Below are 57,671 nucleotides of genomic sequence, written 5' to 3'. Positions count from 1 at the left end.
TTCTATTTGCGTCAAAAGAAATATACACTCGCAACAGTTATGGCAACGCTAATGGTGTTGTTAATTTTCAATTTAAAAGGCGCAGGTTTCAGTATTATTTTACCGCGTATCTTTGATACGTTGATCGGCTGTGCAATCGCATGGCTAGCGGTTAACTTCATATGGCCCGATTGGAATTTCCGAAATATCCCTGAAAATATCCGCAAAAGCAGTCAAGCAACGCTCAATTATTTACATGCAGTTGTCCAGCAATATCATCAAGGTCGCTCCAACGATATTGAGTATCGAAAAGCTCGTCGTGCAGCGCATAATGCTCAGATTGAATTATCCAATATGATTTCTAGTTTGAGTACTGAACCTGAACCAAACCAAGAGCTCATTCACCACGCATTTCGCTATTTGGTCTATAGTCATAGCCAGTTGAGTTATGTATCCGCGTTGGGTCATCAACGTGTGCAAATTCAAGATCAAGATATTTTGAAGCTATTAGACCAGAGTGAAATATTACTCAATCAAACACTAATCGAAAGGCAAGCGCTTCCAGAAAAACACATCGAAGAGATGTTTAACGAAATTGATCATTTAAATTCAATGGCTCAAGTCTCAGAACAACAGCAACTATTGTTAAAACAAATGACGCTATTGCTTGAGACTCTGCCCGAATTGGTGATGTTAAAAAATAAACTACTTGAACTAGAAATTAAGTAGCGCGTTTAGCTCAACGCTATTTAATTAATGCCTTGTTGCAGCCTTGTTTGCATATATTGTTTAAGTACCATTCGAGGTATGCCAAACCAAAAAGCTATCAGAGCAAAACTTGTCAATACGAATGCCCAAATATGGAAGTAAGTGTAAAGCAGACGAACAAGTTCAATAATTGAGAAGAAGCTCACCATCATCAATATTGAAACCGCAGCTGCGACCGTTCCTTTCGATACTTCAGAAGACATCAATGCAAAACGATAAATCACTGAAAAACTAATTCCCTCACCAAAACTGATTAATGTCATACCGATCAGCAAACAAGGTACTAAATAGGTTTGCCAAATCACGCCAAGCATCAAAAATAAAGTACCTACTAGCATAATCGGTAAACCCATTAAAATGGTTTGACCAAGTGCGTAACGATCCATAATTTTGATCAGTACAATATTACCTGCAATCAAACCAAAAAACACAGGAAACTGCGCTAAACCATATTGCACACTGCTCAGCTTTAATTCATCCACAAGAATAATCGGCGACAAAGCAATCCACAGCATCAGTGGCATTCCTACGATCGGTAATGCAACGCTTAAACCTAAAAATTGGCGATTACTAAAGACTTGTTTGAAATCATCCCAGATATAACCAAAGGGCTGCTTCGCTTGTTTACGACTTTCTTGCGAGGCTGGCATAAATTTATTTAAGCCAAACCAACTGAGAAAAGAAATAAAAGCAATCGCCACAAAGCCCCAGTGCCATGACACATAATCAATCAGGAACGCGCCTAATACAGGTCCAAGCAAAGGCGCAAGCAAGGAGATATTTGCCATCAATGCCATGACTTTAATAGCATCACGCTCTTCAAAAGTTTCTTGAATTGCCGCATATCCAACTGCTGATATCACACTTAAACCAATACCCTGCAAGAAGCGCAAGGTCAGGAATTGTTGAATATTATGGGTCAATAAAATCAACAAACAGCAAATCGTAAAAAAAGCGACACCGGCCAATAGGACTTTCTTACGTCCAAGCCGATCTGAAAGTGGTCCTAGTAACCAAGCGACACTAGCACCACCCAATAAATAAAATGACATTGAAGATGGTGCCCAAGTTGCGCTAACTGCAAATTGCTCTGTGATCGCCAACATCGCTGGCTGAATCAAGTCATTACCGATATAAACTGAAAACTCAAATAGCACTAAAGCCAATGGAAACATGAGCGTTATACGGTTTAACGTCATGCTTTGATTATTCGTCATCATGTTGTATTCACAAAAATAACCAATTCGTGTGCCGTCTACTTTCCTGAAAAAAAGAAAATAGATTCCGCACCACATCATTTTATGGTTTTGATTTAAATTAAATTTTGATTTCCATGCAGTGAGAGCGCATGTAAAAGTGTGAAAACACCGTATTCACAAGGTGTATTTAGAAAACAATTTATTTACGTGAGATTGGTAAAAAGTTTTACCTATTGGCAAAATTGCCAAGCGCAACTTTAGCACTTTTTAAAAATGACCGCAATTTAAGCAAAGCAAATCAATTGTATGGATATGTGAATAACCAAAAAGTTATCCACATTTTTGTCTATGTTTTATCCAGCACCAAATTACAGCTCAGGTTTAAGAGCACAATTCAAACTGAAAAGTATTGGTGTTTTCCCCTCTTGCGCATTGATAACTTTGTTTTTTATTCACCACTTTCCAAATCTCTTGATCGCGTTTTAACTGATATTCAGTGCGAACGGCAGCGACAGAATCATCTAACTGCGCTTGTTCAACGGTAATCTCAGCATCGGTAGGATTTTCAGCGCTATTAAATTGCTGATCAATTTTGAGATTAGTTTCATCATGAAACAAATTGGGCTGATCAAGTAGTACCGCATGCATTGCTGTACTTTTTTGCACAGCAGCTTGTTGTTGTGACTGAGCAACGGGCTGATTACATGCTGTTAAAAAAATTCCGCATCCTAAAATCATCCAAAGTTTATGCATTTTGTACCTATCCTATTTACCACATGCAACTATGCTACTATGCAAAATTGAATTTCAAAGCAATAAAATGTATGGGACTTATGTGAGATTTGTTGTATTTATCAATCATTTGACCAGCATCATAAGTAACCAAAAGCACAAAATTTAAAACATTTATACCACTACATATTGAGCATGAACTCATGTCAGATTTAGCAAAAAAACTAACGTTTATTTTAATATTAAGTACTGCGATTGTCGGCTGTTCAAAAAAAGAAGAAGGCATGACAAGCGATGCATCTGTAGCAGCGGAAAGTGCGACACCCAATAGTGAATCAATTCAAGCGAATGCAGCAAAAAACCCTGAACAGCTTGTGAGCACACAACAAAGTGCACTCGAACAAAATCGTCAATTGATTAAAAGTGCTGAATTACGCTTTGAAGTAAAGGATGTATTAAAAACCACATCTACACTTGAACAGCAGTTATTGCAGTACAACGGCTATATTGAAAATAAGCAAATTGATTATCAAGTGAGTGACCGTTCTCAACATGATCGCATTGATGGGACAGTGGATATTTATGAAAAAATCACACCAACAGTACAACTGACGGTACGTATTCCAAATGCTCAGGTCACAAGTTTCTTAAACAATATGCTGCCTTTGATGTTGAATTTTAATACGCAGAGTTACGAAGCAAAACGCTATGAGTTAAAGCTATTAGAAGAAAAACTCAATACCGCAAATCAAAGTAATAGCGCATCAAATACAGTCAATAATCAACTGCAACAACTGACTGATATGGAAGTTAAAGATCGTCTAGCATATAGCACCATTCGTTTAGAGTTTTTCCAACAGCCTAAAGTTCGTAAAAGCCAAGACTTAAATATTCATCGCATTGCAACATTAGACAGTGATCCATTACTCACTCGAATCGCTCAAGCCTTCAAAGTTGGATTATCGTATTTTAAAGAAACCGTCATATGGTTGATTCAATTTTGGGCATTTTTCATTGTGATTATTGCAGTTTGGTTTATTCGTAAAGCCTATAAATCTAGAAAACAAAACAGCTAATTATTGATTTTTGATCAATAGTATTTTGATTATTTGCGCATTTTTACTCATGAATAGATTCTCTAAAATGCACTCAAGTTTTAGAAATCTATTTTTGAGTTTAATTTTATGAGCAATATTTTAATTATTAATGGCGCGAAACAATTCGCTCACTCAAATGGTGAATTGAATGACACCCTGACCGACTTTTCAGAATCGCATTTAAAAGCCTTAGGTCATACAGTACAAGTAACACGTACCGACAGTGACTATGATATTCAAGCTGAAATTGAAAAAAATCTATGGGCAGATGTGGTGATCTATCAAATGCCAGGCTGGTGGATGGGTGCGCCATGGACGATGAAAAAATATATTGATGATGTATTTACGATTGGTCATGGTTCCCTCTACGCAAGCGATGGACGTAGCCGTTCTGATGCTTCTAAAAAGTATGGTTCAGGTGGCTTGATTCAAGGTAAAAAATACATGTTGTCGTTGACATGGAACGCACCAATGGAAGCGTTCACTGATCCTGACCAATTCTTTCACGGCGTAGGTGTAGATGGCGTGTATTTAGCTTTCCATAAAGCCAATCAATTCTTGGGTATGGAATCATTACCTACATTTATCGTGAATGATGTAATCAAAATGCCTGATGTCCCAAGCTACATCGAAGCTTATAAAGCACATTTAGATCAGCTTTTTGCGACTGCCCATTAAGAGAGAAATCCTATGTTGACAATTATTGCAGAAATTCAGACACATGCAGGTGCAGAACACCGCCAAGCAGTGTTAGATGCTTTCCAAAAAATCATTCCAACTGTATTGGCAGAAGATGGTTGTCACGGTTATGCCCCATTGATTGATCATCTGCCAGCGATTGCTATGCAGACGCAAGATGAAAATAGCATTGTGATGTTAGAACAATGGGAAAGTACCGCTCACCTTGAAGCACATATGCAAACGGCACATATGCTGAAGCATTTTGAAGCGACAAAAGCGCATGTGGCAGATGTCAAAGTGCGTATTTTGGAAAGCGAAATTTAACCGATAAAACTGTTAACCTGAGTTCGAAAATAATATGATACTCGGAAACGTCATCCGCAACTGTTTGAGACAGGACTTCATTAATAAAATGATGTTTCTGCGATTTATTAAACTAGTTGATGGTAGTCAACGAGTTTTGCGGATGACAATGCCTTTGCCTACTTTGGGCGAAACCAAAGTAGGGCGAGCCGCAGGCTGATCCTGAAATTAGATGAGCACTCGGCAAGACCCCGCTAAGATAATCATTTTTCAATGAATTGGAAAATATATAAGTCCAACCAAGATGGTGAGTAAAAAAATTTTACTGATAATAATGCTGCTTCAAATGTCGGCTATATTCCGTTAAATAATATTCTAAGCTCTCTCGACGATCAGCTTTTTGCATTTCTTTGGCGGCTAATTGCTCAATCTTGGTCTCCAGTAAATTAAGAATCGCTGCTTGCTCCACTTCTGGAAGTTGGGCTTTTTCTTTCTGCTGTTTTTTAATTTCCAAATAATCCTCTGCCCAATGACGTAATGGATCATTTGAATCAACTTGTGCAAATAAATCAGTGATCAATAATTCAGGCATGACTTCTTGGGTTGCTAACTCTGCCGACATCAAACCACGAATTGAATAAAATACTTTCTTATAAGTAAAATTATCCGCAGTTTGCATCACTTTCATACCACCTTTCGCCAGCGATAAATAGTGATGATATAGCGCACTATAGTCAATTCGCTCAAGTAATCCATCACGAAAAGTTTGCCATTCTGGAAAAGCATTAAAATATACAATATGTGCTCTGACCCATTCCAATACCGTTGGGTTACTTTTTGCCAATAAGCCAAACATTTTGTCGAGATCATAAGAAACGAAATCAAAATCACCATCCATGATTTCGATTAAATCACGGTACTTTTTATAATCAAAATATTGGTCTTTACTCGGCAAATGAAAACCACGTACATCATAGTCGCTGTCAGGGCTAGCCATACCCCATAAACGACTACCACTTTCAATATAAAACAATGGAAGGTCTTGGCGTTGTTGAAATAGTTTTTCAATTTCGTGATGGATGTTCATTTTATTAGAGTCAGTATGTTTAGATACTCTGTTATCATAATGAAGTCCTACTCTGATCTAAAGCCTTTTTTTAGATCAGCATTTAAATTAATTAGGGCATGTTCTCATTTCATTTAACGAAGCAAATCAGCCAGCATTTTGTTCAACAAAACAGCATTTTGGTCGTTAAATATTCTATCTCAAGCATGTAAATAGCCGTTTTTGAGCTATTTTATCAAATGAGGACAGCCCCTAGAATGAATATTGAAATGAGCAATAATTATAGAAATTTAAATAGTCTTGAGTTTAAAGTAAGTTTAATTTTTAAGGTTTTACTTTTTCCATTTTTTGTATGTACTAAATTTCTTCTACTTTTATTTCTTATAAAAATAATATCTACTTATGAAAGTCACAACTACCAATTGATTTGGGGATTAGGCTGTTTCTCCTTTCTTGTACTTCTTATACTAACTTATAGCGATATTTGTATTAAAAAAGTCAAATTCGATAACTATCATATTATAAAGACCAATATCTTCGGACAAAGAAAAATTTCTTATCGAGATATTAAAGGATATCGTATTTTTCTAAATGGTATTTCTATCGAAAGTAAGATATCTAATGAGAAAAGGATTTTTATTAACACTCGACATTGGGGCTTCGGTGGGATTAATACTGTGATGATGACCTATTTCGAAAATTTAGCTCATAAAAAATAAAAGAGGCATATATTTAAATATACCTCTTAAACTCGATTACAAATCAAATAATTTGCCTGGGTTCATAATCCCATTCGGGTCAAATGCCAATTTCAATGCTTTCATATATTTAATTTCTTCAGGCGAACGTGAATATTCTAAATATGGTTTCTTAGTCATCCCCACACCATGCTCGGCAGAGATCGAACCATCATATTTTTTCACAGTCTCAAACACGTATTTATTCACCACCTGACACTTCGCAAAGAATTCGTCTTTAGTTAAGTTTTCAGGTTTTAAAATATTTAAGTGCAAGTTACCGTCACCAATATGACCGAACCAGCAGATTTCAAAGTCTGGATAGTTTTGTGAAACGATCGCATCAATTTCTGAGATAAACGCTGGTACATGCGTAATCAACACTGAAATATCATTTTTATATGGAATATACGGTGCAATAGATTCCGAAATATCTTCACGTAAACGCCATAAGCTTTGAGCTTGTTCTAAACTTTGGCTCATTACGCCATCAATCACCCAGCCCTGCTCCATGCAATGCTCAAAAATCTGCATTGCTTTATCCATAATCGGCTCATACGGCGCTTCAAATTCGAGTAACACATAAAATGGACAAGTTGTTTCAAATGGACGTTGTACATGCCCACGATCCAAGACTTTTTGCATTGCCACTTCACCAAAGAACTCGAATGCAGTTAAGTCGATTTCTTTTTGGAAAGCATGTAATACAGGCATCACCGCTTCAAAGTCAGGCGTACCCAATACCATGACTTGTAGGTTTTGTGGTTGACGCTCAAGTTTAATCTCAGCCTCTGTAACCAAACCTAATGTGCCTTCACCACCGATAAACAAATGTTGCAACGCATAACCCGTCGCATTTTTAATCATGCCTTTGTTTAAACGTAAAATATCGCCTTTACCCGTCACAACCGTTAAGCCAAGCACCCAGTTACGTGTCATGCCGTATTTGATAACTTTAATACCGCCTGCATTGGTTCCAATATTTCCGCCAATCTGACTAGAACCTGTCGATGCAAAATCAACTGGGTAATACATGCCTTGTTGTTCGGCATAATTTTGCAATTGTTCAGTCACCACACCTGCTTGAACGCGAACCATACGATCGGCTGGCAAAAACTCCAAGATCTGATTCATCTTGTCGAAACTAATTACGATTTCGCCATTATTCGCCACAGCACCAGCCGATAAACCTGTACGACCACCCGATGGCGTAATCGCAACATTGAATTGATTGGCAAGTTTTACAATCGACTGCACTTGTTCAGTGCTTGAAGGGAAAACGATGACTGATGGGTTCGGATCAAAATGTTTAGTATGATCTCGTCCCCAATTTTCTAAACTGTCAGCATCGGTTTTAATACGGCTTTCACCCACAATTGCGGTTAATTGGGTTAATAACTCAGGTGTCAAATCGACTGAAGCATTCATCGTTTACAGGCCTAGCAAGAAGTAGATATTGAGCTTTTGGATAACAACATAATATTTTTCAATCCCTTATTAATATCGGCATCGAAATATCCAAAATATAGAAACGCTGGCGAACACACCAAACTTGATCATGCTCAAGCTTGATTATCGTATTTGTTTATTTTACATGTAAGCACACAAGGGATAAAGCATCGGATGCAAGATACTTCATTTTCCGAAGCCCTATAAGCAATAAAATTCAGCAAGAACTGAAAAATATCAACAATTCTGCTGAGCTAATTTTAAACGAAATATCTATAACTCAAAGCTGTATGCTATGATACCGCAACTAAATTTTGGCCTTTGTAGCGGAGCCGTAATGAACCAACATCTATCACTACCGAAAGATAAAATCCGTTTCCTTTTGTTAGAAGGTGTGCATCAAAATGCCATCGATACCTTAAATGCGGCGGGTTATACCAACATCGATTATCATAAAACTGCGCTTGAAGGCGAAGCTTTGAAAGAAGCAGTCAAAGATGCGCACTTTATTGGTATTCGTTCGCGTACTCAATTGACTGAAGAAATCTTTGAAGCAGCGAATAAATTGATTGCAGTTGGTTGTTTCTGTATCGGTACTAACCAAGTCGATTTAAAAGCGGCGATGTCTCGTGGTATCCCAGTTTTTAACGCGCCTTATTCAAATACACGTTCTGTAGCAGAATTGGTTCTTGCTGAAGCAATTTTATTACTTCGTCGTGTACCTGAAAAATCAAAAGATACGCATGCAGGTGGTTGGAACAAATCTGCTGTCGGTTCTTTTGAAACGCGTGGTAAGACTTTAGGTATTATTGGCTACGGTTCAATTGGTTCACAACTTTCAGTTCTAGCTGAAAGCTTGGGTATGAAGGTTTGCTATTACGATGCTGTGACTAAATTGCCTTTAGGTAATGCACGTCAAGTGGGTTCATTAGACGAACTTTTAGCAACAGCGGATGTGGTTTCTCTACACGTTCCAGATGTCCCATCTACGCGTAATTTCTTCAAAAAAGAACAATTCGCGAAAATGAAAGAAGGTTCAATCTTCATTAATGCTGCACGTGGTACATGTGTGATTATTGAAGATTTAGCAGATGCGATTAAATCTGGTCACATTGCTGGCGCAGCGGTTGACGTATTCCCGAAAGAGCCAAAAGCCAATGGTGAAGAATTCGTTTCTCCACTTCGTGGCTTAGACAACGTGATTTTAACACCGCACGTAGGTGGTTCTACAATGGAAGCGCAAGCAAACATCGGTTTAGAAGTTGCTGAAAAATTCGTTGCGTATTCAGATAAAGGTATGACGCTTTCTGCGGTGAACTTCCCAGAAATCGCGTTACCACTTTCTGATGGTCAGCATCGTTTACTGCACATTCACAAAAACGTACCGGGTGTATTGTCTAAGATCAATACATTATTCGCTGAACAAGGGATTAACATCTCTGGTCAATCATTGATGACTAAAGGTGATATCGGTTACTTAGTGATGGATGTAGATGCATCTGCATCTCAAGAAGCTTTGGATACCTTGAACCATGTTGAAGGTACAATCCGAGTTCGCGTATTGTTCTAATTATAAATTCAGAACAATCTAAGAAAAGCCACAGTAAATGCTGTGGCTTTTTTATGGGTGATTGAATTATTATGTGAATATTATACTGAATGTTAAAAAAATAAGATGTCTGCCTCAATGTTGAAAACACCACTTCATGCCGTATTGCTGTTGATGATTGCCATGTTGTGTGTGCAAGGCAGTGGCTCTTTAGCCAAAATTCTATTTCAAAGTTTTCCAGTCCTGACCGTTTCTGCCATGCGCTTGTTCTTTGGTGCGATTATTTTGGCAGTTATCTTTAAAATTTGGACCATCAATTTTAAAGTTGTGCGCTGGAAAGCCATTTTTACTTATGGAATTGCGCTTGCAGGCATGAATGCGCTGTTCTATTTATCGCTTGAACGATTACCCTTAGGACTTGCCGTTGCTTTTGAGTTTATCGGACCATTGAGCGTAGCACTTTATTATGCACGTCAAAAATATGATTTCATTTGGGTTGGCTGTGCAATTTTAGGCTTAATTCTGCTGTTTCCATTACAACAAGCTCAACACGGACTCGATTTATTGGGGGTCTTTTTTGCGATAAGTGCCGGTGCATGTTGGGCAATCTATATTATTGCAGGACAGAAGCCATCAGGCATATCGGGTAATCATACTGTATGTTTGGGTATGAGTATCGGCATGCTATGTCTCATTCCTTTTGCTGTATATTCAGGTGCAATTGATCGCGTATTTGAATTACCTAATCTCTATTATTTTATTGGACTGGCGATCTTAGCCAGTGCTTTGCCGTTTACCCTAGAAATGATCGCGTTAAGAAGTCTAACGCCCTTGAGCTTTGGTACTTTAATGAGCCTTGAACCTGCTGTAGCAGCCCTATCAGGATTTATCTTTTTGGGTGAAACCTTATTGTGGAATCAATGGCTTGCACTTGGCACGATTATCATTGCATCGATTGGTTGTACCGTTACCACGCAACGTGCCCGACAGCAAAACGAGCGTACATAAAATGAAAAATCACCAATCTACGCTCTCCACTTCAACTTATAATTTTGAAACCTATTCTTTAGGTTTTTTTACTTTGATTTTGTAGAATCGCCATGAAAAATATTCAGTTGATCGCAGTGCTATACATGGTTCTATCCATGGTGTCATATCAAATCAGCGCTTCGTTTGCCAAACAACTTATTGCAACTCTCGACCCACTCACTGTCACCATTTTAAGACTCTGTTTTGCGACAATTTTAGTTGCAATCATGTTCCGTTCTTGGACGATATTGTCTAAGCTCAAATCTCTTAAATGGCGAGACTTATTGCTATATAGTGCGTCTTTGGGCTGTATGAATATTTTATTTTATACGTCTTTAGGTAAGTTACCTCAAGGTATTGCAGTGGGTCTTGAATTTATTGGTCCTTTGGGATTAGCGCTGCTATCAATCAAACAGCGCAGTGATTATATTTGGGTGGTTTTTGCCATTCTTGGAATCGCACTCATGGTTCCTTGGCACGATGCGAACTCGGAAAATTTCTCTTATTTTGGAGCAGCTTGCGCTTTAAGTGCAGGACTGTTTTGGGCTTTGTATATTTATTTTGGGCATCGTGTTGTGCAACAAAATATCGGAATGCATGCACTCACAATTGCGATTGGTTTGTCAGCACTGACATTATTACCATTCGGACTCTGGAATAACACACCTGCTTTGCTAGATACCCAATATTGGGGCAAAGCCTTAGTGATTGCCGTTTTAGCCACTGCTATTCCCTATGCACTCGATCTCATGGCTTTAAAACGTTTAAGCAAACTCAGTTATGGAACACTGACCAGTCTTGCACCAGCTTTGGCAGCTTTGGCTGGATTACTGATCTTGCATGAACAAATCAGCATGATTCAGTGGTTTGCACTTTTCTGTATCATGATCGCATCGATTGGAGTGACCTTACGTGGTGAAAAAACACAAACACCGTAAGTACACTCCGCTCTGCTCATTATTGTTATAACGAAAAATTAGGTATCTGCATTTTTATATTTCTGATATTCGGCTAAATACTTTTTACCTAATTTTTCCTTTTCACTCTCCTCTAAAATTTTTCCAGCTTGTTGGAAAAACTTATGTTCCTCTTCCTTTAGGTGATGATGAACCTTTTCACTTAATTGTTTAGCAGTTGCAATCCAACTTGGACTACTCATATCCGTTTCTTCAAGTTGCTCGACCAATTCATCCATTTCATGGTGTTCAGCCAAGGCATGTCGAGTGATATCCAAACCTACATCATTAAACATTAAAGGAATATATAAATAGCGGTCTTCAGCCACGGAATGTGCATAAAGTTCATTTTTTAATAAATCAAATAATTCTTTTCTGTCTTCACTTGCCCCACTCGTTTCAATCAAGCTATTCGCTAAACTACGTTGTAACTCATGACTTTCTCGGAGTGCTTCAAATATATTCATTATTCACCTCTATGATTGGCTAATCGCCACAATACAGAATTAAAAAACATCCTCGTATTGTGGAATGTGGCTAGATACCCATCATAGAAAGTGTATTTTTTTCAAACAGCATCAATTAGGTTTGTTTTTGTATTGAAAATTTATCTTTAAATTCAAGCAGCCACAATAATTTGATATCCCAGACGGCAAATCAGAATACTCACTAAAATTAAAAATAAAATTCGAATAAAACCACTACCATATTTCAAAGCGAGACGTACGCCTAATAATGAACCTGCAATATTTGCAACTGCCATCATCAAACCAAGTGAGAAAAGCACATGGCCTGTGGGAATAAAGAAACTCAGCGCCGCAAGATTGGTCATGAAATTGCCAATTTTTGATAATGCAGATGCATGCAAGAAATCAACTTGCAGAAAACGAATAAAAAAGAAAATAAAGAAACTGCCTGTACCCGGTCCAAAGATACCATCATAAAACCCGATCGCAAGACTACCAATTGCAGCAAAGATCAAAAGTTTTGGCGTAATTCGTTGATCCACATGAACTTGCCCAAATTGCTTTTTCATGAAGGTATAAATCGCAATCACGATCAGCATAACCAATACGAAAGGTCTTAAAATATGTGTCGGAATCATAGAGACACATGCAGCACCTGCGAATGAGCTGATAAAAGCAAAAATGGCAATTACAACGAGTAATGGCCATTTTAATTTTACTCGTCGCACAAATGAAAACGCTGCTGAAGCGGTTCCACAGATTGAAGCAACTTTGTTAGTTCCAAACAACGTTGCCGGTGATGTATTCGGTAATGCCCCCATTAATGCGGGAATTTGGATAAGACCACCACCGCCAACTGCCGCATCAATGGTTCCTGCACAAAAAGCAAAGAACATTAGACTCAGAATCAGTTCCCATTCCATCGACAATGACCCTATAAATTGAGTAAGCGTTTTGGCACAAGACGTTTTTTATCTGTAATTTCAGCTAAACCTAAACAACGTTCACCGTCAAAAACCAAAACTTCAGCCGCAGCCTCATGATCAATATTACTTTCCTGACCATTGCCAAAATACTTTTTACGCCCCTCAGGTAATTGAACTCTTGGAAAATGTTCCACAGGTGCATAGACCGACAGCAATAAAGCATCGCGTTGTTCTAGCGAAAGGCTTTCAAGATATTCAATGGTATAACTTGGATTAATCTCAAAGTGCCCTGTTTGGGTACGATGCAACTTTGTTAAATGTCCACCACAGCCCAAAGCTTCACCAATATCTTCCCCTAATACACGGATATAAGTTCCCTTTGAACAAGTCACATCTAAAGTAAGACTATCTTCGGTAAAACTAAGCAATGTTAAGTTATAAATCGTTACTGGGCGTGCTTCACGTTCAATTTCGATTCCCTTTCGAGCTAACTCATAGAGAGGACGACCATCACGTTTTAAAGCAGAATACATTGGGGGAATTTGCTGAATATCACACCGAAATCTTTCTAATACGTGTTCAATGCTTTCTGTTGTTAAATGAGGTACTGGTCTTTGTTGTAAAATCTCACCTTCTACATCACCTGTGGCTGTGGTTTGCCCAAGCTTTACCGTCGTTTGATAGCGTTTGGTTGAATCAAGTAAATAATGTGAAAACTTAGTCGCCTCACCCAAGCAAATCGGTAATAAACCTGTTGCCAAAGGGTCCAATGCACCCGTATGTCCAGCTTTTTGTGCGTTGAAAAGTCGACGTACTTTCTGAAGCGCGGAATTAGAACTTAAACCCAAAGGTTTATTCAATAAGAAAACCCCGCTTAAGTGACGATAAGAACTTTTTTTCATAAATAAAAAGCCAGACAATAAAGGCGTATTTTATCAAAAAACCAGCTCTAAAATTTTAATAAAAGCAGTATTTTTACAGCAAAGATGAAGATTAAAGTTCGATCTAAATCGTTCACAGGTTCGCAATTAATTACTTTTAAAATATAATTTTTTATTTTGATACGACCATAAAAAAATGCGCCAAATAGCGCATTTTTTTGCTTTAAAACAAAGTTAAAATTAACCTTGTTTACGAGCTGGTAATTTTTCACGAATACGTGCAGCTTTACCAGACAACTCGCGTAGGTAGTAAAGTTTAGCACGACGAACGTCACCACGACGTTTCACTTCGATTTTAGCAACAACTGGAGAGTGAGTTTGGAAAACACGCTCAACACCAACGCCGCTAGAAATTTTACGAACTGTGAAAGCAGAGTTTAAACCACGGTTTTTCTTCGCGATTACAACACCTTCAAATGCCTGAAGACGCTCACGCTCACCCTCTTTTACTTTAACCTGAACGATAACTGTATCGCCTGGTGCAAAAGCAGGAATGTCTGATTTCAACTGTGCATTTTCAACAGCTTGAACTAAAGGATGCTTACCACTCATGTGGAGTCTCCGAATGTGCGGGAGAGAAGAGGTCTCTTACACCGCTGGGAATAGAGGCTAAAGCGCATATCTCCCGTTTAACTTTCCCCTCAGAACATATGTTCCAAGGAGCCTATTATTCAACTTAAACAAAGTTTAAGCAGCAACTCGAAGCTAAGCTTCTCGTTTGTTACAAGGATAAAAGCAGTGCTATATTGAATAGCACGTCCAAGTCATACTTGTATTTACATTTATCCTTGCGAATTTTTTAACCATTTTATTTGCTGCTTAGTCAATTCTACTTTTTCAACCAACTCTGGTCGGCGATCTAAAGTACGTTGATAACGCTGCAAAAAACGCCATTTTTCTATATTGGCATGATGTCCTGATTTAAGTACCTCAGGCACATCCAACCCTTCAAAATGGTCAGGTTTTGTATATTGCGGACAATCTAACAAACCATCCACAAAAGAATCTTGTATCGCGGATTGCTCATCAGACATGACATTTGGCAATCGACGAATAATACTATCAAGCAACACCATCGCAGGAAGTTCACCACCTGATAAAACGTAATCCCCTATTGACCATTCTTGATCAACATAATGCTGGATTAAACGCTCATCAACCCCTTCATAACGTCCACATAATACAACCAAACCATCATATTCAACGAATTGTTGTACCGCCTGTTCATTTAGGGTTTTGCCTTGCGGTGACATATACACCACTGGCACATGAACACAGCCTGCTTGCGAAGCAAGTTGTTTAGCATGGCTAATTGCTTTCGCCAAAGGCTCAGCCATCATCACCATACCTGGACCACCACCAAATGGACGCTCATCCACTCGTTTGTAGTTGCCCTCAGCAAAATCTCGTGGGTTTATGCAAGTTAATTGCACGATGTCACGTTTCGCTGCACGTCCGCTAATCCCGTATGCTGTAATCGCTTCGAACATCTCAGGAAATAATGTGATGACTGCAAAAAACACCGCAGACTCCTCTCATTTCCTGCTGCGCTACTTCCCCTCGAAAGGATTAGTAATCTACGCCCCAATTGACGTAAATGCGACCAGCTTCAAGATCAACACGTTGTACCACATCTTTATGCCAAGGAATCATTCGCTCTTCAGCATCAACACTGTCAGCAGTCGCTTTGACGACCATGACATCATTGGCACCTGTTTCAAATAATTCAAAGATTTGACCTAGATTGACTTCTTGCTCATCATCATTGAGACCTAACACAGTTAAGCCTTTCAGATCAGACCAGTAATACTCGTCTACGTCTGCTTTTGGAAGTTGAGATTTAGCAATCCAAATATTAGCGCCAACTAAGTTTTCCGCTCCAGTGCGATCATTCACATCTTTCAGCGCAACAACCAAGCCTTTGCCATGTGGCTTCCAACGTTTTACATCGATTGTTTGCCAACCTGCCTTAGTCTCAATGTACCAAGGTAGGTAGTCAAACATATTGCTCATAGGTTCAGTATTAGAATAAACCCAGAGCCACCCATTCAATCCATAAGCTGAACGTAACTGTCCAATCTGAATCCGATCTTCGGGAACATTCTGTATTGATGTCATGGGTTATCTACTACCCTTAAGCAGTAGCTGCAGCTTTTTTAGCTTGAGCAGCTAAAGAAGCAACACGTTCAGAAGGTTGAGCACCTTGAGCAACCCAGTGAGCAAAACGTTCAGCATCTAAGCGAACTTTTTCAGCTTTACCTTGTGCAGTTGGGTTAAAGAAACCAATACGCTCGATGAAACGACCATCACGTGCATTACGGCTATCAGTAACGATGATTTGATAGAATGGACGTTTTTTTGCACCACCGCGCGCTAAACGAATAACAACCATGAGAACAACCTTATAGTTTTTACGGATTATCCCTGCACCGACCATCGGCAGCATTTCAAACCCCTTTAATAGAGGGCGACATTCTACGTTATTTTTAGCTTGAAAGAAAGATTAAATTTAGATTTATCCACAGCTTTGAATTTGCTTTTGAAATATTACTTTTACCAATCCTCTGAATGAGAACCGCAACTTGAATTAGTAATACTTGCCGCTGTTTTGGTCTTACATTTTTTACCTGTGCTAGTGAACAATAGAGAATCATTTCTAGGATTTTGACTAACTGCTTTGAGTGACCATGTTTGAGAAGCGACATTTAATGATAAGGTGAATTTTTGGCTTCCATTGGTTGCATTTAAAGGTAAAAGCAGCATGGTATCGGTCGCATTTGGAACAGCATAATATGCGCCTTGGTTTGTTGCTGTTCCTTTTAAAACAAAACCATCATAACTAAAATTACGTGATCGATGCTTCTCTAACAAAGCACCAATTTTCAACATCTCTTGCTGGGCAGTTGATAAATCTGCTCGACGAATATAAGCATCATAACTGGGGATTGCAATCGCAGCGAGAATCGCCACAATCATGACCACAACCATCAGTTCAATTAAGGTAAATCCTGAGACACGATTAAATCGAGCAACGCACGATCGTGTCGCAAGACGAGAAGTTATGCTTCGAGTGCGAAGATTAAAAATATAAGACGGAGAGCTATGCTCGTAGTGGCAGGAATGAGATCCTTGCGAAGCAATTCTTCTCACAGTCAATCTTGCCGCAAGACGAGAAGCTATGCTTCGAGTAGCAGGATAAAGTCGGGTAGCACTCGACTCTACCATCTTAGCGTGATGGGATAAGTGATCTCCCATCACATCTTCATCTTTCAGTTGCTGAATTTTATTTTTATTCATTATTTTCATACCATGTTAATGGCACGAGTTGACGGCGCATTTTATTTATAGGTAACTCACCCACGTCATTATTCGCCCCGCTACGAATTAGGCCACGTGATTGTAGTTTTGAATTTGGATCAGTTATACCCGCTCCAATATTAATTGGGACGATACCTTTTCCAGCAACAAAACTATTTACTTGTCCTGACTGTAACTGTTGCTCACATATCCCAAAGGGTAAGCAATAACGGTGTACTTTGGTTTCACCTCTAACTTGGACTGGGCAGGTTGGCTGCTCACCTGGATTATAGACACTGACATAAAGATTTTTATTTACAACCGCCATCTCATCTAAAATTTTCTTACCTTGTGCCGCATCAGGATCTTTACCTACACTTGCATTCGGATTAAATGAAATGACCCAACCATTTGGCATGAGTGACTTCACTTGATCAATGGTCTTATTTCTAACTTCATCAGCGGTGAATATGCCACGTAACGCATTACTAGAACTGAGATCAATATCTTTAGTAAGCGGTGTAAATGTTGAGTTATATAAATCTGTACGTGTCACGTCACGATCAAACAAGTTATAGATTTCCCCTGAACGTTCATCGCTCACAGGTAGACTTCGGTTACCTGAAGCAATACTCAACACTGCCAATGGCTCTTCGTAACCATAAATACTAAAACTTGGTGCATCATAGAATCTTGGACTACTTCCATCTGCCTTGTGTAAATTAAATAATCGTGTTGCATACTGAGCAAAACTTCCAGAACTAGCATTCATGTCTGGATTCAAATCAATACGCCAGACCTGCCCACCTAAATCACCGAAATAAAGATGATCCATCAAACCATCACCATTTCGATCAAGTACATTAATTCTACTCACCACACTGTATTGCATCGTTGCAACTTTTAAAGCATGTTCTTTATTGCCATCGTTTTTTGTTGTTGCATTCGCACTTGTCCACCAAAGTAAGTCACCATTATCTGCATCAAACATGTAAATGCCTGCACCTTTGGATAAACTTGGATTATAGTCTTTACTTTCATATCCAAGATCATATCCACCACCTACGAACATGACTTGCTTACGCTGACCTTTCCAATTTACGTATGCAATTGTTGGTTTAGACCAACTTTGCCCCATGAAACTTAATGGACTATTTGCAACAGCTTGATCAGGATTAATGTGGAATTTTAATTTTGGTGAGTCTAAATCAGCAAGATCTAAGGCATAGTAACCACGCCCTCCCATTCGCAAGCCACCATAAAGTACTTGCTTGCCCTTAATCCTGTTATTTGAAGAACCTATTTGCCCAACAGTCGCAACAATTTTCCCATCGTTCATCCCATAAACGTATTCTGTATATGCTGTCCAAGCGCCATCGACACCATAGGGCATATTACGATAACTTCCTTGCCGTTGACTGGTGAATGCTTTTCTTTGTTCCGCATTTTCAAGCATTTCATTGGGTACAAAAGCGAATTTTTCCTTACCATCATCGGCATCTACGACATGCAATAAGCCTTGAGTAGAACCAAAAATAATATAGTCATCTCGATCTATAGCACCATTATTATTAAATTTTGCGTATTGGGTAATTTTCACAGGCGTTGAGTGTAATGGCATTCCTAACTGCCATAATGGCTCGCTTTGTGCCATTAGATTTGCATTCACTAATTGCGGATCTACTTGATACCCAAGTAGATTCATTAAATAACCCGCATATTGGTCTTTGAGCGATGAATTGTTATTACAACGCGCTTGATTTGTATCTGCCAAATAATCAGGAGTAATAATTTTTAGGTTTTGATCTTCCGTAAAATAATATTGCCCGCTTTGCTCTTTACAGTCTCGATTGATCCATAATTTACGTGTCGAACTATCTGTTTTTAACGGACGTAACGTTTTTAATTGCTCTAATGCCCCGCCAGACAATAATTCTGAACCATCCATTTTTTCAGCTCGGCCACCGTTCCACTGATCTTTAAAATCAACGCTGCCTTTGAGACGAATAATGCTGCTACCATTGGTTTCATTCTCATTTAAAACAGAATATTTCTTTAGATTTCCATACCAACTTTGTTGATCACTTGGAGCGAAGATACTGTTATAAACATCATTACTTAACTGATAAGGTGTCAGTGGATCTGCTGGAATGGTTTGTAATCCCATAAATGGATCAGATTTTGCATCAACAATATGTTTAGTAAATTCTAAAATACTTTGTGAAATTCCGCCTTTACTCGCTTCTGTATACCAGCCACCTTTCCCATCCCTACCCCAATAAGCTAAATTTTCAATATCTGCTGTATTTGCAGGCGAGGTTGGTAAAATAATATCAATCAAATTAAGTAATGGTTTCAAATCTACAATAATACTGACAAGGCTTAATGCTGTTCTTAATAAAGCTTTAACTGTATTTAATAAATCATTAACAATACTGCCATCCGTACCTGCACCAACAACTGTGTTACCGTCTAAACGGACATAGTTAAATTCTTTACCAATCCCTGCTACACCTGTTTTAATTTCTACACGTGTTCGATAATTACTATTTTTATCTAATAAAGCTTGTGAATAATTTGCGATACATGACCACGTAGCATTTGTTGTTCCTCGGCTTGACCATGCTGCTGGAGATGCACCACAAAACTGTGATAAATCATTTGTTGGCGATTGCCCCAATGATTTTTGCATCACACGTTGAACATCTACAGCCGTTGTCGAATCTAACTTTGGCGGATTACCTGTTAAAACAAAAATTCCCTGTGCTTGGCATAGATTAGGAGAAGTTGTGCTACCACTGGTTTGACTACTGATAGAGGAAGGATTGACATAATTATCGCCACTCACTTGAACAGAGCTCGCTCTATATTGATAACCAGAATAAATTGCATCACTAATATTGTAGTAACGAATTACATCTTTATTTCCAAATCCAAGAAGACCTAATAGGTTGCCTAATAAGCCATTGTTGGTCGTGACTTGTTCTTTACGTCCATATGATGGAACGTTGTATTCCACAGGCCTCTTAATTAATAACCCTGTTTCCTCGTATCTTGAGCAATCATTATCTAACTCTCTAGCAAGACATTTATAAGCAATTGTTTGTTTATTAACTGGAGATTCAAAAGAAGATAACGACTCACCTGTTCCTTTGGTCGTTTTCCCCAATAAATAAGCCCCAGTTTCAGCATAAGCGGTTGCCGTAGCGGTTTCTTTATTTTCTAACAGCGCCAAAACAGTAGAGGGTAAATTACCAATCAAACTTAGAACATTTGTTAATAGCCCAGCGATATTTAGCCCATCTAACACACTGCTTAGCACCCCAATCACACTATCCAATGTAGAACCCAGTGGGTCAGTACTTGGTGCTAAACCATTGATTGCCAGTTTTAAAGCTGCACGATGATTATCATCTAGGGCTTGGGCAGGAACCAAAATCATGCCTGCTTTTTGGTTTAAGTCATTTCCTTTTTTTGCAGGAAAACTAGATAAACCTATCACTGTGCCATTTGGTAAAGCTTCAATACCCTTAGTGGAATTACCATCCAATACTTCTTTGACTGCGATTCTGATTCGAGACAAACGGCTATAACAACGATAACCCTCACCCAAGCTAATATTCACAGAGAGAATTTTATTACTGCGAGGAGGTTCAGTCGTTTCTAACTTAGAAAATGGTGTACAACTAGCTCTCATATAGTCTAAAGAACTTTTTAATCCTAATAAGCTATTTCGCCCTGACCCCGTAATTGTGTCTATCGTTCCAAGTAAGTCGAGTACTTCTTTGGGAAATACGACATCACAATAAGCTTCAGTATTTGTACCCGCAGGTGGTGTCAACTTTACATCAACAACTGGTAGTGCACCCAATACACCAAAAACCTTCCCGCTAATACAAAGCGGATAATCTTTTAAAATATCTAATGCCGGTGAGCCCATCGTCTGAGAAGTATCAACCATCAACATAATGGTACTATTGGCACCACTACTCCCTTGACGATAAATCTCTATATCGCTTGCATTCGTATTTAAAGAAATCATCAACAAGTAAGAAAAGCTAAAGCCTAGTGATACTATTTTTCTAGTTTGACTATTCTTTAAGCTATTTTTTAATGATTGTTTTTTATCTTTATTATTTTTCATGATCTTCTCCCTTATGAACCAGATGGTTCAAAGTCAGATAAGAAGCGGTACTCTGCTACTTGGGTACTGTATAAAATATTTTTTTCTCTTAAACATGCGATTAACCCCTGTATACCACTAGGAGGCTGAATACTTTTATTCAGACATCCAGTATTTTCATCAAACAGATCATCACTTGGATTGCTAACTAAGCCCTTCATAACTGAAGTGACTTGAACTTGTAACCGCATACTATTTTCAGTTTTCGCATTATTCGCATCGGTACCACGAGCCAAATCAGCAAAAGGTTGTGTAGCAGATGCAGCTCTTTTGATATGAACTTGCGTCACAACTTGAGATCGACCACTGGAAATATCATTGGTTTTACAAGCCCCTCCATCAGTCGCCATGAGCTGAGTTTGTTTTGTGGAGTTTTGCCAATACAACCAACTTGCATTGGACAAATCAAAAGGCGTATTTCCTTTAAAACAAAAAACGAGCTCTTTATTCCAGTTATCTTCATTTTTAAAGAAACCGACAATTCCATTTGCCCCAGCAATACGTTGGGTTGTTTCGGGTTGTTGAAAACGAACTAATACTGCATCGGCATTTTGCAATAACAAAGTTTGCATTTGATTATTACTCACCAATTTGAGGGAGCTAATACTTTGACGAATGGCAAGCGTCCCAACGATGGTAATTAACAATACAATCATTAATACAACGATAAGAGTCGAGCCTTGTTCATATCGGGTCATTTCAAGCCCCTCCACTACATGTATTTGATTTACTGGTATCACACCCCTCTGAAATCCAGCCCATCGCATTTCTTAATGAGACTGTTTGATTTAATGTTTGACGTAAATGTGTATCTTGATTTGCGGGTAACAGAGTGACATCTGCTCCTAGAACCCTAAAAGACTGCTTATTTCTTTCCCTCACTACAGCCTGATTACCAGTACTTTCAGAAGATTGAACTAAGACCCCTAACTGTATGGCATGGATATGAGGGCGTACAGATTGCACTATTCCATCCACATTTTTTTTCTTTGGGGTTAATGCCAAATAACTATTAATATCTGTGTAAGCGAGGGTGCTATTTGCATCAGCTAGATCGCCATCCATATACCCAAATCGCACTTTAAAAAAATCAACATTGGGTAAAATGACTTGGCTGTCTTTCCAATCTAGCGCTAAGGGAGTGTCTGTTTCTTTAATATTATTGAGTTGAGTTTGCGTATATTGCGCCGCCTGACAGCGTAAAGAACGGCGTGTATCTCTTGCGGTTTCACCTACAAAATATCTTTGAACAACAAAAGTACTCTTTGACAATGTATTACCAGAACAGTCAAAACCATCTTGAGGTGCTTGATAACGAATAATCAATTGATCATTTTTTATAGTCGCAACATTGGAGTTTCCAAAGGTCGTTAGTTTATTTTCACTCAAACAGCTTTGACAATTTAAGTTAACTTTTTTGCCTATATTTTTTGATGTAAGAATAATACCTGCATAGGCAATTTGGTCATTCACAGCTGAGGTAGGAGCACTTAAATTTGCTTGACGAATATCATTCACAATGAAATTTAAACCAAAACTCGCATTGTCTTGAATATGTGCCATTGCTTTTTGTAGTTTATAACTGGTGATTCCAGTAATAAAAAGTTGTATGGCGGCAGCAACAATTATAACTCCTAGTGCAATCGAAATCATTAGCTCTACTAATGTAAAACCAGACTGACTATCCGAGTAACGACGTATGTTTTGAAAGCTTTTTTTCATTTTAATATGCCTCCAACAATAGACAATGTGCCCCTTGAAGGTAAACACCATCTTTAATACATGATTCGATGCCTAAATTCGTTGATAAGGAAGTATCATTCCATGCGACATAAATACATTGACGTGTTATTTCTGTTGGGCAATTTGCGACTGATAAATTCATTCCATTTTTATTTGCTTGTAAAGCAGCATTTTTTAAATCTTGTGCAGCAATAGAATTTGTATTGCCTGCCGTTGTTTCTATTTCTGAAGTCGGTAAAGTGACTGCACCAACTTTATAAATACCATTTTTGACGGCTTGAGGATTTGCTCGCATCCTTTCGGCTAAATCTCTTGCAATTGTTAATGCTAGGACCTGTTGACTTGCTTCTGAACTTGATTCTATTGCTCTCAGTTGTAAAGCCGCAAAACCTAAAACAGCTATTGCCAATAATACCAATGAAACAAGTACTTCTATTAAACCTACACCTTTTTGAGTTATATGTTTCATGGGCAGGCTCCTTCTTTTATTGTTGTATCGCCAGTGATACCTACATTGATGCAATAAGAAAGATTATTTTTAGTAAGTGCAAAATTCGTAGTCGCGGCAATGCTGCCATTATTTCTAAACTTAATATTGGTAGCTGAATGATTGCCTACTGAAATACCATTTTCTAAAGCAACCGTATAAATCCTATTTTTATATGTGTCATTAATTGCAAGAACAGTTGAACAATTTGCTTCAGATAACGTGCTTAAACAAACACCTGTTGTATTCCTTAAACTAACCGCTTGATTGCGTGCCTCAGAAATTTTAGTAACAAGTTCTCTTGTTGCGCTCTCAAGTTTTTGGCGTGCGTAACTTGTTGCGAAAGACGGAGCAGCCATCACAGCAATTATGGCTAGAACTGCAACAGTGACAATCAGTTCAACCAATGTAAATGCTTTATTATTGTAATGTCGCATATAGACCTCCATATGCAGCAATCTTATAGTTCTAATGTTTTATTTATTATTTTAATCTGCACAAGAATGATGGTTCTGTCTATTCATTGAAGATGAGTGGTATAATTCTCAAGATATCTGGAAAACTATACTCATGACAACATAAATAAAATTTAAGCAAGATGAATCACATTATGCTCATTTAAATCAAAAAAAGAGTATCGATTGATACCCTCTTTTAACTAAAAAATGAATCGTAAAATTAACGACCATCCCAGTTCGAAGTTGCACTTAGAGCACAAGCTGTTGCTGCTTTCGCCCAATATTTTTGACCTTGATCATTTAAACAAACAATCCCATCGCCTGTTTGAGGGCCGGTAGAAATAGGTGTCGCTGTTAAAACCCAAGTCGAAGCAGTCAATACACTGAAATTAAGAGTATATAATGCTGTTCCTTGCTGTGGGCTGGTTGATGAACCATAAATTGCGCTAATCGTATTATTCGTAGATACAGCATTTAGATAACTATTATTTACCAATTTCCGAGACTGCAATCTCTGAGCGATATTCATCATTTCAGACTGAACATCTGTACGTTTTGCTTTTTGTACATATCGAGTATAGCTAGGATAAGCAATAGCAGCCAACACACCAACAATTGCAACTACGATCATTAATTCAATCAGCGTAAAACCATACTGCTTGTACATTACCAGTTCTCCCCTGTTGTACCACAGCCTGTATAAGCATTAATACTCACTAAATCATTTGCTATTGCATATTTTTTCTTGCACCTAATACCTCTACTTGTCATCAGCAAAGCGTCATAACCGGTACTAACTGGTATCGCATTTATTGCCCAACTTTGACCTGTAGCAGTCGAACTTGTTAAAAGTGGATTTCCAGTCATGCCATCCACGATCGTGAGCGTATAACGTGTTGTGGTGTTTGGGGCCACTGGCACAGTTAATACCTGTGTCATTGCATTAAATGGCGTTGTCCCTGTAGCATTATACAAAAACTGCGGATTAAATCCCCTATAACTAAAATTTCTAGATTTATGACGTTCTAATTGTTCTGCTAACTTTTGCATTTCCTGCTGTGCTTCCGCTGCGCTAGCGCGTCGCGCATATACTTGATAGCTTGGAATTGCTATTGCTGCCAATACAGCAACTATCACAACAGCAATCATAAGTTCAATCAAGGTAAACCCTTGATTGAACTTAAACGTTTGGTACTTTCGCATAATTCGTCCTTTTATTATCGACGTTCATACCAACGAGTTTGCACTAAACGACTTGTACACTGCCATTCACCCGTTCCTTTCGTATTACCAGCCATAGCAAACTTACCACAACTACCTGATCCGCTAGTTTCTGGTTTTGGTACAAATGCAAGACCTCGTATCCCCCCACCAATCACATTGCTATTACATTCAGTTGCATTTCCTGGGCAGTTCTGTGTTGTCGTTTGGAAACCACTTTTTACCTCAGAATTTATATTAAGAGTCCCATCAGAATTCGTACAAGCACCATAAGGTAGACAATATTTTTGCCAGTCGGTCTCACCAATAATACGTGGTAAGCATGGGTCTTGTTGTGCCACGCCTGTACCTTCAGGATCATATACAGGTATCAATAGATTATTTGTGATTGCAAATGGCTCTTCAAATGCTTTTAGGCCTCCTTTTTTTCTAAACGTTCCATCCGCTTTCTCTACACTATTAATTGCTGTGGTGGAACTACTTTGGCTTGACAATGAACGATACCAACCGTCTTTAGTTGATCCGGCGACTTGAGGGAAGAAGAATGCTGCCACATTTCCACCTGTCGCTAAAATCTGCGGATTCTTTTTAAAGTCAGCACGTGTTTTATCTTTTGAAAGTAAGCTTGCATATGTAGCTGTCATCAAATTTCTATTACTGAAGTCACGATCTATAACACCATAAACATTATTCACGGGCTGGCCTGTCAATGCCGTTGCAGGTGTCATCCCTTCACGACCAATTGTTGGTGAAACATCTAATGGCGTACTACGGTTACCAGAAGCCAAGCCAACCAAGATAAACGTATCATTACCTTCATCATGAATAGTTACTGTTACGGGCTCATAGAAACGTGGTGCTTTAGCACCTGTATAATCATTACCGTTATCATTAGTTGTATCATTGGTTGCCATATTCGCTAAACGAACTACACGCACGCCAAAACTGCTTGTCGTTGACGCTGCATTATTAAGATCAGCACGGAATACCTGCCCACCCAAATCACCAAAGTAAAGGTGATCGGTCAATCCATCTGCATCACGATCTAAAGTACTGATACGACTCACAATACTATGTTTCATATATTGTTGACCATCCGTTGCACCAGCACTATAAGTTGCAGACCAAAGCAGGGCACCTGTTTTAGCATCAATCATATAAACAGCATTACCTTGTGCTTGGGCTTTTGTTGCACAAGTACTATTATTTCCTGATGTCACTAAAGTAAATGTTGGATCTTCATAACACTGATCATATCCACCACCCACGATCATAACTCGTTTAATCTGCCCACCGTAACGAACATTAGTCAATACAGGTTTTGACCATGTTTGACCCAAGCGACTAAAACCAGAAGTCCCTTTATTGATTCTAAATAATAATTTTGGACTTTTCGGATTGAGGACATTTAGACCATAGTAGCTGTTACCATTCGTTCCATCACGATCCCCACCCATTCTTAAACCGCCATAAATGTTCATTCTTCGGGCTGTAACTTTGGTGGTTGTGGTAGTTGTACTACCAGATGTGGTCGTGGTTGCCATTGTGTTATATGCTGAATCAGCTACCCATGAACCATCGACACCATGCGCTGGTGCATTTGCATCTACTTGCCCAACAACTAGAGCTTTAGATGTCGCACTATTTTTCAAGATTTCAGCAGGGACGAACACCATCTGCTCTTCACCTGTTGAAGCATTCACGATATGTAGACCACCTTCCATTGAACCATATAGGATTGACTGTTCTCGCGCACTAGTCAGATTACCACTGGCATCCAAAGTCCCCGAATATGTGAGCTGTAAAGGCATCGAGTGTATGCTGCCGCCCATAGATAAATAAGGTGCATCTGATGTCGTCAATGTGCTCGGCAATACAGTTGAAGCGAGATTCACTGGATAGCCTAAATAGTTTAAAAGCTTGAGTTTTATATCTATTGGGAAATCTTTTAAAATAGCTTGACCCGCAGCAGAAAATTTGTCCAGCACATAGCTTGCTGTCGCAGAAATACTCGTGCTATACGGGTCTGAACCATCAGTTGGTTTTGCAGGAATCTGCAATAACCCTACACCTGCTGTTGGTACTGATGCTGGAATTGCAGTCTCAGTTAACCCTGATGAACTTGCACTTTCAACATCGGTAAAGAGATTACGAATTTTAGAAGACGCGGTATAAGCATATTGAGTAATTGGGCTACCTGTGAGAGGTAATTGGGCTTGCCCATTGAATGGTAAAGGTACTTTTGAATAAGCACCACCTAAATGAATGAGTTTATCGTCATTATAAGTTGAATCATTCCAATAATCTTTGGTATTTGTCTCAAAATTACCATTGGCTTGATAGACCAATCTTCCGTTGCGATCAGCAAATGCTCCAAGGTTGGCAGAGCCTGATGTCATTATTGTTCTATAACGTTTTAAGTTACCACGCCAAGTGAGAGGATTGTTTGCTGGGTCTGGTTCAAATGCACGCAAATAACCATACTCTGACAGTTTATTTGGCGTAAGTGTATCATAAGGAACAATAATATTTCCTGTGGTAATTGGTGCAAGGCTATCATCCCCTAAGCCTCTAATAAAGTCCACAACACTATTGGTCACATCAGATGGGCTGGATGCTTGATAAAAGCCACCATTACCGAAACCACCATCATAAGTTTCTTGAGATGTAGGCGATGGAACTGTAACTGTTCTTCCACCACCCGGAGAACATTTATCATTCGGTGGAGTGCCTCTGACAGAGTAAGCTCGAGAACTAATTTTACAGGCATTTTTAATATCAGTATCTGTACCACTCGTGACGGTATTAGATTCAAATTCTTTGCCAAAACCTACAAATGCCGTTTTGATTGACCGATTTTTTGGATTTTTTGTTGGATCAAATAATGCTTTGGCAAATGCCCCCATACAGTTCCATGCAGAACCGACATCATTACCATAATCATCTACAGAATTTGGTAAATCAATATTGCACTGAAAAGTGCTACCTGACGCATCCAAAGCTTTTTGCATTACTGTTAAAGCTTGATCATTACTTGAATTATTAGGTTGACCATCTGACAGAAAATAAACCCCTTGCCCATCACAACTGGAAGAGGTCGCTGGTAAAGGCGATTTATATTGTGCTGTCACATTTGTAGCAGTACGACTCATCACAATATCTGGATTATCGGTAGTATCATTTGCTTTTGACTTAGGTGTACCACTATCAGCATTTACTACAAGATGTGTAAACGGCTCTGAATAATAATAATAATAATAAGTAGAATCACTATCGTAATCAGTCTGTGTGGCTGAACCTATACCACTGGGGGCAGTTGTCCCCCAACTTGACCATCCATTATTTCTACAACTCTGTGTTTGATTATCCAAATCAATGTTACTAGAATTATTTGTACAAGTACTATAAGACGTTGCATTATTAGAACGTTGAACTCTTTTTCTATATCGCTCTTTTTGAATAATATATGTTTGTTCAGAGTAAGTGGTTGTGCCTAATAAATATGAAGCAGCCTCCGCCATCGCATGGGCTGATGGTGTACTACTTTGTGCAGAAAGCCCAGTTAGTTTACTTTTGATTAAATTACGTTGAGCACTTCCTACCGCACCCAATGGTTTTGCTGCAACCAAAATCTGACCTGTTTTGTTATCCCCATCTGCTGAGAAATTCCCCAAACCTACATAGGTGTTTGAGAGTTTAATTTGTCGCTCATTTGGAGCTGTTACATCAGCATCACTACTATCTAGCAATGCAAACATACCATCTTTTAATCGAGAAAGACGATCATAACATTTTAATGCACCATTATTCCCTGGATTAAAACATCTATTTTTTAATCGTTGATAATTTGAACTTGCTGTAGCGGAATAAGCAACTGAACAATAAGTTCTTGGATATGTATAAGAACCGCTACCTCCTGTATCACTAGACACAGTCCTTCTATCTGAACAGACTGAATAATCCGCGTTAATAGAATTACTATTTACATTAACTCCCATCGAGCCTGATGTATCTAACATCAAAATAACTGTTTTTTGACCGGCATTCGGGGCAGCATAGATCTGTAGGTCACTGGCTTGCACTACCGAAGCTGTCATCAACCAAGTCATCGCAAGAGAACTTGAGCAAATGGCACACCACAGTTTATTTTTTGGAAAATCTTTTAATTTTGTTTGCATGGCATTTCCCCTTAAGTTCCCGGAGTACTGTTTTCTGTTATTTCATTGAAATAACTAAATTCTTGAGTTTGTGTACTATAAGGTACACCATTCGCCTCAAGACACTGTGCGAGTGTTTGTCTACTTGCAATGTTTGAGTCCAGATTATCACTAATTCTTGCACTGCCCGTACTTAAACAATTCCCTTCAATGGTTGAAGTGCTCGCAGACGAATAACTCGGTAAGATGGCTGTTGATGTCACTCGAATACGCTGTTTTGACGTCATATTTCTAGAAATAGATGTACCCTCTGATACATTCATACCTCGAGGCAGATTTGACCCTGGCGTTTCATTACTGATGGCATCTGTTGGAATACTCACTGCAACTTGTGTGACCACAGCCGAGCGATTACTACCAAAATCACTATCCAAATCACAAAAACCAGCAACCCCACCTTCTTCAACTGTTGCATTATTTCCCGTACCTGCACGAATCAAACTGGCATTGACGGTTTTTGCAAATGCATTTGTACCTGTGGGCTTATAGCAAAAAATATATTCAGCCCCCGGATTGCTTTCATGCTCTTTAAGCGCAGCACCAAGTACATTACTTATATCCGAAACCGTTGTAGTATCGACATTATTAAACCATGCTAGTGGGGTATCAGAAGCCTGAAAATTAAGTTGGCCTACTTGACTATTCGTTGCGACACCCAGTGAAACCATTGCGACACGTATTGCCATAATACCTACAATAGTAATAATCAGCAGAATAAATAAAACAACAATCAATGTCGCTCCATTCTGATGTGGATAAATAGGAGCACGTTTTGAGTGATACATCATCATTCTCCCATCGCATTACGCAAAGCAACTGTCGTACTGTAAGCACGTCTCTGAAAACGGGCTGTACTGGTTGGTGTCGCTATTTGATCTAACATAATGTGTGATTGTGAAGGGTTAATTGCGGTATTTTGCGCATTATTTGCCGAACGAACCAAGATAGAAGTCTGTACTGACACTATACGAGCCGTAATCTTTACATCCGTTGTCACTGTGCCTGACGTAGTACTGGTTGAGCCAGTTCGAGCAGCAGCAGCAGCAGTTCTATACTGCGGAATCGTATAATATGCAAACCGATCAGTGATGGTGGTATTGGGGTTTGGGGGAGATGTAGCCGTGCTTATAACTCTAGATGTATCCGTTACCTTGGTGGTAGTGGTGGTTTTCACACCAAATAACACATGGAAATGATCGACTCGTGGAATTACGATTTGCCCTGCATCACCTAAACCTAACATCTCAGTAGTACTATCAGGTCGAGCATTAACCGCACTTGCTGTCGCTGCAGGTGTATTTGCATCACATGCCAGAGCATAATCTGTAGCTGCGCCATTGGCATCAGGTCGTAAGAAATAACGCTGTACAACCAAATCACCTGCTAAAACGTTTACACCTTCACAATTTGGCATATTTGCAGGCGCAACAAACTGAATTGTCAACTGGTCACTTACAGGACTCGCAATTGTAGCAGGAGGGGTTGCCGAATCTTGCAATGTGACGTTGGTTAATCCTTTCCAAAAATTGTTAGTACTTGATACTGGATCACCCTGCCCTCGACTTAACAAAGCATCATCGATATAACTCGATGCTCCAACTTTAGGTACAAAATTAGTTGGAATAACAGGCGTTGGTGGCGTCGTGACAGGTGGTGGTGCAACCGCACCTGTCAATACAATTCCACCATACGGCGTACGATCATTTAGCTCGAGATTTGTGATATTCCCCTGATTGGCAAGGCGAATATCTTTCACTACATAATCCAATCCAAACAATCCGCTGTCCTGAATTTCAGCCGTCGACTGTTGTAAACGGCTTGAGAGTATCCCACCAACAAACAACTGAACTGCTGCTGCGGTTACGATAAGCCCCAAAACAAGTGCAACCATCAATTCAATCAGCGTAAATCCAGAAGCACGGTGCAATCGAATAACACGTGGTTGAAGTGGCAATTGGCTCGTAAGAAGCTGAGAAGCTGTACTTTGGCTATGAGGATTTATAAAAATTTTCTTCATTTTAATAAACCTCGATCATTAAACAAGATGAGCCAGCCACATAAACACCATTGCTGCCCATACACGTTGAAACATCCGCAGAACTTGGTGTAACCCCAGAAGCTGGAATTTCAGTTGGTACAGTTGCTCCCCAAAACGCATATAGACACTGTCTACGTAAAGCCATTGTAGAAACCACGCCAGGACAATTATCCATCGTCAGGCGCATTCCTAATTGATTGGCGTTGCGAGCAGCTTGGTAAGCATCGAATTGTGCTTGCTGATTTGCAGTACAGACTGAATTAAAGCAACTGGTCGGGGCGGTCGGTGTTACCGATGGAAAATTGCTATAACTACGAACAAAGGCAGGGTAATTATTTATTTGTGTCTTATTTGCCCTTATATTTTCAGCCAATCCTCGCATTACCACCACAGCCTGCGACTTAGTGATCGCTTCAGCAGACGCGTCAAAAGCTCGTAATTGCAAAGCAACATAACCTAAAACCCCTATCGCTAATAACAGCAAGGCAACGAGAACTTCAACCAACCCCACCCCTGCTTGTTTTTTTTGTATGATCATCAACATGTACTCACTGTTGTATCAGGTCTCAAAATACTCGCCCCTAACCTCGTTACAATCACGGTTTTCCGTGTTTTCACTTTTGAATTACATAATGTAAGCGTTGTATCTGCTGTAATATTTGGAATTCCATTCCGATCAAATACAAATGTAGATGCAGTGACAGCAGGAGATATCGACAAAGTCGTATAGCTATTCACCACTGCCCAGTTAAAAGTCGTTGTGGTATTGCTGCTAGTTGATACAAGATTTGCATTTGCATTTGCCCGAGATAAAATAGCCTGACTTTTTGCTTGAGAGAGAACTTGCAACAATTCCCTTGCATTTCGCTCATAACGACGACTTTCCAACATATTACTAAAGGATGGTGCTGCCATCGACGCAATAATAGCCATTATTGCTATTGTCACCATCAATTCAATTAAGGTGAATCCTCGACTTTTCCCCATCGCTTAACACCTAAAAAAATTTTTACTTATATTAATATTAAACCGATCTTGTACAGAACCAATACAAAGCAGATAAGAAACATAAAAAAACGGATGGAGAACAATCCATCCGTTTCTATTTCACATTTTTCTAATAAAATTAGGCTTGTATCACCTGTATTCTGAGCTCTTTAGGAAGGCTGAAAGTGATATTTTCTTCTGTTCCCTGTAGCTCTTTAGGCGGTGTAGCCCCCCAGTCCTGCAAGCGCTGTATCACTTGTTTTATTAAAATTTCGGGTGCAGAGGCTCCCGCAGTTACACCAATTTTAGCATCAGTATTAAACCATTCTTTTTCAAGCTGATCTGCATTATCAACCAAATAAGCCGATTTCCCCATACGCTCTGCTAACTCACGTAAACGATTTGAATTTGACGAGTTTGGTGAACCAACCACCAAAACCACATCACATTGCTCCGCTAAATCACGTACCGCATCTTGACGGTTCTGCGTCGCATAGCAAATATCATCTTTACGTGGACCTTGGATCATTGGAAATTTCGCTCTCAAAGCATCAATGACTTTAGCCGTATCATCAATTGAAAGTGTTGTTTGAGTGACAAAAGCTACTCTTTCAGGATGTTTCACTATTAAGGCATCGACATCTTGTTCATCTTCAACTAGATAAATCTCACCACCTCTAGACTTATCATATTGCCCCATCGTCCCTTCAACTTCAGGATGACCTTCATGACCAATTAAAATTGCTTCAGTACCTTCACGCGCATATTTAGTGACTTCGATATGAACTTTAGTCACTAATGGACATGTTGCATCAAAGACTTTTAAACCACGTCGTTCAGCCTCTTGTTGTACTGCTTTTGACACCCCATGAGCACTAAAAATGACAATTGAATCATCAGGCACTTGATCTAATTCATCGACAAATACCGCGCCTCGCTGACGTAGATCATCAACCACAAACTTATTATGTACGACTTCATGACGTACATATATGGGTGGATTAAAACATTCTAATGCTCGATTGACGATCGCTATAGCACGGTCAACACCAGCACAAAAACCTCGTGGATTGGCCAACACGATTTCCATAACATCCTCACTCATGATCTGAATATTTATACCAAGCTATTTCGTTTGGCGGCACGCTACACTACAATAGCCAAGATATTTTATCATATCAGGAAAAATATCATGTCGGGTCTATTGTTTGTCGTTTCTGCGGCATCAGGAACAGGCAAAACATCTTTAGTCAAAGCCCTACTCGATCGCGTCAGCAACTTACATGTTTCTGTTTCACATACCACTCGTGGACAACGCCCCGGTGAACTTGATGGTGTGCACTATCATTTTACCAGTAAAGAATCTTTTCTATCTCAAGTTGAACAGGGTGGTTTTATTGAATACGCTGAAGTATTTGGTAATTACTATGGAACTTCTCAAGCAAAAGTTAAAGAACAATTACAGCAAGGTCATGATGTTTTATTAGAAATTGACTGGCAAGGAGCCGATCAAGTTCGGAGACTTTTTCCTGAATCAAAACAAATATTTATCTTGCCACCGACTCAGTATGATTTAAGACAGCGTCTTTCTAATCGTGGTACTGACTCTGTTGAAGTGATTGAACATCGTTTGAGCTGTGCTGTAGAGGACATGCGTCATTTTGCAAACTTTGATTATATTATTATCAATGATGATTTCAACAAAGCCGTGCATGAGTTAGAAGCAATCATTACCGCTAACCGTTTAGCGACTCTACAACAAAGTGCTCGCCATCAGCAGTTAATTGAAAAGTTAATTACTCTACATCGCGAATAACTTGAGTCTTATAGAAAAGCCTTTTATACTATTTAGTCTTTCAAATGTGATGTTCAAACGAGACAACTTATGGCACGTGTAACCGTTGAAGATTGTTTAGACCATGTAGATAACCGTTTTGAGTTAGTACTGGTGGCGAGTAAACGTGCACGTCAATTGGCACGTCAAGGTATGGAACCCACTGTAGAATGGGACAACGATAAACCAACCGTTGTTTCTTTACGCGAAATTGCAGCGGGTCATGTCACTAAAGAAATTTTGAAACAACGTGATCAAGATTATCAAACATCAAATCTTGATATGGTGTTATCAACTAATTCATTAAATTTAGAAGGTTTTACTTTTTAAGTAAAATTTGCTTTGCTTAGAAGCCCATTGTGAAGACACTGGGCTTTTTTGTTTAATGAAAATTCTGTCATATATTGGTAAAAACAATATGTTTCATTGAAAAAATTTAAGAGTTTTTATAACGAACAAATTGACAAGTTTATCAATATGCTTTTCATTAGAAGCTAAGCTTATTCATTATTGAATTCATGTTAAAAAGGTGTTTTTTATGCCAGGCGAAGAGGTCAGCCAAGCCAAGCAACAACTCAAAGTCATCATTGAAGCCTATCTAAAAGATAGTGACGTTCAACGAGTTCTTGCTGCCTGTGATTTTGCTGATTTAGCACATAGCGGTATCACACGTAAAAGTGGTGAGCCCTACGTTCTTCACCCTATCGCAGTGAGTTGTATCTTAGCGCACATGCGTTTAGATGCTGATACGCTTATGGCAGCGTTATTACATGATGTAATTGAAGACACTGAATTTACCAAAGATGAAATTGGGCAAAAATTTGGTATTGTTGTCGCCGAACTTGTTGACGGCGTAACCAAGCTCAGCCATTCAAGTGATAAAGAATATAACAAGGCTGCATCTTTTAGAAAAATCTTACAAGCAACCTTACAAGATCCTCGTGTCATTATTATTAAACTCGCTGATCGCTATCATAATATGACCACCTTAGGCGCATTACGTCCTGATAAGCGCGCACGTATTGCCCAAGAAACCTTTGATATTTTCGTACCAATGGCACGTTTGGTCGGCATGAATGAGATGGCGGATAATTTAGAACATCTCTGTTATCAAAATCTTGATTTAGATATGTTTAATGATGTGCAAACCGCATTACTCGAAACAAAACCTAAACGTTGTGAATATCAAGCAGTTTGGGAGCAAAAACTTTCTGATTTATTGAAAGCGTATGATTTGAAAGGTCGTATTAAAAAGAAAAATAATAATATTGAATTACTACGTCATTTCGTAAAAAGTGAAATTGATTTAAATGAGCTCAGTCATAGTCATGCCTTTGAAATTATTTTAAATAGCATTGCAGACTGTGATCGTCTCGTTGAAGCACTCAAAGATAATTTCCAAGTTTTACAATATAATGATTACATTCGCCGCCCATTGCCAGGTGGTAATCAATCTTTAATGATTAAGCTCAAAGGTGAGAAAACGACGCTATCGCTCACTATTCAAACTGAGCTGATGCGTAAAGCTGCACGATTTGGCGTGGTGTTGGGAGAAAATGCACCCCAGGCCTGTCGTTCTGCAATTCAAGCTTCTATGCAGAACTTGAATACGCTGATTGATGGTGAATGTGCAAAAACTACATTTAGTGACTTGCTTGATTATTTACATCAGGAAAAAATTTGGGTCTACACACCTCACGGACAACTACATGAATTGCCACAAGGTGCAACTATTGTAGATTTTGCCTATTCTGCCAGCTTATTTTTAGGTAACCATGCTGTTGGTGCAAAAGTTGATGGTGAAATTCGTCCACTATCAACACCTTTACATAGCGGTCAAGTGATTGAGATTATCACCGATGTTCTTGCTACTCCAAATCCTGATTGGCTAAGCTTTATTAACACTCAAAAAGCTCGTCGCGCCTTACAAAATATGCTACGCGAACAAGATATTGATGAACAACGCTTAGTGGGGCAACAAGCATTAAACCGTGCGCTCAAGCTTTTCAATCGTTCGATAGATGATTTATCACAAATTGATTGGATGAATGTGTTGCAATGGCGACACCTGAATAGCAAAGATACGTTATTTGAACAAATTGCGGTTGGGGATCTACTCCCACAATTGGTTGCGAATCATTTGTTTGCGCAAGATTATCATACCCAGCATCATGAAACTTCAGATCGTTTAATCATCGGCACAGATGGTGTAGATGTAAAATACGCGCATTGCTGTAATCCAGTTTTAGGTGATCCGATCCAAGGTCATTTATCACGTCGTGGTTTGATTGTACATCGCTCTAAATGCCGCAACCTTTTGCACGAACAACATTTACACCCAGAAAATATTATGCCGTTACACTGGCAATCAGAAGAAATTGACGATGTTCGCTTCAGTGCCTATTTATGTATTCATATGGCAATGGATGATGAACAAATTTCTGACTTAATTTATCAGTGCCGTAAAGCGAAAACTGGTGTAGAAATGGTTCATTCGCAAGACCAAAAGACCTATGTCAATATAGTGGTGAGTAACCGCAATCAAATTGCTCAAATTATCCGTGATTTACGTATGCACTTTGGTTTCCCTAGAATTGAGCGTTTAAATATGCCAATTGTTCAACCTGAGATTGCCAAAGTTGGTTAAAAGAAAGTATTTGTATTTCTTATCAATTCTAAATAAAAATAAAACCCTAGAATATTATTCAACAATAGCGACTAACCAGTATTCGGTCATTCCGTAAGTATACTTTTGTGTTAAAGTCGCATTGTTTAAGATAGAAACAACGACATAGGAGAGCTTAATGTCACGTCAAGTTATTCATACTGAACACGCCCCTGCCGCTATCGGAACATATTCTCAAGCAATTCTTGTTGGCAATACGCTCTATCTTTCTGGTCAAATTGGTTTAGATCCTTATAGCATGGAACTTGTAGACGGTGTTGAAGCACAAATTCGACGTGTATTTGATAACTTGAAAGCGGTATGTACTGCTGCTGGCGGAAGCTTGGCTGATATTGCGAAACTCAATATTTTCTTAACAGATTTATCGCACTTTCAATTAGTAAATCAAATTATGGGGGAGTATTTTGCTCAACCTTATCCTGCACGTGCTGCATTAGGTGTAGCAAGTCTTCCTAAAAATGCATTGGTTGAAATGGATGGCATTGTCATTATCCCTTAAATAATATATTTATTTTTCAAACAGATAAAAGCATTAGAAGAGACTACCGATCAGGTGGTCTTTTTTTATTCAAATTCTCAATAAGAATATATTCATTAACAGAATGAAATTCATTGACAAACGATAATAATTATCAATAATATCAATTATCGCATTAGTATTTGTGGATCACTCCCATGTATGTTTGTTTATGTCGTGGAATCACCGATCAGGATATCAAAGACGCCGTTGCTAATGGCGCAGAAAGCTATCGTGAAATTCGTGATTTGCTTGACCTAGGCACTTGCTGTGGACGTTGTGCTCCAGAAGCTCGTGCAATTATCAGCGATGAGTTAGCTGAAATTGCCGCACGTATTTCTATTGCTGCATAACTTATTTCTTTCGAAATTTAATCAATTATTTACGACTCCACCGCTTCTTGAAGAACAATAAACCGTCCTGATTTAAGCGGTTTTTTTATATAAATCATAATCATATTAGGATGTTTTTGATTGTGATTTTCATTTGCCGTTCTATAAATTACTCGCCAGATCACTATTTGTTTATTACTATAATAAAAATTGCCTTAGTTTTAGGGCATCGTTTGGTGTTATGGAGTAAGCGCAATGAAAGGTAATCGCGAAGTTATTAATCAATTAAATCAAGTGCTTTACCACCACTTAACTGCTATTAATCAGTACTTTTTACATTCTCGAATGTTTAATGACTGGGGAATTGAACAACTTGGCTCTGCTGAATACAAAGAATCTATTCGCCAAATGAAACATGCTGATAAAATCATTGAACGTGTTTTATTCTTAGAAGGTCTACCTAATTTACAACACTTGGGTAAGCTCTATATCGGTCAACATACCGAAGAAGTTTTAACTTGTGATATTCGCAAAGTTAAAGAGAATATTGAAACACTCAAACAAGCTGTGGAATTAGCAGAAGCTGAACAAGATTATGTGACGCGCGATCTAGTTCAGGAAATTCTAGAAAAAGAAGAAGAGTACTGGGATTGGCTCGATACTCAACTTGATTTGATTGAAAATGTTGGTATTGAAAACTACATTCAGAGCCAAATCTAACTTAGACATTCCTATTTAGATTGAAGCTCAAAAAATAAAAGCCCTGATTAGGGCTTTTATTTTACTTACTTTTATTATTCAATTCGATAATCTCAGCCAAACTCAGCTTCTGCTTATACAATCGATTTAATACAACCAATTGCTGCTCAGCATCAGCAATTTTTTCATTGTATACTAACAATTGAGCATACTTTTTCAGGTTATAAGGTGTTGCCTTATTCTTGACCATTTCACCTAAAAGCTCTAGATCAGTCTCAGAGAACTTTGTTTTTGGATTCAAAGCAATCCAATTTAAACGTTGCTGAAATTGTGTTAGCAATAAAATTTTCGAACTACCTAAAATCTCTTCTGAAGGCGTTTTTCCCTTGAAGACTAAACGACTATTTTCTTGAAAAAGCTTATAGTCTCTCCAAACCAACAATAAAACCACTATTGAAACCAACCAAAGACAGCGAGTGACATTCTTATTGACGATTATTGCCTTTAAATTTGGATTTTGTGCCTGAATAAGACCCAATAAAAAACCCATGGGTAAGAGAAAATAGGCGTAGCGTTGAGGAAACTCTAGCATCGCATGAATAAGGATAGTACAAACCATCAGAATCGCAATAATAGAGGTTATATCTTTAGCTTGCTTATTTAACCAGAAAAACCATAATGCGATATAAGCGATGATTAAGCTAGCGAGAGGAATACCATTCCAAACCAATAAATCCAAAAAGACATTATGAGCACTATTAAACCAAACTTGAAACGTATTGAAATGAATACTCTCAACTACTGCTATGCTGGTTTGATTCCATCCATAACCAAACCAAGGACGCTCAGCGATTGCATGGAGAATTTGTATCCACATTCCAATCCGCTCATGCCCAGAGCCAGCACGCTCAACAATAGAAGCTGTGTGGGTAATCCCTGAGCCAGCACTATATGACATCAACTCAGCAATGAGAGGTAATAAATAACCTGCCAATATAAAATATGCTAGTGACCACATGAGCAATTTTGGAAAATTAAATCTTGGTTGCAACTTATATTGTTTATAAATCCAATAGAAAAAAATAAAAATACAAACAATCCAAGCTGTTCTTGATTGTGTTAAACATACTGCAAAAAGTACCAATACACTTGATGGAATGAGCAACCATAACGAGGCTTTATGCTTTTCATAAAGATACAATGCAGCCAACAATCCCATAATTAGGAAAGTTGAAAGATTATTAGGCTGTCCAAAATTGGCATAAGGTCTACTGCCTTTTAAAGCCATTACCCATCCGAAATTCGACTCCCAATTTAACCACTGTATCACTGCAAACAAACCACTTATGAAAGCCACACCTAAAACTGTGTAACTGAATCCCGTCATAATTCGTTCGCGCTTTTCCTCAGTAGAAGCGACGTTGTAACCGCTTACGATCATCAGCCAGAAAGCAAAAAGATATGAAAAACTGAGAAAAGCAATACTAAAATCAGTGATTAATCCGAAACTGAACTGAATCAATGGAATGATTAAAACTGGGATCATCCAAATCTGAGGTATTGCAAGTTTTATATTTTGATTCAGAAATAATCCTAGTATTGCTAGCGCAGCAGCAAAACTTGATAGCTCACTCGAAAAAGTCACCCAAGGATAGGTATGAAACGGTGATAGCCAAGCAAAACTGATAAAAATAATGGCGAGGAAAAAGCATAATGCTTGCATATTTGCGAATTAAAAAAAGAGCTTGGCTGCATTATACAACGAAGCTCTTTTAAACAAATTTGTTCTTTAACAGAACAAAAACTATTTCCAAGGACGTAAGTCTACAATTTTAACGACTTCACCTTTTTCCTTACTAACAAGGACAGTCATATCTACTGCATTGGCTTTGAGTGGGACATAACCTGTGGCTTCAGGGTATTGGGCTAAGATTTTTTGTACTATTGCCTTGTCATTAAACTGATTCAAAAGATTCAACTTTTGAGTTCTTTTCTGGATTTGCTGTTTTACTTTCGATAAATCAACATAACGCTCGGGACGCTGTGATATTTCTAGCCCACCCATAATTTCATCAAACATGTCTTGACTACGTCTTTTAGGATCTTTTGCAAATTCAGTTGCTACAAACTGAGGCTTTAACCAAGAGGTACGCTGGAAACGCTTATCAGCTTGATGAAGATTTTTAGTATAAATTTCATTATTTCTAACAAGCTCAAAACGATCCACATTATAAACCATCCACACTGGACGCCCCTGCGCAATATTATAAATACCATAACAAAGTGCAGAGAGTTGAATAAGAATGATGATGGTTAGGTCAAATATTAACCTCTTCTTATCGTCTTTATAAACCAATAATCCTAAAATAGGTCCAACAATAACATCTATTGCCAACATCATAAGGAAAACTTGAGTAACTCCAGTTGCTTTAGCAAGTGGCATTGGGTACCAAATAAAAAATACTAAGCCAACTACCACTAAACCAACAAGAAAAGAAATAAACAAATGGCTAAGAAAAAATTTAAAACGTTTTAACATAACAACACATTCAAACCTCGTTTTTCCACACAAGAATAAATCACCCAATCCATGATTAGAAAATCACTTCTTATATTTTTTCTCGACTGTATTATATATATTTTTAAAGTAATCAGGATTTTGATCAGAAAGAACCTGTAAGTATTTCTTTACCTCCTCACAATGACTACCATAACTATATCGACAAGTTGCCTCAAAGTAATATGTAGCACCTTTCTCATCGCCACTTAGAGCTAAAGAGGTTCCATGTCTTACTAAATAAGGATAGCTAGGTAAATAATGAACCAACCTATTACCAATATCTATTTTAACTTTTAGATTAAAATCCCCTTCTGATATCACCTCATAAATCAAAATATCATCAAAAAAACCAAATCCAAAAATTGAATTTATTTCATCCAATTTTTTAACCTTATCCGCCAAATTGTTATTTTTATTAACTACAAAATCATAAACTCGAGCCACTTCACTATACTTATAAGAATAATATAAAGACAAGCAAACAAACCCTATCAAAATAATAGAAACATAATATCCTCTATTAATTATATAAAAACTTTTACTAGTTCGATCATATAAAGATAAAAAAATAGAAAAAATAATCAAAAAACGTAATTGCCATAATGGAAACTCAAAACATGAATATATAATAAATATTGATAAAACAACAAAAACGTAAGATTCTCTTACATTTAAAATTTTTACATTCTTGATAAAGATATAAAAAAATAGAAAAACAACTAATAAACCTAAAATTCCGAATTCACTCCATAACTGAGTAAAAAAGAAATGAGAATGATCTGCTGAATTAAGAAACTCAATTTTTTCAAAATAAGCCAAACCTGATCCTGCGAAATTTTTCCAACCCACTCCTGTTATTGGATGCTCAAAAATAATTAACCACGATTGATGTAGAAGAGAAATCCTCACATTATCTCCTCCAATAACCCTTTCAAGAATAGTTCCTGAAGAAAAATTGGGATAAATTAGAACTCCAAACAAAAACCCAACTAAACAAATAAAAAAATCTTTTAACTTCAATAAAGAGATTTTATTAAAATAATTCAATAACAAGTTAAAAACAAATGAACAAAGAAGCAACATTAAAAATCCACTTCTACTCACAGTAAAAGCAACACCCACACTCAATATGAAGATAAGTATATATTTTAAAATATTGTTCTTATTATTGCAAAAATACATTAATGAAATGACACCTAGAATAAAAACAAAAGCTGTTTGATTAGGCTGAAATAAGTTTCCTGAAAAACGCCCCAACTGCAATGGAATTTGCATTGCTTTAACTATAAATTCTATATTTAATATATGCGAAATCTGTGTAAATAGTAGCAACACTGATCCACATATAAGAATAAAAGCTATTATTTTAGTTATTCCATCCTTATCAACCATATTTGAAATAGCGACAGACAGAAAAAAAGTTAAAAATGTAACAGCAAGTGGAAAAATCAAACCATCTACATAAATTATTTTATTTAGAACTGGTTGAACAATAAAAATAATAGCAAGAATAAACCATAAAAAATTATTTAGATAAATTTTTATATTTTTTTTCATGTAAAAAAAAGAAAGCCCAATACTGCATAATGCAAAAACAATTGTATGAATATAAAAATCATGAAAACTAGGTGAATAATGTTGATAACTTAATATTCCATATAAAAAAGATAATCCAATAAATAAGCAAAAGAACATCTCATTAAAACTATTTTTTATAGAAATATTTTCCATTTATCCAATTACCTTTATAAAACTAATTACGACATTCCGCAGGTGCATATTTAGCTGCAAGCGTCCCAACACCGGCTGCTGCCACTGTTGTAGTTGCATTCGCTGAACGGCATACCCATGTGATAGATCCTAATGACGGAGGAATGTTCAATACTAATGCTGTACCAGTCATCCTATCTCCATTTAATGGACTTATAACTAATGTATTTGCACCAACTGGTGCAACTGCAGTTGTATATGATATTGTAATACGGCCATTAGTAGAGTTAATTTCAATATTAGATACATTTAAAGTAGCTGTTGGTGCGACCCAACTATTTCCAAATGCAACGCTATTCACAGCATTTTCTGACACCACAACTTTTGCGCTTGAAGCTAAAGACAATCCTTCTGTTACCTTTGATCTCACTGTATAATCTTGATAAGCAGGAATTGCAATTGCTGCAAGAGTACCAATAATTGCGACAACAATCATTAATTCAATAAGTGTAAAGCCTTTTTGCATGGTGTGCATAATATTTATCCAATATAGAGTCTTATTGTATTACCCATACGCATGTTTCATGCCAACTTTAAATTTAAAAAATAAACTAATAAAAACATATAGTTAAAATTAAACACCAATATTACTTATAGACTTCTTTAGATATATTTGATAGGAAATGACAAATAATGTCATCTTCCATTTATCTTTTTACATGATCTATTTTATATCTGATGACCAAAAAATCTTTACACATAAAAATGCCAATCTCAAAAGATTGGCATTTTTAAAATCAATTCAAAATTAGTTTCGGCATTCAGCAGGCGCGTACTTAGCTGCTAAAGTACCTACTCCAGCTGCAGCAACAGTTGTTGCTGCACCAGCAGAACGACATACCCATGTAATAGAACCAGCAGCAGGAGGAGTACCTTGTACTAATGCTGTACCCGTTGCACGATCACCATTTAACGGACTTAAAATTAATGTATTACTACCCGCAACAGCAACAGCCGTTGTATATGCAATCGTAATACGGCCATTTGCAGAAGCAATTGAAACACTTGATACATTTGGTGTTTGTGATGGTGCAGTCCAACCACTACCAAATGCTGTTGCATTTGCAGCATTTTCAGATACTGCAGTTTTAGCACTAGAAGCTAAAGATAAACCCTCAGTAACTTTAGCCCGCACCGTATAGTCCTGATAAGCAGGAATTGCTACTGCAGCTAAAATACCGATAATCGCTACAACGATCATCAATTCGATTAGAGTAAAACCCTTTTGCATTGATTTCATAACATTTCTCCAATGTATAAATTTTTTATAAGCTTTTTTCAGCTACTTAGTATTTAGCATGTTTTATGCCAGTCCTTAGCTTAGCCAATTTTAACTCAAAAAAACAGAGACTTAAACAATATTCCTTTTGATTATTCTTAGCGCATTTTAGACACTTAATGAAAAAAAATGACAATAAATGTCATATTACACACTAAATTATTAATACTCCCAGTCATCAACCTTGATTGTTTTCTAAGACTATTCAAATTGAGCGAAATCAATCACACAAAAAAATATTATTTCTTATTTACCACTCATCGGATTAATTACAGCATGAATGAACTCGTAGACAAAGTAAGTGATCTATATACAACCTAAAAAGGACCAGATATCTAAAGTACGCCCAACATCATTTCAGTTGAGAATAATTGGTTCATTTGGCAGTTCATTTTGATCATTAACAGTTAATTTTACATAGTACTGATCTAAAATCCGTCCAATTTCGATAACACCATTGGTCATCGCTTGTAAATATTGCTTTTGAGCGAGCAAAAAGACCATGCTTTGGCAAATCCCGTTCCAAATTTCAGTCTGTGTCGCATTTTTTAAGCCACGATCAATTATGATTTCGACTTTACGCTCACATAGGTTCAAATAAAGTAGCACGCCACTATTAAGCTCGGTATCCCACACTCCTAATTCAGCAAACAACTGTTGTGCGCGTAATCTAGTATTTTGCTGATAGGCCTGTGAGCAAGGGATATGTCCCTCAATCACCACCTGTATTTCACCTACATGCCCTTTTTCAGCTTGCTGCACAGCTTGGGCAATTTGTTGTCGATCTTGTTTAGTAAAATATCGATGTGTCGATGAAATATAAAAGAAATGCTTAAACCAGCGTTTTAAGCTTGGTTGTACATACTCATCCAGTTTCGGCTGAGTAATGATTTCTGTTGTATCTGTCTTAGTTACCATGATCCTGATGCGCCTCCCCCGCCAAAGCTACCGCCACCACCGCTATACCCACCACTACTACCACCGAATCCGCCACCGCCGCCACGACCACCGCCAGATAAAAATGCTTGGAAAATAAGTTGAGCAAGTGAAGTGATCAGTAAAAAGAAAATACCAACTCCAAGCAATAAGCTCATGAGAAAACCCGCCCCATTGACTAAACCAGCAACCGTAGCGGCAACAGCAGCGGTAGATGCACTTAATCTCTTACCAACAATAAATGACCCGACTACGCCTGCAATCAAAATAAATAGTGCCATCGTAAGGGTACTATCTTTTGCTTGTTGAGCTTGTATCGCTTGTTCGTGGCGCTCTTTGAGTTCTTGAGCAGATTGTTGTGCGATTTCTGGATCTAAATTAACAATTCGGGTGACTTCATCCAGACCCGCCGAAATGCCTTGTGCATACTGCCCTTGTTTAAAATAGGGGGTGATCTGATTCCGGATAATTCGGCTCAATACCACATCAGGTAATACACCCTCTAAACCATAACCTGTAAGTATTTGAATGTTGCGATCATTCACCGCAATTGCCATTAATAAGCCATTATCACGTTTGGCAGAACCTAACTGCCACTTCTCCCCTGTACGCAATGCAAAATCAAAAATCGCTTCCTGCCCAGTCGTTGGAACAATAATCACACCGATTTGAGCTTTATCTTGCTGATACAGACTGAGAATTTTCTGATTGAGTTGCTGTATTTCAGCATCACTTAGCACTTTTGCTTGATCAATCACAGGCTGATTTAGAGTTGGCAAACCACGAATTGATTCACCTTCCTGCATATCATTGACGACCGTTGGCAATACAGGTTTTTCAGCAGACTTTTGCGATGGTACTGTAGAGGCATTTTTTTGCTGATCTTCAATAATTTTCGCTGCGACAATCACATCACTTTGATCGGTTGCTGTTGCAACCTCAGCCCAAACGGTATGCTGAATACAAAGCAGCGCAAAAAAAATAATAAAAACATATTTTATTTTTTGCGTTAATTTTATCAACATACCGAACTCCCTATCTTTTAAAAACAGTTTCAAATATTAGTTAAATGAAACTGTTGGGGCTTGTTGTACTGATTGCTCTGCTTTAAAGTTCTCTTTAGTTTTCATCCCAATGACTTTTGCTGTCATCACTTGAGGGAACTGACGAACGTAAGAATTATAATCTTGGACAGTCGTGATATAACGATTGCGTGCCACAGCAATGCGATTTTCAGTTCCTTCTAATTGAGCTTGTAAATCCCGAAAGTTTTCATTGGCTTTGAGATCAGGATAGTTTTCTGAAACAGCAATCAAACGAGATAGCGCACCTGTTAATTGACTTTGCGCTTGTTGATATTTCTCAAACAAAGCTGGATCTTCCAATACTTCTTTATCAACTTTTAAACCTGCTACATTTGAACGTGCTTGGGTCACCTCTGTAAGCACTTGTTCTTCATGTTTAGCATAGCCTTTCACAACATTAACAAGATTTGGAACAAGGTCAGCACGGCGCTGATATTGGTTCTGTACTTCTGACCAAGAAGCACTGACTGCCTCATCTTTGACTTGTAAGGTGTTATAACCACAACCTGTAAATAGTAGTGAGCTTGCTAATACTGTTGCAAGAGCGGTGTGTTTGATCATTTTCATAAAAATTTATCCTCAAGTTTTTCTTTATATTTTTTGCGATAATTCATTGTAATGAGATTTTTTGCAGGCTGTGTAACATTTATTTAAGTTGATTTATATTTAGATTAAATAAAAAAGGCATTACCCAAACGTGTTGATGTAATGCCGCGCTAAGCTTCTTTGATATTTTAAAAATTTATTAGCTATAAATTTTAGATGCAGTCTCTTCTTGAAAACTAATCATGCCATATTCATCAGCCATTCGCGCTTTCCAATAATTGACCAATTTCGTATAGTCATGTTTGGCTGGGTGAAAATCTGCTTGGTAATAAGACAAATATTCTGGAATCAATTGCAAAAGCATTTTACTCACCAAATATACACCAAATAGATTACCACCTAACTTCGGAATACTTTTCCACTTATCTTGCCAAATTAAACGCGAGGTTGCGTAGAAAGTTAAACTTGCAAATCCAGTTGTCACACTGCGCATCAACAAACGGCGGATGCGATCATCTCCATATACTTCTTGATAAACATCAAACGCCACTGAACGATGTTCGATTTCTTCGATCGCATGCCAAACCCAAAGTTTCATCGCATCTTCGTCGAGTGTACTTAAAATTTCTGGATGCTTGAGAATATAACCACCAAGCATCGCGGTAAAATGTTCAAATGCACAGGTTAAAGCGAGCTGTAATTTCGGATGCGCTTTTCTTAAAGTGTCATCCTGCTTTGCCAACCATGCTTGAAAACGATCAAGCTGATAATCATCCCTACGCCAAGCATCATTAAATTCAGTATGCGCTTTAGAATGCATCGCTTCTTGCCCAATAAATGCTGCGATCTGCGCTTGTAATTTGGGATCTGTTACTTTGTCTCGCACATTACGTACGCTATTTACAAAAAATTGCTCCCCTATTGGAAAGGTTGAAGAAAGCGCAGTCAACAAATGCGACATAAATGGGGAGTTTGCAAAATAATGCCGTTTAATTTTTTTAGGGTTAAATTGCAAGCGTCGTACAGTGATACCCAAAGCTTTGGGACGATTTAAATAGTTTTTTTCCACATTCACATTTGCAAGAGACATCTTCATTCCCTACATCATTTTCTATACTGTTTTCGAGTATTACGCTGAGAAAACCATATGGACAGGGCAAAAATGCTTAGATCGTTTGCCAAAACTACCAAAAAGATAAGATGTAAAAAAAGCCTGCATATCGCAGACTTCCTTTTTACAAGCTTTACAGTGTATTTCGTTTACACACCTAGATAGTCCAAAATACCTTCTGCTGCTTGGCGACCTTCCCAAATAGCGGTAACTACAAGGTCAGAACCACGCACCATATCTCCACCTGCGAAGATTTTTGGATTAGACGTTTGGAATTTAAATTCTTGTTGTTCAGCCGCAACAACACGACCTGAACCATCTAATCCAACATTCGCAGAACCAAACCAATCAGCTGGGCTTGGACGGAAACCGAATGCAAGCAATACTGCATCTGCTGGTAAGATTTCTTCAGAACCTGGAATCGGTTCAGGACTACGACGACCGCGACTATCAGGCTCACCCATTTGGGTAGTCACCACTTTAACACCTGTCACTTTACCATTTTCACCAACAATTTCGATCGGTTGGCGATTGAACAGGAATTTTACACCCTCTTCATAGGCATTCTTCACTTCACGTGCGGAACCTGGCATGTTGCTCTCATCACGACGATAAGCACAAGTCACATCATGTGCACCTTGACGTAATGAAGTACGGTTACAGTCCATCGCGGTATCACCACCACCAAGAACAATCACCTTTTTACCATCGACACTAATGTATTCGCTTGGGTCTTTTTCCCAACCTTGGCAACGATTAACATTGGCAATTAAGAAATCTAAAGCATCATAAACGCCATCTAAATCTTCACCTGCGAAACCGCCTTTCATATAGGTATAAGTACCCATACCCATAAATACAGCATCGTATTCAGCTAACAATTGTTCAATCGTAACATCAACGCCAATTTCAGTATTTAAACGGAATTCAATCCCCATATCCGTGAAAATTTCACGACGACGCTTCATTACATCTTTTTCCATTTTAAATTCTGGAATACCAAATGTAAGAAGACCACCGATTTCTGGACGTTTATCAAATACGACTGGTTTTACACCACCACGCGCAAGAATATCTGCACAACCTAAACCAGCAGGGCCTGCACCAATAATTGCAACTTTTTTATCAGTCCATTTCACGCCAGACATATCTGGACGCCAGCCTAAAGCGAAAGCAGTATCATTGATATATTTTTCTGCATTACCAATCGTAACTGCACCAAAACCATCATTTAAGGTACATGCACCTTCACATAAACGGTCTTGTGGGCAAACGCGACCACAGACTTCTGGCAAGGTATTGGTTTGATGGCAAAGTTCAGCTGCTTGGAAAATTTGACCTTCCGCAATCAGCTTTAACCAGTTTGGAATGTAGTTATGTACAGGACATTTCCATTCACAATATGGGTTACCACAACCTAAACAGCGATGGGTCTGATTCGCAGCCACTTCCGCAGTAAAAGGTTTATAAATTTCCACAAACTCTGCTTTGCGGACAGTAATATCTTTTTTCTCTGGATCTTGGCGTGCTACATCCAGAAATTGAAAGTCATTATTGAGGCGTTCTGCCATGTCTCTCTCCGTGGGTAGGCGCAGCGATGTCCTTCATCTCTACACCTGCCTATGTCTTTGCAGTCGTGGAATTATTGTGGATCAGCTTGGGTTGTTTTCAAAAGCGTTTGCAAGTTAGCAGCTTTCGGTTTGACAAGCCAGAACTTACGACTATAGAAGTCGAACTCATTACGGATTTTGTATGCCCAAGCACTTCCTGTTTCTTGAATGTGTTCATCAAGAATACGAAGCAGGTTTTCTTTATGATCTTCCATCGCTTCTGTCGAGATTCGATTAAGATCAATCAGCTCATGGTTATAGTAGTCAACAAAATCGTTATCGAGGTCAAGCACATAAGCAAAACCACCAGTCATGCCCGCACCAAAATTATGACCTACTTTACCAAGTACTGTTACCACACCACCTGTCATATATTCACAACAATGGTCGCCAGCACCCTCAATAACCGCAAATGCACCTGAGTTACGAACTGCAAAACGCTCGCCCGCAGTACCCGCAGCAAATACTTTACCGCCAGTAGCACCATACAAACAGGTGTTACCAATAATTGCTGTATTTTGCGTTTGGAAAGGCGAACCTTTTGGTGGGAAAATAGATACGCGACCGCCTGCCATACCTTTACCGACATAGTCGTTGGCATCACCCTCAAGTTTGATATGCAAACCACCTGCATTCCAAACACCAAGTGATTGACCTGCTGTACCGACAAGATTCATCACAACTGGGCTATTTTCCATACCCAAGTTACCGTAGCGACGTGCGATCTCACCTGAAATACGCGCTCCAATCGAACGGTCACAGTTACCCACCGTGAAGTTAAACGAACCGCCTGTACCTGCTTCAATCGCTGGCAGCATTTCAGCCACCATTTTCTCAGCCAATACACCTTTATCGAATGGCGCATTACCTTGAACTTGGCAATACTGCGCTTTACCTTCAGCAGAAGGATGTGACGTTAATAAAGCACTGAGATCAAGATGCGCATGCTTGTCTGTTTCACCCGGTAGAACTTCAAGCAAATCAACACGACCAATCAAATCTTTAAGTGAAGCGACACCGAATGCAGCTAACAATTCACGCGTTTCTTCAGCAATAAATTTGAAGAAGTTGATTAGCATTTCTGGCTCGCCAATATAATGCTCTTGACGCAAATGGTCTTGTTGAGTTGCAACACCCGTCGCACAGTTGTTCAGGTGGCAAATACGCAGGTATTTACAACCTAATGCGATCATTGGTGTAGAACCGAAACCAAAGCTTTCAGCGCCTAAAATTGCTGCTTTGATTACATCCAAACCTGTTTTTAAACCACCATCAGTTTGTACGCGAACCTTACCACGCAAATCATTGACACGTAGTGCTTGATGCGCCTCACTTAAACCTAATTCCCATGGCGAACCTGCATGGTGAATTGATGAAAGTGGAGATGCCGCTGTACCACCGTCATACCCTGAAATGGTAATGAAGTCTGCATACGCTTTTGCAACACCTGCCGCAATCGTTCCGACACCCGGCTCAGATACTAATTTCACTGAAACCATTGCTTGAGGATTGACTTGTTTCAAGTCAAAAATCAATTGTGACAAATCTTCGATTGAGTAAATGTCATGGTGTGGCGGTGGAGAAATCAGCGTCACACCTGGTACTGAGTAACGTAAACGTGCAATTAAGCCATTCACTTTACCACCTGGTAACTGACCACCTTCACCTGGTTTTGCGCCTTGTGCAACTTTGATCTGCAACACCTCAGCAGAGGTTAAGTACGCAGGAGTTACACCAAAACGACCTGAAGCGATCTGTTTAATTTTCGAGTTACGGATCGTGCCATAACGTGCAGGGTCTTCACCACCCTCACCTGAGTTCGAACGACCACCAATTGTGTTCATTGCAATTGCAATTGCTTCGTGTGCTTCTGGAGACAATGCACCCAGAGACATACCTGCAGAGTCGAAACGAGGAAGGATATCTTCAATGCTTTCAACTTGATCTAGCGCAATTGAATTTGTCGTTTTTAACTTGAATAAGTCACGAATCGTAGCGATTGGACGGTTATTAACAAGTTCAGCATATTCTTTAAAGTCTTGATATTGACCTGAACGAACCGCCTTATGCAGTGAGTTAATCACATCTGGGTTGAACGCATGATACTCTTTACCAAATACAAATTTGAGTAAACCACCCTGATCAATCGGCTTACGATGTTGCCAAGCAGTCGTTGCCAATTTCTTTTGGTCATTTTCTAAATCGACAAAAGTTGCACCTTGGATACGGCTTGGTACGCCAAGGAAGCATTTATCAACCACTTCAGAAGATAAACCGACCGCTTCAAATAATTGACCACCACGATAAGAAGCAACTGTAGAGATACCCATCTTAGAAAGAACTTTGAGTAAGCCTTTCTCAATACCTTTACGGAAGTTCGCTTGTGCGTGAATTGGATCACCCAACAATTCGCCTTTAGCAACCAAATCATTGATGACATCATAAGCCAAGTACGGATAAACGGCTGTCGCACCAAAACCAAGTAATACTGCAAACTGGTGTGGATCACGTGCAAAACCAGTTTCAACTAAAATGTTCGCATCAGTACGCAAACCAGTTTTAATTAAATGATGGTGAACTGCACCTGTTGCCAATGCTGCATTTGCAGGCAAGTAACCTTCACGGAAACTCTTATCCGTTAATACAATGAGTGTTTTACCATCACGAACAGCTTGAGCAGCTTCTTCACAAATGCGTGCAATTGCTGCTTGTAAGCCTTCAGCTTCTGCATAGTTCAAATCGATATCGACAACGCCATAACCTTCACGTTCTTTTTCAACATCACGAAGTTGCTGCATTTTTGAGTTTGACAATACAGGACTTGAAATAATGATGCGGTCAGCGTGCTCAGGACCTTGTTCGAATACGTTTTGCTCACGACCTAAACACGTTTCCAAAGACATCACAATCGATTCACGTAATGGATCGATTGGTGGATTAGTTACTTGAGCAAATTGTTGACGGAAATAGTCAGACACATGACGTACTTGACGAGACAATACTGCCATTGGCGTATCATCACCCATTGACCCGACAGCTTCCTGACCACTTTCTGCAATTGGACGCAAAATTTGATCACGCTCTTCAAATGTCACCATAAACATTTTCTGCGCTGCTTTTAATGCATCACCTGTTAAGCCTTGATCAATTAATTCCTCTTCAAGCTGCGGATTTGCCTGTAGGCGAATCGCATGATCACGTAACCATTCACGATATGGGCGCATATTTTTAAGATGATTGCTGACATCTTTAGTCTCAAGCACTTTACCAGTCAAAGTGTCGACGACTAAAATTTGACCAGGACCTACACGACCTTTAGATACCACATCTTCAGGTTCATAGCCCCACACACCAATTTCAGATGCCAGTGTGATGTAATCATTTTTGGTAATAACCCAACGTGCTGGACGCAAACCATTACGGTCAAGCATACAAATCGCATGACGACCATCTTGGATAACTAATCCCGCAGGGCCATCCCAAGCTTCCATATGCTTAGAGTTAAACTCATAGAACGCACGTAAATCCGCATCTAAAGTTTCAACGTTTTGCCATGCAGGTGGAACGAGCATACGCAACGCACGGAATAAATCCATACCACCACCGACAAGAATTTCAAGCATATTATCTAAGCTTGATGAGTCTGAACCTGTACGGTTCACAATCGGTGTTAATTCAGTTAACCCTGGCAATAATGGGTTTTCAAATTTTGGAGTACGCGCCAATGCCCAATTACGGTTTGCAGTAATGGTATTGATTTCACCATTATGAGCAAGGTAACGGAACGGCTGAGCCAATGGCCAACGCGGCAATGTATTTGTTGAAAAGCGTTGATGAAACACCACAATATGTGATTTCAAACGTTCGTCTGCTAAATCGGTATAGAAATCAGCAATTGCTGCTGGCATCATCAAGCCTTTATAGCTGATCACTGTAGTCGCCAAAGTAGTGACATAGAATAGTGGATCATTTTGTAATTGTTGTTCTGCACGACGACGCGCTAAAAAGAGTTTACGATTAAACTCAACTTCAGTTAAACCCATTGGGCAGTTAACCAAAATCTGTTCAAACACAGGTAAAGATTGCAATGCAATTTCACCTAAAGCGTCATTATTTGTTGGTACAACACGCCATGCCGCAACGGTCAGACCAGCAGCTTCCATTTCTTTATTGAGGATGTTTTTTGCATTTTGAGCTAAAGCAGGGTCAATATTTAAGAATACTGTACCAGCCGCAAAAATCTCAGTCAGATTGGTTCCAAGTTTTTGAGCTTCTTCGCGGAAAAACTGTTTGGGCATAGCCAACAACAATCCGCACCCATCTCCTGTTTTACCATCCGCGGCAATACCACCACGGTGCGTCATGCAACTTAAACTGTGAATCGCAGTTTCGACCAGATGATGGCTTGATTCACCCTTCATATGGGCAATCAGACCAAAACCACAGTTATCCTTAAACTCATCAGGTTGATATAAACCTTGAGCGGGAGCTACAGTATTAGGCGATGGCATGTGCATAGCGTACCCTTCTTTCAACATGGCTCTTTCGAGCAACAAACAATCAATTCATTTTCTGCGATATTGCCGACCAACTCATATAAAGTTCAATGCTTCGCGAAAACATTTTTACTGGCGGATTTGCAATATACGCCTTTCTTTTCCAAGAATCAGCGCATTTACCATATAAAGTGTTTTCAGTTATTACACCTTCACAAATGTTTGTAAAGCATAAAAACTTTCCATTTCACTAAATTTATGAATCATTTAGCACAAAAAAGGGCAATGAGCAGACAAATTAGCACCACAATTAAGCAAAAAACATACCAAGTTATTATTTTTTTACTAAATCATTAAAAAAGTTAAAATAATATTAAAAAAATGAGGGGTAGAAATTATTAAAATGCAATAAAACGCACCAAAAAAAAGCTAATAGCTTCAAATAAGAACCATAATTGACCAACAATGGTGCATTTTAATTAAACGGATCACTTACTTCTCGGCGTGAAGAATCTGAACTTTCTTTTAATTTTTCTGCATTTTGCGCACTAGATGGCTCATTGCGTGGTAATTCCGTTTGACTACGCTTCACATTGACAATATTACCCTCAGCATCTCGCTGAGTAACTGTCGTTCGAACAGAAGTAGAGGCATCTCGTACACTCTCTGGAACTATAGCCTTTTGAGTCTGATTTCCTAGTAGTAACAAGGTCTCATCAATCTTAGGAAGTGCAGCTGGCTTTAACTGAATTGCATACAATTGATTTGCAGCTGACTTCATTTCATCAGCACCTAAATCATTTACAAACTCAGCATATACTGACAACTGCTGCGCTTTGGGTTGAATGGTCTGAGGAAGCTGCAATGCTAATTGATTAAAACGACGCTTAGCCTCTTCGGCATTAGAAAATACACCATAGGATAAAACATATTGTTCAGCTTGATCTTCACCACTTAAGCGAAAATATAAAAATTGTTTTCGATCTGCTCGATTGAGTAAAAAGTTTTTGACAATAGCTTCGTCAGAACTACGAAATATTTCCATCGTCCATTGACGTTGATTCTCTTTAATAAACTTTGTTCCACGAAACTCAGGCGCATGCTCATTAGAAACCACAACTCGTGTGGATAAATCTAAAGGTTGCACTTCATCTGACAATGCACCTAAATGAGTCATCGCTGTAACTTTTTCAGGTTGAATTTGTACCTGAACCTCAGATTTTGACTGAGGTTCAACCTCAGTCAAAGCATCACTGTCCGTCACAGCCCAAAACACCAATGCAGCGACTAAGCAAGCAATAGCAAATACTAACCAGCTATATTGTTGTATATTTTGCCAAATTGATCGTGACGCAGTCATGCCCTTTCCAACACTTTATTTATGCAGATTGATTTTCAAGAATAGATTGTTTCATTAACTCAAGATCAAAATCTTTAGTAATCACTGCTTGACCTAACTTTTTCAGCAACACCAATCGTAATTGACCATTTAAGACTTTTTTATCATGCGACATATAAGCCAAAAAATCATCTAATGGAATTTTCGGACATGATATCGGTAAATGAGCGCGTTGAATGATTTTTTTTGTACGTTCAACATCATCTGAAGAAATCCATCCCAATCGATAGGATAAATCAGCAGCCATCACCATCCCTGTTGCAACTGCCTCACCATGCAACCAAGTGCCATAACCAAGATAAGATTCAATCGCATGACCAAACGTATGACCTAAGTTTAACAAGGCTCTTTCACCTTGTTCTTTTTCATCATTTGCTACTATTCTTGCTTTGTGCGCACATGAGCGATATACCGCCTCAGCAAGCAAATTAGAATCTCGGACAACTAAAGCGTCGATGTTTTGTTCTAGCCAAACCAAAAAATTCACATCACCTAATAAAGCGTATTTGATCACTTCTGCTAAACCCGCAGATAACTCTCGATCTGGCAAGGTACCGAGTTGCGCCATATCAGCCAACACCACCTGTGGTTGCTGAAAAGCACCCAGCATATTTTTGCCCAAAGGATGGTTAATTCCCGTTTTCCCACCCACACTCGAATCCACCTGTGACAATAATGTTGTCGGGATCTGAACAAAGTTCACCCCTCGCTGAAAACATGCTGATGCAAAACCAGCCATATCACCCACAACACCACCACCCAATGCCAATACGGTACAATCCCGATTAAAACCAGCTTCAAGCAATGCATCAAAAATTAAGTTAAGATGTTGGATATCTTTATATTTTTCCCCATCTGGCAAGATACATTGTGCTATTTGCTTATCCAATTGACTTAATGCATCCACATAATGTTGTAAATATAAGGGAGCAACCGTCGAATTTGAAACCAACATTACTTGTCGACCAAACAAATAGGGCTTTAATAATTCTTTTGGATCTAAATGACTTCCAATAAAAATTGGATAACGACGATCGCCTAACTCAACATGTAATGTTTGCATAACCCAAAAACCACTAAACTTGTTTAGATAAAATAACTTGTAAGATACGTTGTGCTAGATCTCGAGCAGCACCTTGATTTGTTTCGATAATATAGTGTGCAACTTCACGATATAATGGATCACGTGCCTCCAATAAGTCACGTAATTTTCGCTCTGGATTTTCTACTTGTAATAATGGACGATTTTTATCGCGATAGGTGCGCTGTAATTGTAGTTCTACAGGCGTATATAGATAGACAACAATACCACGTTGTTTTAAAAAGTTTCGATTTTCAGCTTGTGTAACCGCACCACCACCAGTAGCTAAAACTAGCATAGGACGATTCGTTAATTCATTAAGCACATTCGTCTCTCTGAGACGAAATCCCATTTCACCTTCTTTTTCAAAAATCCATGGAATAGTAGCACCTGTTTTTCGCTCGATTTCATGATCACTATCAATAAAATCTCGACCCAACAATTCTGCTAAATGTCGACCAACCGTTGTTTTTCCTGCCCCCATCGGCCCTACCAAATAAATATTTGGTAGGGACTCAAACGCTTTGCTTGGCAACGCGCCACCTATATTAATTGCGATTATTGAAAATATATTAATGATTTCTCGTCAAAGTGTCATTAACAATTCTCGGTGTCACAAAAATTAAAAGTTCACGTTTGCTATCTTTCTTTGTATCACGGCGGAACAATTTACCTAAGTAAGGAATATCACCAAGAAAAGGAACTTTTGTTTGAGAATTGAGATTTTCTTGCTCAAAAATCCCACCCAAAACAATTGTTTCACCATTGTCTACAAGCACATTGGTATCAATCGAATTTTTATTAATGGTTAACTGACCTGTAGGTGTCGGTTGTCCTGGTGCATCTTTGGTAATGTTTAACTTCATCATTACCTTACCTTCTGGAGTAATACTTGGTGTGACATCCAGACTTAACGTAGCGTTAATAAACTCAGTTTTTGGTACTGCATTTGCGCCCCCCCCTGAAGAAGATGCATATGGAATTTGCGTACCAGACTCAATTTTAGCAGCTTGTTTATCAGCGGTCATAACCTTCGGTGTTGAAATCACTTCACCGAAACCATCTGCCTGAACTGCCGAAAGCTCTAAATCCAACATAAAATCAGACAAACTAATCAAACCAAAAGCAATACGACTTGCACCAGGAGTCACAGCCCCTAAATCCACATTTAGATTATCAGGACGTTCAATCTCATATTTCCAACCACCAGTATCACTATC

The 57,671-nt window shown here is 38.6% G+C and carries 53 protein-coding genes (2 of these 53 running past the window's edge); 13 read left to right on the top strand and 40 right to left on the bottom strand.

Going from position 1 to position 57,671, the window contains the following annotated elements; translation table 11 throughout:
• Window positions 1-708, top strand: the end of a protein-coding gene (gene yccS / locus NGC85_RS01865; protein WP_254804669.1) for a YccS family putative transporter. It extends 1,443 nt beyond the left edge of the window; the window shows 708 of its 2,151 coding nt (coding positions 1,444-2,151); its start codon lies off the left edge, out of view; its stop codon occupies window positions 706-708.
• Between the two features lie 20 nt (window positions 709-728).
• Here yccS and NGC85_RS01860 read toward each other — a convergent pair whose 3' ends face one another.
• Window positions 729-1,964 carry an MFS transporter gene (locus NGC85_RS01860; protein ID WP_254805527.1) on the bottom strand — a complete coding sequence of 412 codons (1,236 nt, stop codon included), beginning with the start codon at window positions 1,962-1,964 and terminating at the stop codon, window positions 729-731.
• A 363-nt stretch (window positions 1,965-2,327) separates the two neighbouring features.
• Complete coding sequence (locus NGC85_RS01855; protein ID WP_254804668.1) at window positions 2,328-2,699, bottom strand: hypothetical protein; 372 nt, start codon at window positions 2,697-2,699, stop codon at window positions 2,328-2,330.
• Between the two features lie 182 nt (window positions 2,700-2,881).
• Here NGC85_RS01855 and NGC85_RS01850 point away from each other — a divergent pair, with 182 nt between their 5' ends.
• From NGC85_RS01850 to NGC85_RS01840, 3 genes are all read left to right on the top strand, one after another.
• Window positions 2,882-3,754: a DUF4349 domain-containing protein gene (locus NGC85_RS01850; protein WP_254804667.1), complete on the top strand. Its 873-nt coding sequence runs from the start codon at window positions 2,882-2,884 to the stop codon at window positions 3,752-3,754.
• A 108-nt stretch (window positions 3,755-3,862) separates the two neighbouring features.
• Complete coding sequence (locus NGC85_RS01845) at window positions 3,863-4,453, top strand: NAD(P)H-dependent oxidoreductase (RefSeq protein WP_254804666.1); 591 nt, start codon at window positions 3,863-3,865, stop codon at window positions 4,451-4,453.
• A gap of 12 nt (window positions 4,454-4,465) precedes the next feature.
• Entirely contained in the window at window positions 4,466-4,780 is a 315-nt protein-coding gene (locus tag NGC85_RS01840) for a putative quinol monooxygenase (protein ID WP_254804665.1), read from the top strand.
• Between the two features lie 301 nt (window positions 4,781-5,081).
• Here NGC85_RS01840 and NGC85_RS01835 read toward each other — a convergent pair whose 3' ends face one another.
• The gene (locus NGC85_RS01835) at window positions 5,082-5,846 is read right to left on the bottom strand and encodes a nucleotidyltransferase domain-containing protein (protein WP_254804664.1); all 765 of its coding nucleotides are present in this window, start codon (window positions 5,844-5,846) and stop codon (window positions 5,082-5,084) included.
• Between the two features lie 734 nt (window positions 5,847-6,580).
• A complete protein-coding gene (locus NGC85_RS01830) occupies window positions 6,581-7,990 on the bottom strand; it encodes an FAD-binding oxidoreductase (RefSeq protein WP_254804663.1) in 1,410 nt (469 codons plus the stop codon).
• Window positions 7,991-8,348: 358 nt separating this feature from the next.
• On the opposite strand from NGC85_RS01830, the gene serA reads away from it, so the two are divergent.
• From serA to NGC85_RS01815, 3 genes are all read left to right on the top strand, one after another.
• Complete coding sequence (gene serA, locus NGC85_RS01825; protein ID WP_254804662.1) at window positions 8,349-9,581, top strand: phosphoglycerate dehydrogenase; 1,233 nt, start codon at window positions 8,349-8,351, stop codon at window positions 9,579-9,581.
• A gap of 105 nt (window positions 9,582-9,686) precedes the next feature.
• Entirely contained in the window at window positions 9,687-10,568 is an 882-nt protein-coding gene (locus tag NGC85_RS01820) for an EamA family transporter (RefSeq protein ID WP_254804661.1), read from the top strand.
• 92 nt (window positions 10,569-10,660) lie between these two features.
• On the top strand, window positions 10,661-11,527 hold the full coding sequence (locus NGC85_RS01815; RefSeq protein ID WP_005059867.1) for a DMT family transporter: 867 nt from the start codon (window positions 10,661-10,663) through the stop codon (window positions 11,525-11,527).
• A 38-nt stretch (window positions 11,528-11,565) separates the two neighbouring features.
• Here NGC85_RS01815 and NGC85_RS01810 read toward each other — a convergent pair whose 3' ends face one another.
• The 21 genes from NGC85_RS01810 to ispH form a co-directional block, all read right to left on the bottom strand.
• Window positions 11,566-12,012 (bottom strand): hemerythrin domain-containing protein, encoded by a 447-nt coding sequence (locus tag NGC85_RS01810; protein ID WP_005052141.1) that lies wholly within the window; start codon window positions 12,010-12,012, stop codon window positions 11,566-11,568.
• Between the two features lie 152 nt (window positions 12,013-12,164).
• On the bottom strand, window positions 12,165-12,941 hold the full coding sequence (locus NGC85_RS01805) for a TSUP family transporter (protein WP_167539075.1): 777 nt from the start codon (window positions 12,939-12,941) through the stop codon (window positions 12,165-12,167).
• Window positions 12,942-12,946: 5 nt separating this feature from the next.
• The gene (truB, locus tag NGC85_RS01800; RefSeq protein WP_254804660.1) at window positions 12,947-13,840 is read right to left on the bottom strand and encodes a tRNA pseudouridine(55) synthase TruB; all 894 of its coding nucleotides are present in this window, start codon (window positions 13,838-13,840) and stop codon (window positions 12,947-12,949) included.
• A gap of 219 nt (window positions 13,841-14,059) precedes the next feature.
• Entirely contained in the window at window positions 14,060-14,431 is a 372-nt protein-coding gene (gene rplS / locus NGC85_RS01795) for a 50S ribosomal protein L19 (protein WP_005052144.1), read from the bottom strand.
• A gap of 230 nt (window positions 14,432-14,661) precedes the next feature.
• On the bottom strand, window positions 14,662-15,402 hold the full coding sequence (gene trmD, locus NGC85_RS01790) for a tRNA (guanosine(37)-N1)-methyltransferase TrmD (RefSeq protein WP_254804659.1): 741 nt from the start codon (window positions 15,400-15,402) through the stop codon (window positions 14,662-14,664).
• Window positions 15,403-15,448: 46 nt separating this feature from the next.
• Window positions 15,449-15,997: a ribosome maturation factor RimM gene (gene rimM, locus NGC85_RS01785; protein WP_005052147.1), complete on the bottom strand. Its 549-nt coding sequence runs from the start codon at window positions 15,995-15,997 to the stop codon at window positions 15,449-15,451.
• 16 nt (window positions 15,998-16,013) lie between these two features.
• Window positions 16,014-16,271 carry a 30S ribosomal protein S16 gene (gene rpsP, locus NGC85_RS01780; protein WP_034710927.1) on the bottom strand — a complete coding sequence of 86 codons (258 nt, stop codon included), beginning with the start codon at window positions 16,269-16,271 and terminating at the stop codon, window positions 16,014-16,016.
• Between the two features lie 161 nt (window positions 16,272-16,432).
• The gene (locus NGC85_RS01775) at window positions 16,433-16,942 is read right to left on the bottom strand and encodes a type IV pilin protein (protein ID WP_277559550.1); all 510 of its coding nucleotides are present in this window, start codon (window positions 16,940-16,942) and stop codon (window positions 16,433-16,435) included.
• A 226-nt stretch (window positions 16,943-17,168) separates the two neighbouring features.
• Complete coding sequence (locus NGC85_RS01770; RefSeq protein ID WP_254804658.1) at window positions 17,169-21,320, bottom strand: pilus assembly protein; 4,152 nt, start codon at window positions 21,318-21,320, stop codon at window positions 17,169-17,171.
• An 11-nt stretch (window positions 21,321-21,331) separates the two neighbouring features.
• Window positions 21,332-22,057 carry a pilus assembly PilX N-terminal domain-containing protein gene (locus tag NGC85_RS01765; RefSeq protein ID WP_254804657.1) on the bottom strand — a complete coding sequence of 242 codons (726 nt, stop codon included), beginning with the start codon at window positions 22,055-22,057 and terminating at the stop codon, window positions 21,332-21,334.
• Window position 22,058: 1 nt separating this feature from the next.
• Window positions 22,059-23,081: a PilW family protein gene (locus tag NGC85_RS01760; protein WP_254804656.1), complete on the bottom strand. Its 1,023-nt coding sequence runs from the start codon at window positions 23,079-23,081 to the stop codon at window positions 22,059-22,061.
• A gap of 1 nt (window position 23,082) precedes the next feature.
• A complete protein-coding gene (gene pilV / locus NGC85_RS01755) occupies window positions 23,083-23,571 on the bottom strand; it encodes a type IV pilus modification protein PilV (protein WP_254804655.1) in 489 nt (162 codons plus the stop codon).
• Window positions 23,568-24,038: a GspH/FimT family pseudopilin gene (locus NGC85_RS01750; protein ID WP_302885512.1), complete on the bottom strand. Its 471-nt coding sequence runs from the start codon at window positions 24,036-24,038 to the stop codon at window positions 23,568-23,570. Before NGC85_RS01750 ends, pilV (NGC85_RS01755) begins: the two co-directional genes overlap by 4 nt.
• A 229-nt stretch (window positions 24,039-24,267) precedes the next feature.
• On the bottom strand, window positions 24,268-24,714 hold the full coding sequence (locus NGC85_RS01745) for a type IV pilin protein (RefSeq protein ID WP_254804654.1): 447 nt from the start codon (window positions 24,712-24,714) through the stop codon (window positions 24,268-24,270).
• On the bottom strand, window positions 24,714-25,250 hold the full coding sequence (locus NGC85_RS01740) for a type IV pilin protein (RefSeq protein ID WP_254804653.1): 537 nt from the start codon (window positions 25,248-25,250) through the stop codon (window positions 24,714-24,716). Before NGC85_RS01740 ends, NGC85_RS01745 begins: the two co-directional genes overlap by 1 nt.
• Window positions 25,251-25,264: 14 nt before the next feature.
• Window positions 25,265-29,446, bottom strand: a complete 4,182-nt coding sequence (locus NGC85_RS01735) for a pilus assembly protein PilY (protein WP_254804652.1) — start codon at window positions 29,444-29,446, stop codon at window positions 25,265-25,267.
• Window positions 29,447-29,457: 11 nt separating this feature from the next.
• Window positions 29,458-30,270: a YjcZ family sporulation protein gene (locus NGC85_RS01730; RefSeq protein WP_254804651.1), complete on the bottom strand. Its 813-nt coding sequence runs from the start codon at window positions 30,268-30,270 to the stop codon at window positions 29,458-29,460.
• Window positions 30,271-30,272: 2 nt separating this feature from the next.
• Window positions 30,273-31,502, bottom strand: a complete 1,230-nt coding sequence (locus tag NGC85_RS01725) for a PilW family protein (RefSeq protein ID WP_302885511.1) — start codon at window positions 31,500-31,502, stop codon at window positions 30,273-30,275.
• A gap of 1 nt (window position 31,503) precedes the next feature.
• Complete coding sequence (gene pilV / locus NGC85_RS01720) at window positions 31,504-32,061, bottom strand: type IV pilus modification protein PilV (RefSeq protein ID WP_254804650.1); 558 nt, start codon at window positions 32,059-32,061, stop codon at window positions 31,504-31,506.
• The gene (locus NGC85_RS01715; RefSeq protein ID WP_254804649.1) at window positions 32,061-32,510 is read right to left on the bottom strand and encodes a prepilin-type N-terminal cleavage/methylation domain-containing protein; all 450 of its coding nucleotides are present in this window, start codon (window positions 32,508-32,510) and stop codon (window positions 32,061-32,063) included. Before NGC85_RS01715 ends, pilV (NGC85_RS01720) begins: the two co-directional genes overlap by 1 nt.
• Before the next feature lie 139 nt (window positions 32,511-32,649).
• The gene (ispH, locus tag NGC85_RS01710) at window positions 32,650-33,600 is read right to left on the bottom strand and encodes a 4-hydroxy-3-methylbut-2-enyl diphosphate reductase (protein ID WP_254804648.1); all 951 of its coding nucleotides are present in this window, start codon (window positions 33,598-33,600) and stop codon (window positions 32,650-32,652) included.
• 102 nt (window positions 33,601-33,702) lie between these two features.
• On the opposite strand from ispH, the gene gmk reads away from it, so the two are divergent.
• From gmk to bfr, 6 genes are all read left to right on the top strand, one after another.
• On the top strand, window positions 33,703-34,326 hold the full coding sequence (gmk, locus tag NGC85_RS01705; protein ID WP_005059895.1) for a guanylate kinase: 624 nt from the start codon (window positions 33,703-33,705) through the stop codon (window positions 34,324-34,326).
• A 69-nt stretch (window positions 34,327-34,395) separates the two neighbouring features.
• On the top strand, window positions 34,396-34,674 hold the full coding sequence (gene rpoZ / locus NGC85_RS01700) for a DNA-directed RNA polymerase subunit omega (protein WP_005052184.1): 279 nt from the start codon (window positions 34,396-34,398) through the stop codon (window positions 34,672-34,674).
• 208 nt (window positions 34,675-34,882) lie between these two features.
• Window positions 34,883-36,991 carry a bifunctional (p)ppGpp synthetase/guanosine-3',5'-bis(diphosphate) 3'-pyrophosphohydrolase gene (locus NGC85_RS01695; RefSeq protein ID WP_254804647.1) on the top strand — a complete coding sequence of 703 codons (2,109 nt, stop codon included), beginning with the start codon at window positions 34,883-34,885 and terminating at the stop codon, window positions 36,989-36,991.
• Window positions 36,992-37,148: 157 nt separating this feature from the next.
• A complete protein-coding gene (locus NGC85_RS01690) occupies window positions 37,149-37,529 on the top strand; it encodes a RidA family protein (protein WP_254804646.1) in 381 nt (126 codons plus the stop codon).
• A gap of 176 nt (window positions 37,530-37,705) precedes the next feature.
• On the top strand, window positions 37,706-37,900 hold the full coding sequence (locus NGC85_RS01685; protein ID WP_004776027.1) for a bacterioferritin-associated ferredoxin: 195 nt from the start codon (window positions 37,706-37,708) through the stop codon (window positions 37,898-37,900).
• A 234-nt stretch (window positions 37,901-38,134) separates the two neighbouring features.
• On the top strand, window positions 38,135-38,599 hold the full coding sequence (gene bfr / locus NGC85_RS01680) for a bacterioferritin (RefSeq protein ID WP_005052191.1): 465 nt from the start codon (window positions 38,135-38,137) through the stop codon (window positions 38,597-38,599).
• A 61-nt stretch (window positions 38,600-38,660) separates the two neighbouring features.
• Here the strand turns inward: bfr and NGC85_RS01675 are convergent, their stop codons facing one another.
• The 15 genes from NGC85_RS01675 to pilQ all read right to left on the bottom strand — a co-directional run.
• Window positions 38,661-40,301: a PglL family O-oligosaccharyltransferase gene (locus NGC85_RS01675; RefSeq protein ID WP_254804645.1), complete on the bottom strand. Its 1,641-nt coding sequence runs from the start codon at window positions 40,299-40,301 to the stop codon at window positions 38,661-38,663.
• A gap of 81 nt (window positions 40,302-40,382) precedes the next feature.
• Entirely contained in the window at window positions 40,383-41,117 is a 735-nt protein-coding gene (gene tfpZ, locus NGC85_RS01670; RefSeq protein ID WP_254804644.1) for a TfpX/TfpZ family type IV pilin accessory protein, read from the bottom strand.
• A gap of 63 nt (window positions 41,118-41,180) precedes the next feature.
• Window positions 41,181-42,869 (bottom strand): PglL family O-oligosaccharyltransferase, encoded by a 1,689-nt coding sequence (locus NGC85_RS01665; RefSeq protein WP_254804643.1) that lies wholly within the window; start codon window positions 42,867-42,869, stop codon window positions 41,181-41,183.
• Window positions 42,870-42,891: 22 nt separating this feature from the next.
• Entirely contained in the window at window positions 42,892-43,383 is a 492-nt protein-coding gene (locus NGC85_RS01660) for a pilin (protein ID WP_254804642.1), read from the bottom strand.
• A 273-nt stretch (window positions 43,384-43,656) separates the two neighbouring features.
• Complete coding sequence (locus NGC85_RS01655) at window positions 43,657-44,148, bottom strand: pilin (RefSeq protein WP_254804641.1); 492 nt, start codon at window positions 44,146-44,148, stop codon at window positions 43,657-43,659.
• A gap of 396 nt (window positions 44,149-44,544) precedes the next feature.
• Window positions 44,545-45,105, bottom strand: coding sequence for a TPM domain-containing protein (locus NGC85_RS01650; protein WP_254804640.1), 561 nt, complete (start codon window positions 45,103-45,105; stop codon window positions 44,545-44,547).
• Window positions 45,099-46,148, bottom strand: coding sequence for a YgcG family protein (locus NGC85_RS01645; RefSeq protein ID WP_254804639.1), 1,050 nt, complete (start codon window positions 46,146-46,148; stop codon window positions 45,099-45,101). The genes NGC85_RS01650 and NGC85_RS01645 overlap by 7 nt, the downstream gene beginning before the upstream one ends.
• Before the next feature lie 36 nt (window positions 46,149-46,184).
• Window positions 46,185-46,775, bottom strand: a complete 591-nt coding sequence (locus NGC85_RS01640) for a LemA family protein (RefSeq protein WP_254804638.1) — start codon at window positions 46,773-46,775, stop codon at window positions 46,185-46,187.
• A 178-nt stretch (window positions 46,776-46,953) separates the two neighbouring features.
• A complete protein-coding gene (locus tag NGC85_RS01635) occupies window positions 46,954-47,844 on the bottom strand; it encodes a metal-dependent hydrolase (RefSeq protein ID WP_005059930.1) in 891 nt (296 codons plus the stop codon).
• A gap of 170 nt (window positions 47,845-48,014) precedes the next feature.
• On the bottom strand, window positions 48,015-49,436 hold the full coding sequence (locus tag NGC85_RS01630) for an FAD-dependent oxidoreductase (RefSeq protein WP_005059932.1): 1,422 nt from the start codon (window positions 49,434-49,436) through the stop codon (window positions 48,015-48,017).
• Between the two features lie 71 nt (window positions 49,437-49,507).
• Complete coding sequence (gene gltB / locus NGC85_RS01625; RefSeq protein ID WP_254804637.1) at window positions 49,508-53,986, bottom strand: glutamate synthase large subunit; 4,479 nt, start codon at window positions 53,984-53,986, stop codon at window positions 49,508-49,510.
• A 460-nt stretch (window positions 53,987-54,446) separates the two neighbouring features.
• Window positions 54,447-55,331, bottom strand: coding sequence for a hypothetical protein (locus NGC85_RS01620; protein ID WP_254804636.1), 885 nt, complete (start codon window positions 55,329-55,331; stop codon window positions 54,447-54,449).
• A gap of 19 nt (window positions 55,332-55,350) precedes the next feature.
• Window positions 55,351-56,433: a 3-dehydroquinate synthase gene (gene aroB, locus NGC85_RS01615; protein WP_254804635.1), complete on the bottom strand. Its 1,083-nt coding sequence runs from the start codon at window positions 56,431-56,433 to the stop codon at window positions 55,351-55,353.
• 13 nt (window positions 56,434-56,446) lie between these two features.
• A complete protein-coding gene (gene aroK / locus NGC85_RS01610; protein ID WP_155757334.1) occupies window positions 56,447-57,013 on the bottom strand; it encodes a shikimate kinase AroK in 567 nt (188 codons plus the stop codon).
• A 10-nt stretch (window positions 57,014-57,023) separates the two neighbouring features.
• Window positions 57,024-57,671: the final stretch of a type IV pilus secretin PilQ gene (gene pilQ / locus NGC85_RS01605; protein WP_254804634.1), read on the bottom strand. 1,530 nt of this gene lie beyond the right edge of the window; only the last 648 of its 2,178 coding nucleotides appear in the window; its start codon lies off the right edge, out of view; its stop codon occupies window positions 57,024-57,026.

This window comes from Acinetobacter sp. Z1, assembly GCF_024296945.1.
Classification (GTDB): domain Bacteria; phylum Pseudomonadota; class Gammaproteobacteria; order Pseudomonadales; family Moraxellaceae; genus Acinetobacter; species Acinetobacter beijerinckii.
Note: the sequence above shows the minus strand (reverse complement) of the source record. Positions and strands in the feature narration are given on the sequence as shown.

Bases quoted from the DNA above. Each gene is read 5' to 3' on its own strand.
- NGC85_RS01860 (WP_254805527.1), bottom strand. From the start codon at position 1,964: ATGACGAATAATCAAAGCATGACGTTAAACCGTATAACGCTCATGTTT.
- NGC85_RS01855 (WP_254804668.1), bottom strand. From the start codon at position 2,699: ATGCATAAACTTTGGATGATTTTAGGATGCGGAATTTTTTTAACAGCA.
- NGC85_RS01850 (WP_254804667.1), top strand. From the start codon at position 2,882: ATGTCAGATTTAGCAAAAAAACTAACGTTTATTTTAATATTAAGTACT.
- NGC85_RS01845 (WP_254804666.1), top strand. From the start codon at position 3,863: ATGAGCAATATTTTAATTATTAATGGCGCGAAACAATTCGCTCACTCA.
- NGC85_RS01840 (WP_254804665.1), top strand. From the start codon at position 4,466: ATGTTGACAATTATTGCAGAAATTCAGACACATGCAGGTGCAGAACAC.
- NGC85_RS01835 (WP_254804664.1), bottom strand. From the start codon at position 5,846: ATGAACATCCATCACGAAATTGAAAAACTATTTCAACAACGCCAAGAC.
- NGC85_RS01830 (WP_254804663.1), bottom strand. From the start codon at position 7,990: ATGAATGCTTCAGTCGATTTGACACCTGAGTTATTAACCCAATTAACC.
- serA (WP_254804662.1), top strand. From the start codon at position 8,349: ATGAACCAACATCTATCACTACCGAAAGATAAAATCCGTTTCCTTTTG.
- NGC85_RS01820 (WP_254804661.1), top strand. From the start codon at position 9,687: ATGTCTGCCTCAATGTTGAAAACACCACTTCATGCCGTATTGCTGTTG.
- NGC85_RS01815 (WP_005059867.1), top strand. From the start codon at position 10,661: ATGAAAAATATTCAGTTGATCGCAGTGCTATACATGGTTCTATCCATG.
- NGC85_RS01810 (WP_005052141.1), bottom strand. From the start codon at position 12,012: ATGAATATATTTGAAGCACTCCGAGAAAGTCATGAGTTACAACGTAGT.
- truB (WP_254804660.1), bottom strand. From the start codon at position 13,840: ATGAAAAAAAGTTCTTATCGTCACTTAAGCGGGGTTTTCTTATTGAAT.
- rplS (WP_005052144.1), bottom strand. From the start codon at position 14,431: ATGAGTGGTAAGCATCCTTTAGTTCAAGCTGTTGAAAATGCACAGTTG.
- rimM (WP_005052147.1), bottom strand. From the start codon at position 15,997: ATGACATCAATACAGAATGTTCCCGAAGATCGGATTCAGATTGGACAG.
- rpsP (WP_034710927.1), bottom strand. From the start codon at position 16,271: ATGGTTGTTATTCGTTTAGCGCGCGGTGGTGCAAAAAAACGTCCATTC.
- NGC85_RS01770 (WP_254804658.1), bottom strand. From the start codon at position 21,320: ATGAAAAATAATAAAGATAAAAAACAATCATTAAAAAATAGCTTAAAG.
- NGC85_RS01765 (WP_254804657.1), bottom strand. From the start codon at position 22,057: ATGACCCGATATGAACAAGGCTCGACTCTTATCGTTGTATTAATGATT.
- NGC85_RS01760 (WP_254804656.1), bottom strand. From the start codon at position 23,081: ATGAAAAAAAGCTTTCAAAACATACGTCGTTACTCGGATAGTCAGTCT.
- pilV (WP_254804655.1), bottom strand. From the start codon at position 23,571: ATGAAACATATAACTCAAAAAGGTGTAGGTTTAATAGAAGTACTTGTT.
- NGC85_RS01750 (WP_302885512.1), bottom strand. From the start codon at position 24,038: ATGGAGGTCTATATGCGACATTACAATAATAAAGCATTTACATTGGTT.
- NGC85_RS01745 (WP_254804654.1), bottom strand. From the start codon at position 24,714: ATGTACAAGCAGTATGGTTTTACGCTGATTGAATTAATGATCGTAGTT.
- NGC85_RS01740 (WP_254804653.1), bottom strand. From the start codon at position 25,250: ATGCGAAAGTACCAAACGTTTAAGTTCAATCAAGGGTTTACCTTGATT.
- NGC85_RS01735 (WP_254804652.1), bottom strand. From the start codon at position 29,446: ATGCAAACAAAATTAAAAGATTTTCCAAAAAATAAACTGTGGTGTGCC.
- NGC85_RS01730 (WP_254804651.1), bottom strand. From the start codon at position 30,270: ATGTATCACTCAAAACGTGCTCCTATTTATCCACATCAGAATGGAGCG.
- NGC85_RS01725 (WP_302885511.1), bottom strand. From the start codon at position 31,502: ATGAAGAAAATTTTTATAAATCCTCATAGCCAAAGTACAGCTTCTCAG.
- pilV (WP_254804650.1), bottom strand. From the start codon at position 32,061: ATGATCATACAAAAAAAACAAGCAGGGGTGGGGTTGGTTGAAGTTCTC.
- NGC85_RS01715 (WP_254804649.1), bottom strand. From the start codon at position 32,510: ATGGGGAAAAGTCGAGGATTCACCTTAATTGAATTGATGGTGACAATA.
- ispH (WP_254804648.1), bottom strand. From the start codon at position 33,600: ATGGAAATCGTGTTGGCCAATCCACGAGGTTTTTGTGCTGGTGTTGAC.
- gmk (WP_005059895.1), top strand. From the start codon at position 33,703: ATGTCGGGTCTATTGTTTGTCGTTTCTGCGGCATCAGGAACAGGCAAA.
- rpoZ (WP_005052184.1), top strand. From the start codon at position 34,396: ATGGCACGTGTAACCGTTGAAGATTGTTTAGACCATGTAGATAACCGT.
- NGC85_RS01695 (WP_254804647.1), top strand. From the start codon at position 34,883: ATGCCAGGCGAAGAGGTCAGCCAAGCCAAGCAACAACTCAAAGTCATC.
- NGC85_RS01690 (WP_254804646.1), top strand. From the start codon at position 37,149: ATGTCACGTCAAGTTATTCATACTGAACACGCCCCTGCCGCTATCGGA.
- NGC85_RS01685 (WP_004776027.1), top strand. From the start codon at position 37,706: ATGTATGTTTGTTTATGTCGTGGAATCACCGATCAGGATATCAAAGAC.
- bfr (WP_005052191.1), top strand. From the start codon at position 38,135: ATGAAAGGTAATCGCGAAGTTATTAATCAATTAAATCAAGTGCTTTAC.
- NGC85_RS01675 (WP_254804645.1), bottom strand. From the start codon at position 40,301: ATGCAAGCATTATGCTTTTTCCTCGCCATTATTTTTATCAGTTTTGCT.
- tfpZ (WP_254804644.1), bottom strand. From the start codon at position 41,117: ATGTTAAAACGTTTTAAATTTTTTCTTAGCCATTTGTTTATTTCTTTT.
- NGC85_RS01665 (WP_254804643.1), bottom strand. From the start codon at position 42,869: ATGGAAAATATTTCTATAAAAAATAGTTTTAATGAGATGTTCTTTTGC.
- NGC85_RS01660 (WP_254804642.1), bottom strand. From the start codon at position 43,383: ATGCACACCATGCAAAAAGGCTTTACACTTATTGAATTAATGATTGTT.
- NGC85_RS01655 (WP_254804641.1), bottom strand. From the start codon at position 44,148: ATGAAATCAATGCAAAAGGGTTTTACTCTAATCGAATTGATGATCGTT.
- NGC85_RS01650 (WP_254804640.1), bottom strand. From the start codon at position 45,105: ATGGTAACTAAGACAGATACAACAGAAATCATTACTCAGCCGAAACTG.
- NGC85_RS01645 (WP_254804639.1), bottom strand. From the start codon at position 46,148: ATGTTGATAAAATTAACGCAAAAAATAAAATATGTTTTTATTATTTTT.
- NGC85_RS01640 (WP_254804638.1), bottom strand. From the start codon at position 46,775: ATGAAAATGATCAAACACACCGCTCTTGCAACAGTATTAGCAAGCTCA.
- NGC85_RS01635 (WP_005059930.1), bottom strand. From the start codon at position 47,844: ATGTCTCTTGCAAATGTGAATGTGGAAAAAAACTATTTAAATCGTCCC.
- NGC85_RS01630 (WP_005059932.1), bottom strand. From the start codon at position 49,436: ATGGCAGAACGCCTCAATAATGACTTTCAATTTCTGGATGTAGCACGC.
- gltB (WP_254804637.1), bottom strand. From the start codon at position 53,986: ATGCCATCGCCTAATACTGTAGCTCCCGCTCAAGGTTTATATCAACCT.
- NGC85_RS01620 (WP_254804636.1), bottom strand. From the start codon at position 55,331: ATGACTGCGTCACGATCAATTTGGCAAAATATACAACAATATAGCTGG.
- aroB (WP_254804635.1), bottom strand. From the start codon at position 56,433: ATGCAAACATTACATGTTGAGTTAGGCGATCGTCGTTATCCAATTTTT.